The sequence below is a fragment of the Streptomyces sp. NPDC058877 genome (genome assembly GCF_042742855.1).
Taxonomy (GTDB): Bacteria; Actinomycetota; Actinomycetes; order Streptomycetales; family Streptomycetaceae; genus Streptomyces.
In genome coordinates, this window is the sequence record NZ_JBHYMF010000034.1 from 1 (window position 1) to 51,524 (window position 51,524).

Genomic DNA, 51,524 nt, shown 5'->3' on the forward strand with positions numbered 1-51,524 from the left:
CGCTCCCTCAACCCCGCAAGATCATCGCGCCCAACGGCCACGGTCCTCGTAACTCCCACTGATCGCGGGTGTTGCGAGGACCGTTAGAACCCAAGGTTCGTGCGGGGCCCCTCCGTTTCTTCCGGCGCCCCGGCCGGCAGGAGGAGACGCCCCCCTTGCGGGCGGGGCGCACCCGCCGGCACCGGCCCGTCCGTACGACGAAGGGCCCCCGCTCCGGCTCGGAGCGGGGGCCCTTCGTGCTGCTCGGTGCTGCGCGGGTCAGCGCCAGCTGTGCGGGGCGCGGAAGCCCGACTGGCGTTCCAGGCGTCGCCATCCGGCCGTGGAGCGGCCGTGGTGGGCGGCGGCCGGCTCGGGCTGTGCGGCGGCGCGGGCGAGGAGGACCGCGGTGATGGCGGCGAGCTCCTCGGGGTCGGCCTGGCCCTTCTCGACGCGGAGGAGGTTGTTGGTGGCAGTGGTCACGTGGATGACTCCTCTTACTGAGGCGGGTTGCCGTGCTTGCGGGACGGCAGGTCGGCGTGCTTGGTGCGGAGCATCGCGAGGGACCTGATGAGTACCTGGCGGGTGTCGGCGGGGTCGATGACGTCGTCGACCAGGCCGCGCTCGGCCGCGTAGTACGGGTGCATCAGCTCGGCCTTGTACTCCTTGACCATGCGGGCGCGCATGGCGTCGGGGTCCTCGGCCTCCGCGATCTGCTTGCGGAAGATCACGTTGGCGGCGCCCTCGGCGCCCATGACCGCGATTTCGTTGGTGGGCCAGGCGTACGTCAGGTCGGCGCCGATGGACTGCGAGTCCATGACGATGTAGGCGCCGCCGTAAGCCTTGCGCAGGATCAGGGAGATCCGGGGCACGGTCGCGTTGCAGTACGCGTACAGCAGCTTCGCGCCGTGCCTGATGATTCCACCGTGCTCCTGGTCGACGCCGGGAAGGAAGCCGGGGACGTCCAGAAGGGTGATGATCGGGATGTTGAAGGCGTCGCACATCTGCACGAAGCGGGCGGCCTTCTCGGAGGCCTCGATGTCGAGGACGCCGGCCAGCGACTGGGGCTGGTTGGCGACGATGCCGACGACCTGGCCGTCGAGCCGCGCCAGGGCGCAGATGATGTTGCGGGCCCAGCGCTCGTGGACCTCCAGGTAGTCGCCGTCGTCGACGAGCTCCTCGATGACCTTGTGCATGTCGTACGGACGGTTGCCGTCGGCGGGCACCAGGTCCAGCAGGACGTCGGAGCGGCGGTCGGCGGGGTCCTCGGAGGCGACGGTCGGCGGGTTCTCGCGGTTGTTCTGCGGGAGCATCGACAGGAGGTAGCGGACCTCGGCGATGCAGGTCTCCTCGTCGTCGTACGCGAAGTGCGCGACGCCCGAGGTCTCGGCGTGGACGTCGGCGCCGCCGAGGCCGTTCTGGGTGATCTCCTCGCCGGTGACGGCCTTGACGACGTCGGGGCCGGTGATGAACATCTGCGAGGTCTCGCGGACCATGAAGACGAAGTCGGTGAGGGCAGGGCTGTAGGCCGCGCCGCCGGCGCACGGGCCGAGCATCACCGAGATCTGCGGGATGACGCCGGACGCCCTGGTGTTGCGCTGGAAGATGCCGCCGTACCCGGCCAGGGCGCTGACGCCCTCCTGGATGCGGGCCCCGGCACCGTCGTTGAGGGAGACCAGCGGGGCACCGGCCGCGATGGCCATGTCCATGATCTTGTGGATCTTGGTGGCGTGCGCCTCGCCGAGGGCACCGCCGAAGATCCGGAAGTCGTGCGCGTAGACGAAGACGGTGCGGCCCTCGACGGTGCCCCAGCCGGTGATGACGCCGTCGGTGTAGGGCTTCTTCGCCTCCAGGCCGAAGCCCTGGGCGCGGTGCCGGCGTAGCTGCTCGACCTCGTTGAAGGAACCAGGGTCGAGCAGCAGCTCGATGCGCTCGCGCGCGGTCAGCTTGCCCTTCGCATGCTGGGCCTCGGTCGCGCGGTCACTCGGGCCGCGCAGCGCCTGCTCGCGCAGGACGTGCAGCTCGGCCACACGGCCACGGGCGTCAGCGGGCTCGCTCGGGATCTGGTCCACAACGGTCATGTGACGACCCTACGAAGTCAGACAAGAAAACCCCGCCGTCGACTCCGTACAGTCTCGCGTGTCGAATCCTGGTGGGGCCGGACAGAACGCGGACCCGGTCAGAGTGAGTCAACAGTCAGACACCCCCCGTGTTTATGGGGTTCCCACATAGACCTGGGGGAGACCCCTGCATCCGCGGGTCGCGCCGCGCCCTCCGGGAGGGCGATCCGCGGGCGCAGCGCGGTTCCGGCGGCGAGCACCTCCACCGGGGCCCTGGCGGAGCGCCCTCCGGGCCGGATGGCTCCCGGCCGACCCCCGCACCCCTCCCGCTCGGGAGGGCCCGGGCGGCATGCGCAACGAGGTGGCGGCGTCGCGGGGTCCCGCGCGCCCGAGAGGGGTTCGAGAGCCCTCTCGATGGATGTTGAATATTGAACGGAATAGGGCTACAGTCGTTCTCGTTGAAGGTTCAACAAACACCGACAAGGAGCATGTCATGGGTTTCTTCGGCCGCAAGAACAACGAGTCCGCCGTCGCCACCGCCACCCTTCCGGTCGACCCGGCCCTGGCCGCCCTGACCGGCGACTACACCATTGACCCCGCGCACAGCAGCATCGGCTTCACCGTCCGCCACGCCATGGTCACCAACGTCCGCGGCACCTTCGCCGAGCACGAGGGCGCGCTGAAGCTCGACGGCTCGAACCCCGGCGCCTCCACCGCCTCCATCGACGTCAAGATCGCCTCCGTCGACACGGGCATCGGCGACCGCGACGGCCACCTGCGCAGCGGCGACTTCTTCGACGCCGAGCAGTTCCCGCTGATGAGCTTCCGCTCCACGAGCGCCGAACAGCTCGGCGGCGACAAGTACCGGATCACCGGCGACCTCACCATCAAGGACGTCACCAAGCCGCTCTCCATCGACCTGGAGTTCAACGGCAGCGCCACCGACGTCTACGGCAACGAGCGCGTCGGCTTCGAGGGCTCCGCCGAGATCCTCCGCTCCGCGTGGGGACTGACCTGGAACGCAGCCCTGGAGACCGGTGGCGTGATGGTCAGCGACAAGGTGAAGTTGAACTTCGACATCTCCGCGATCAAGAACGCCGCCTGACCTCCTCCGGCCGCCTCCGGCCACCGGACACACGAGCGCGCCCGCCCTCCGCGACCACGGAAGGCGGGCGCTCGGCGTCGTGGACGCCCGGCTCCGCGGCGCCCTCGACGTCGACCGGGGCGGGCCGGTCGCCCCGGACCCGGCGGGTCCGGACATGGCGCCGAAGCGGCGGCGGGTGCGGCCGTGCGCGGGGGCGCAGGTCGACTCGGCTGTCAGTGGGGGCCACTAGCGTCGCCCCCATGGAATTGCGTATCGACAGCGCCGTGTTGGCCGATGCCGTGGCCTGGGCCGCGCGGGTCCTGCCGGCCCGTTCTCCGATGCCCGTCCTCGGCGGCCTGCTCCTGGAGGCTACGGACGGCGGGCTGCGCGTCTCGGGCCTCGACCACGAGGCCTCGGCCCGCATCGAGGTCGAGGCCGACACGGTCGTCGAGGGCCGGGCGCTGGTCCTCGGCCGGCGGCTCCTCGACATCTGCAAGGTGCTCCCCCGGGGCCGCACCGGGCTCACCGTGGAGGGCGCCCGCCTCTCGGTGGCCTCCGGTGACGCCCGCTTCGGCCTCTCCCTGCTCCCCCTCGACGACTACCCCGCCGCGCCCGAGCTGCCCGGGATCATCGGCCTGGTGGACGGGGACGCCTTCGCCACCGCGGTCGGCCAGGTCGCCGTGGCGGCGGGCCGGGACGACTCGCTGCCCGTCCTCACCGGGACGAGGCTCGCCCTGGACGGCACCACGATGACGCTGGCCGCCACCGACCGCTACCGGTACGCGGTCCGCACCCTGAGCTGGAAGCCCGAGGGCGACGGGGCCACGGGGGTCGCCGACGTGGTCGTCCCGACCCGCCGCCTCACCGAAATGGCCCGCTCCCTCGCCGGGACCGGCACGGCACGCCTCGCGCTCGGCTCGGGCTCCCTCGGCTTCGAGGGAGCCGGCACCCGCACCACGACCCGGCTGCTCGACGGGCAGCTGCCCCGCCACGACAAGCTCTTCGCCCTCGGCGCCCCCTCTCTCGCGGTCACCGAGCGGGCCCCGCTGGCGGAGGCCGTCAAGCGGGTCGCGGTCGTGGCAGAGGGCGACGGTCCGGTCCAGTTGGCCTTCTCCCCCACGAGCCTCCACCTCCGCGCGGGCTGCGAGGACGACGTGGCCTCCCAGCTCCTCCCCGCCGCCCTCACCGGTGCCGAGTCTCTGACCGTCGCCTTCAACCCGGGCTACCTCCTGGACGCGCTGGGCTCGCTGGACTCGCCCGAGGTCCACTTCCACCTCCTGGGCCCCGGTCAGCGCGCCCTGTTGACGGACGGCCCGGACGCCACCCACCGCCATCTGCTGATGTCGGTGAAGCCGTCGCCCTGATCGGGGGCGGCCCCCCGCGGTCCGGGCCCGAGGCGCTCCCCGTGCGGGGCACCGGGCCCAGCGGCCCCTCGCGTCAGAAACCCCCGCCGTCGAATCCACCGCCGCCGCCGCCGAAGTCCCCGCCGCCGAATCCACCGCCGAAGTCGTTCGACCCGAAGCCGGACGAGTCGAACTCGGCACCGGAGAAGTCGCCGCCCTGGAAGCCCTCGAAGTCGGTGCCGCCGTACTCGGAGGCGTAGGCGGGGCTGGAGAGCATGGAGCCGAGCATGGTGCCCATGAGGAGGCCGGGGAGCATCCCGCCGCCGAAATAGCCACCTGCCCAGGGGCCGTAGGCGGGGCCGGCCTCCCAGTAGGGCCGGCGCCCGGTGTCCGTGTCGACGGTGCGGGCGGCGGGGTCGAGGCCGTCGTCCAGACGGGAGGCATCGGCGGCGCAGACGGGGACCTCTCGGGGGGCGCCGCCGCTCGGGGTCCAGGTCCGGTCGTCGACGGCGGGGCCGTGACGGGGGTCGAAGAAGCACGGGGGCCGGCGCTCCGGAAGCGGTCGGGACTCCCGGCGGGCGGCGAGGACGGCGAGGGAGAAGCGCCCGTCCTCCAGGGCTCGGGTGACCTCGCGGACCTCGTGCGGGCGGGCCACCGCCCCCATGAGGGACTTGGACCGGTCGTACGAGTCGAGGGCGCGTTCGTAGTCGCCGCGCATGGCGTCGTCGGCGCCGGCCTCGGCCGGGTGGAAGTCCAGGCGCTCCAGTTCCTCGCCGAAGGCGGTGATGTCCTCGTCCACGACCACCCGGAGCCGGTCGAGGGCGGCGCGCTCCTCGGCCTCCTTGCGGAGCCGGTTGCGCCGCACCACCGCGTAGGCACCGGCGCCACTGACGGCGAGGACCGATCCGAGCGTCACGAGTGCGGCGACCGGAACCCCGGAGTCCGTACCGACGGAACCCCAGGAGGCGGGGGCGGAACCGCGGAGGGTGGGCAGGGCCTGATCGGCGAAGTCGTTCAGCTCGGTGGCGGCATCGACGCCCGGCTGGCGCACGGCGGTGACGAGGTTCTGCACGGCCTGCTCGGACATCACCGAGGGGTCGGCGCCCGCGTTGAAGCCGTCGCCGAGGCGGATCGCGTACAGGCCGGTGATCCCGGTCCGGGTCCGCAGGTCCTGCAGCAGCCCTTCTGGCGGGAACTGCTCGTTCGCCGGCAGCACCGCCATGAAGAGCGGTTTGTTCGCGTCCTTGATCTTCTGCGCGAGCGCGTCCGCATCGGCCCGGGAGAGTTGGTCGGCGGCGCCGGGGTCGACGTACACCGGGCCCTGTTTGAGGGCGGCGGCCACGTCGGGGACGCCCGTGGCCCTGGCGACCGCGAGGGGCGCCAGGGCCAGGAGCAGGAGGAGTACCAGCCCGCCGAGGGCCGACCCCGTGGACATCGCCCTGGTCCTCATGAGGTGAAGCTACCCACATCCGGGCAAAACACGCATAACCGGACGGTACGAGGTCACTCCGCGGGGTCCACACCGGCCCGCAGCAGACCGTAGGTGAAGGCGTCCTCCAGGGCCTGCCAGGACGCCGCGATGACGTTCTCGGCGACGCCGACCGTGGACCACTCGGCGTTGCCGTCGCTCGTGGTGACCAGGACGCGGGTCGTGGACTCGGTCCCGTGGCGTCCCTCCAGGATGCGGACCTTGTAGTCGACCAGCTCGAACTTGGCGAGCTGCGGGTAGATCCGCTCCAGGGCCACCCGCATCGCCCGGTCCAGGGCGTTGACCGGACCGTTGCCCTCCGCCGTGGCGACGATCCGCTCGCCCTTGGCCCACAGCTTGACGGTGGCCTCGTTGGCGTGGGTTCCGTCCGGACGGTCCTCGACGATCGCGCGCCAGGACTCCGTGCGGAAGTAACGACGGGCCCGCCCCTCGGCCTCCTCGCGGAGCAACAGCTCGAAGGAGGCGTCCGCGGCCTCATAGGTGTAGCCCTTGAGCTCGCGCTCCTTGACCCGCTCCACGACCCGGCCGATGAGTTCCCGGTCGTCGCCCAGGTCGACGCCGAGCTCCTTGCCCTTGAGCTCGATGGAGGCACGGCCGGCCATGTCGGAGACGAGCATCCGCATGGTGTTGCCGACCAGCTCGGGGTCGATGTGCTGGTAGAGGTCGGGGTCGACCTTGATCGCGGAGGCGTGCAGACCGGCCTTGTGGGCGAAGGCGGAGACGCCGACGTACGGCTGGTGGGTGGAGGGGGTCAGGTTGACGACCTCGGCGATGGCGTGGGAGATGCGGGTCATCTCCGCGAGGGCGCCCCCGGGCAGCACCCTCTTGCCGTACTTGAGCTCGAGGGCCGCGACGACGGGGAAGAGGTTGGCGTTGCCGACCCGCTCTCCGTAGCCGTTGGCGGTGCACTGGACGTGGGTGGCGCCCGCGTCGACGGCGGCGAGGGTGTTGGCGACGGCGCAGCCCGTGTCGTCCTGGGCGTGGATGCCGAGGCGGGCACCGGTGTCGGCGATGACGGTCGAGACGACCGCCTGGACCTGGGCGGGAAGCATGCCGCCGTTGGTGTCGCAGAGGATGACGACGTCGGCACCGGCCTCGTGCGCGGCGCGGACCACCGCCTTGGCGTAGTCCGGGTTCGCCTTGTAGCCGTCGAAGAAGTGCTCGCAGTCGACGAAGACCCGACGCCCCTGGGAGGTCAGGTGGGAGACGGTGTCCCGGACCATCTCCAGGTTCTCGTCGAGGGTGGTACGCAGGGCGAGTTCCACGTGCCGGTCGTGCGACTTGGCGACGAGCGTGATCACCGGGGCACCGGAGTCGAGGAGCGCCTTGACCTGCGGGTCCTCGGCGGCCTTGCCGCCCGCCCGACGGGTGGCACCGAAGGCGACGAGGCGTGCGTGCTTGAACGCGATCTCCTGCCGGGCGCGGGCGAAGAACTCCGTGTCGCGCGGGTTGGCGCCGGGCCAGCCGCCCTCGATGAAGCCCACGCCGAACTCGTCGAGGTGCCGGGCGATGGTCAGCTTGTCCGCGACGGTGAGGTTGATGCCTTCACGCTGCGCCCCGTCGCGCAGCGTCGTGTCGAAGACGTGGAAGCTGTCGTCGGGGCGGGGGCCCTCGGCGTTCTCCGTGGTCATGGCTGTGATGGCTCCTGTCGGATGTGGGTCCGGAAGGTATGGATCCACTTGCCCCCATTCTCACGCGCCGTCCGTTTCCGGCACGGGTGGGGCCGGAAAACGAAAAAACCCCTCGCGGGTGCGAGAGGTCTGCGCGCGGGTCTGGGGCACGGTGTCCACTGCCGCGGGGTTGTTCCGCGATTCAGTGGCCACTGCGGACCGGCGCGCCGCTGCCGATAATCATCGTGGTAGCGAGCACGCCGGAAGTCTGTCACAGGTCGGACGCGACCGGGACGGCGGTCTCACGATACGGGCAGACGATCTCGCCCCCGGCCGACCGGATCGCGCCCCGCGGCACCCACCCGGGACAGGTCGGCGTCCCGGGTCTCCCGCATCGTGAGGTAGACGACCAGGGACACGGCGGAACAACCCGCCACGTACCAGAAGAAACCCGACTCGACCCCGGCGTCCTTGAACCAGAGGGCCACGTACTCGGCGGTGCCGCCGAAGAGGGCGTTGGCGACCGCGTACGGGAGGGCCACGCCGAGGGCGCGGACGCCGGTCGGGAAGAGCTCGGCCTTCACACAGGCGTTGATCGAGGTGTAGCCGGTGACGACCACGAGGGCGAGGAGGGAGAGGCCGAGGGCCGGCCAGAAGGAGCCCGCGTGCCGCAGCATCGTCATGATCGGCACGGTGAGGAGGGTCGAGCCGGCCGCGAAGGCGACGAGGAGCGGACGGCGGCCGATCCGGTCGGAGAGCCGGCCGGCGAGCGGCTGGAGGCAGGCGAAGACGGCCAGGGCACAGAAGGAGACCAGGGTCGCGGTCTGTTTCGGGAGCCCGGCGGAGTTCGCGAGGTACTTGGTGAGGTAGGTGGTGTACGTGTAGTACGCCACGGTCCCGCCCATGGTGAGCGCGAGGACGAGGAAGGCCTCCCGCCGGTGCGCCCACAGCGCCCGGAGGGTGCCCTGTCGACCGGGAGCGACGCCGCGCCCGGCGGCCTCCTCGTACACCTCGGTCTCCAGCATGGTGCGGCGCAGGTAGAAGACGACGGCGGCGCCGAGGGCTCCGACCGCGAACGGGACGCGCCAGCCCCAGGAGTGCAGGGCCCCGGCGGAAAGGGTGTGTTGGAGGGCCAGCAGCAGACCGAGCCCGAAGAGCTGGCCGACGGTCATCGACACGTACTGGAAGCTGGACGCGAAGCCGCGGTGGCGCGGCGCGGACGCCTCGGTGAGGTAGGTCGCGCTGGCCGCGTACTCGCCGCCGACGGAGAGGCCCTGGAGGAGGCGGGCGACCAGGAGGACGACGGCGCCGCCGTAGCCCGCGACGGCGTAGGTCGGCGCGGCGGCGATCAGGACGGCGGAGGCCGACATCAGGGTGACGGTCAGAGTGAGCGCCGTCTTGCGCCCCTTCCGGTCGCCGACCCGGCCGAGGAGCCAACCGCCGACGGGGCGCATGAAGAAGCCGACGGCGAAGATGCCGGCGGTGTTCATCAGCTTGGCGGTTTCGTTTCCCTCGGGGAAGAAGGCGCCCGCGAAGTAGGGGGCGAAGCTGGCGTAGACGAACCAGTCGAACCACTCGACCGCATTGCCCGCGGAGCCGGCCCAGATCTTCTTCCCGTGCTCTCGTCCCATGGGCAGGACGGTGCCGGACCGCTTCCGCGGGCCACAAGGCCGTGCCGGCAACGATCGGGAGTACTTGCGTGCCTTATGGTCGCGAGAGCAGTGTTTCGGTGATGAACTCGCCCACGTGGTCGAGGACTTGGTCCCTTCCGGTGCCGGGGATGCCGACAGCGACGTGCACGCTGAAACCGTCGAGCAGGGCGCGCATCCGGGTGGCGAAGCGGTCGGGGTCGACCGCCCGGAACTCCCCGCGGGACACCCCTTCGGCGAGGATCGCCACGAGGTCCCGGTGCCAGGCGCCTTCGATGGCGGCCTGCCGGGCGCGGGCGTCGCCATCGGCGTTCTGGGACCGGTTCCAGACCTCCAACCAGAGCGTCCAGTGCGGATCGCGGGGCCCTTGGGGCACGTACACGTCGACGTAGCCGTCGAGCCGGTCCCGCGCCGTCCCGGGACGGGACAGCAGGGCACTCCGCTCGGCACCGAGTCGCCCCTCGCTCCACTCCAGGGTCTGCAGCAGCAGCTCGTCCTTGGTGCGGAAGTAGTACAGCAGGTGCCCGCTGCTCATCCCCACCTGCCGGCCCAGGCCGGCCATGGTGAGCCCGTCGAGCCCGCGCTCGGCGATGGTGTCCATGGCCGCGGCGAGCACGTCCTCCCGGGGCGGGGCTGCCTGGTGGCGACGGCGGGGGTGGGACCGCGGGCTGCTGCTCTGACTCACCCGTATGTTCTACCCCACCCCGCCGTCGCGCTCAGACCCGCGGCTGCTGCTGCGTGATGCAGTGGATGCCGCCGCCGCCCGCGAAGATCGTGCGGGCGTCGACCAGGACGACCTCGCGCTCAGGGAAGAGCCGGCGGAAGATCTCGGCGGCCAGCTCGTCGTGGGGGTCGTCGAAGGCGCACAGGACGACGCCGCCGTTGCACAGGTAGTGGTTGATGTACGAGTAGTCGACCCAGTCGCCCTCCTCGTCCTTGAGCACGGTCGGGGCCGGGACCTCGACGACCTCCAGCGGCCGGCCCTGGGCATCGGTCTGGCCGCGCAGGACGTTCACGTACATCCGGGAGCGCTCGTAGTCGGGGTGGGTCGGGTCCTGCTGGCTGTGGACCAGGACGGTGCCGGGACGGGCGAAGGCGGCGACGATGTCGACGTGGCCCTGGGTGCCGTAGAGGCCGTAGTCACCGGCGAGGCCGTGCGGGAGCCAGATCGCCTTGGTCGTGCCGAGCCGCGCGTGGACCTCCTTCTCGACCTGCTCGCGCGTCCACTCGGGGTTGCGGCCGGCACCGAGCTGGACGGTGTCGGTCAACAGCACCGTGCCCTCGCCGTCGACGTGGATCGCACCGCCCTCGTTCACCAGCGGGGAGGACAGCACGGGGACCCCCGCGACGTCCGCGACGTGCCGGGCGATCTTGGAGTCGTGTTCCCAGCGGGCCCAGTCCTGGGCGCCCCAGCCGTTGAAGACCCAGTCCACCGCAGCGAGCTCGGTGCCGTCCGTGACGAAGGTCGGCCCGATGTCCCGCATCCAGGCGTCGTCGAGCTCGCGCTCCACGAGGTCGACGTCCGCGCCGAGGAGTTCCCGGGCCGACGCGGCGTCGCCGGGGGCGACGACCATCGTCACCGGCTCGAAGCGGCGGACGGCACGGGCCACCGCCGCCCAGGCCGTACGGGCCTCGGTGAGCTCCTCCTCGTTGGTGAAGGTGGGGTTGGGGCTGGGCCAGGCCATCCAGGTGCGCTCGTGCGGCGTCCACTCGGCGGGCATGCGGAAGGTCATGGGTCACGTCCTAGAGGAAGTAGAGGCGGTTGAGGGAGATGGACTCGGCTGCCTCGGAGCGGATCGGGGAACCGTCGAGCGAGACGAGGCCCGTCCGGCCGTCGACCTGCACGTCACCGACGCGGGAGTTGAGCCGCAGGTCGGCGGGGCCGATGCCGCGCGTGCCGCGCACGGCGACCCGACGGCGGCGGGTCGGCATGGCGTCGGATCCGAGGTCGACGGCGGCCTGCGCGACGAAGGCGACGGAGATGTCGGCGGCCGTGGCCCCGTGGGCACCGAACTGCGGCCCGAGGACGAGCGGCTCGCAGGTGTCGGTGGCGGCGTTCGGATCGCCCACGACCCCGTACGCGGGGAAGCCGGACTTCAGCACCAGCTGCGGCTTGGCGCCGAAGAACTCGGGCCGCCACAGCACGACGTCGGCGAGCTTCCCGACCTCGATCGAACCGATCTCGTGGGCGAGGCCGTGGGCGATCGCCGGGTTGATGGTGAGCTTGGCCATGTAGCGCAGGACGCGCGCGTTGTCGTCGTGCGCGCCGTCGCCCTCCAGCGGGCCCAGTTCGGCCTTCATCTTCCCGGCCATGGCGAAGGTCCGGCGTACGGTCTCGCCGGCCCTTCCCATCCCCTGTGCGTCGGAGGAGGTGATCCCGATCGCACCGAGGTCGTGCAGGACGTCCTCCGCTCCCATCGTCCCGGCCCGGATCCGGTCGCGCGCCATCGCCGCGTCACCGGGCAGGTCGGTCTTCAGGTCGTGGACGGAGACGATCATCCCGTAGTGCTCGGCGACCGCGTCGCGGCCGAAGGGCAGGGTCGGGTTGGTGGAGGAGCCGATGACGTTCGGCACGCCCGCCATCTTCAGGACGTTGGGGACGTGTCCGCCGCCGCAGCCCTCGATGTGGAAGGCGTGGATCGTACGGCCCTCCAGGACGCGGAGGGTGTCCTCCACGGACAGGCACTCGTTCAGGCCGTCGCTGTGCAGCGCCACCTGGACGTCGTGCTCCTCGGCCACCCTGAGGGCCGTGTCCAGGGCACGGGTGTGGGCGCCCATGTCCTCGTGGACCTTGAAGCCGGACGCCCCGCCCTCGGCGAGCGCCTCGACGAGGGGCGCCGGGTCCGAGGACGAACCCCGGGCGAGGAAGCCGATGTTGACCGGCCATGCGTCGAAGGCGTTGAAGGCGTGCTTGAGGGCCCAGGGCGAGTTGACGCCGACGCCCCACACCGGGCCGAACTCCTGGCCGATGACCGTGGTGACGCCGCTCGCGAGCGAGGCCTCCATGATCCGGGGGGAGAGCAGGTGGACGTGGGTGTCGACGGCTCCCGCGGTGGCGATGAGGCCCTCGCCGGAGACGATGGAGGTGCCGGTGCCGACGACCACGTCGACGCCGTCGAGGGTGTCGGGGTTGCCGGCGCGCCCGATGGCGTGGATGCGGCCCTCGCGGATGCCGACGGAGACCTTGCGGATGCCCTGCACGGCGTCGATCACCAGGACGTTGCTGATGACCACGTCACAGGTCTCGCGGACGGCGGCGGCCTTGAGGTGGAGCCCGTCGCGGGCGGTCTTGCCGAAGCCGGCGAGGAACTCGTCGCCGGGCTTCTGGGAGTCCGACTCGACCCGGACGACGAGCCCTGAGTCGCCCAGGACGATGCGGTCGCCGGCGCGGGGGCCGTGCACGGATGCGTACTCGTAGGGGTCCATCAGTCGTCCTCGATTCCCAGGTAGCCGCACGCCCGCGCCCTGCGCAGGGCTTCTTCCTTGGCGCCGGGCGCGTCCAGCGGGCCGTCGACCAGGCCCGCGAAGCCGATGGCGACGCGGGCGCCGCCGATCGGCAGGAGTCCCACCTCGGCCTCGCCGCCCGGGTCGAAGCGGAAGGAGGCACCGGCCGGGATGGCCAGGCGCATGCCGTAGGCGGCGGCGCGGTCGAAGTCGAGGCGCGGGTTCGCCTCGAAGAAGTGGAAGTGCGAGGTCACGCTGACGGGCACGGTGGCGGTGTTCCGCACGCTCAGCCGGACGGCGGGTTCCGGCTCTGGGTGCTCGGGCCCGGGCAGCAGTGCGCCCGGCGCCCCGTCCCCCAGGGCGCCTCCGCCGATCGGGTCGGAGACGACGGCGAGCCGCGAGCCGTCGTCGAAGACGGCCTCGACGTGGACCTCGGTGACCACGTCGGCGACGCCGGGCAGGACGTCGTCAGGACCGAGGACGGAGCGGGCCGCTTCGATCGCCTCGGCGAGTCGCTTGCCGTCGCGGGCCGCCTCACAGACGGTGTCAGCGATGAGCGCGGTCGCCTCGGGGACGTTGAGCCGCAGGCCGCGGGCCCGTCGGGCGCGGGCGAGCTCGGCGGCACCGAAGAGGAGCAGCCGGTCGCGTTCCGTGGGGGTCAGTCTCACTCCCCAAACACCTCCTGCAATTGCGACACGTTTGAGCAACACTCTAAATGTTAAGACGTGAGCTTCCAAGCATTGACGTCACCGACTGGCTTAGGCCACATTGAGCGCCGCTCTAAAAGTTCCGCCAGCCCCCGCAGGGAGTCCTCATGCCGATAGAACAGCGCGGAGTCGACACCATCCCCGAGGCCGAACGCACCAGCGGCCCCCGTGACCTCATCTCGATCCTGCTCGGTTCCAACCTCTGCCTGGGGGTGATCGTCTTCGGCTGGCTGCCGGTCTCCTTCGGCCTCGGCTTCTGGGCCTCGGTCACCTCCGTCGTCGCCGGCACCCTCGTCGGAGTCGCCGTCACCGCCCCGCTGGCGCTCATTTCGCTCCGCACCGCGACCAACCTCTCCACCTCCTCCGGAGCCTTCTTCGGCGTCCGCGGCCGACTGGTCGGCTCGGTGGTCGGCCTGCTGCTCTCCCTGGGCTACACCGCCCTGACCCTCTGGATCGGCGGCGACGTCATGGTGGGCACCCTGGCGCGCCTGGTCGGACTGCCGACCGGCGGCGCCGTCCACACGCTCGTCTACGCGTTCCTCGCCGCCTGCACCGTGGTCGGCGCGGTGTACGGCTACCGACTGCTGCTCCGGCTCAGCAAGGCACTCGCCATCGGCATGACGGTGCTCCTCGCCATCGGCCTGGTCGCCTACGCAGGGGACTTCACCACGGCGGCGGTGCCGGAGACCCCGTACCTGCTGGACTCATTCTGGCCGACCTGGCTGCTCTCGGCGGTGGCCGCGGGCCTCAGCGGGCCGGTCGCCTTCATCACCCTGCTCGGCGACTACACCCGCTACATCTCCCCGGAACGGCACGCCCCCCGAACCGTGTGGCGGGCCACCTGTCTGGGCCTGGTCGTGGGCCTGCTCGTCCCGCAGCTCTTCGGCACCTTCACCGCCCTGGCGGCCCGCGGCGGCCTCGACTACGCGGGCCCGCTCGTGGCCGCGTCCCCGGTCTGGTACCTCGTGCCGCTGCTGATCGCAGCCACCGCCGGCTCCGTCGGCAACGCCGGCCTGATGCTGTACTCCATGGGCCTGGACCTCGACGCGATCCTGCCGAAGGCCACCCGTGCGCGGGCCACCCTGGTGGTCGCCGCCGTGGCGACGGCCTTCGTCTTCCTCGGCCACTTCGCCTCGGACGCCCAGACGGCGATGACCTCGTTCGTCCTGCTGCTCACCGCGATCGGCACCCCGTGGGCGGTGATCACCCTGATCGGACACGCACGCTGCCGGGGCGCCTACGACCCCGAGGCGCTCCAGGTCTTCAACAACCGTTCCCGCGGCGGGATCTACTGGTTCTCGGCGGGCTGGCACCCGCGCGCCACCGCCTCCTGGGCCATCGGTGCACTGGTCGGGCTGGCCGCGGTGTCGACCCCGCTCTACGAAGGGCCGCTGCTCGCCCTGACCGGCGGGATCGACTGCAGCTTCGTGCTGTCGGGCATCGTCGGCGGAGTCCTGTACGCCGTCCTGACACCGAGCGGGGCCGGCGCGACGGCGGCGACGGTCGCGGAGCCCGTGGCCACGGCGGAGGAGCAGCGGGCCCCGGCCCGGGGCTGAACGTCCCCTCCCGGGGGCGCGGCCGGCCCCCGGACACGGGCAAGGGGCCTCTCGGAAGCCCGGGTCGCGAAGCGACCGGGATCCGGGAGGCCCCTTTGCGTCCGGCCTCCGCCGCCGCCGACACCGGGCGGCGGAGGCACGCGCCCTAGCCCAGTTCGTGCATCCAGCCGTGGACGTCCTCGGCCTTGCCCGTCTGGATGGCGAGCAGCGCCTCGCGCAGCTTCATCGTGACCTCGCCGGGCTCGCCGCCCGACTGCTGCCACTCGCCGCGGGCCGACTTGACGGTGCCGACCGGGGTGATGACGGCCGCGGTGCCGCAGGCGAAGACCTCGGTGAGGGTGCCGTTCTCGGTGTCGGCCTGCCACTGGTCGATGGAGACGCGGGCCTCCTCGGACTCGTAGCCGAGGTCCGCGGCGACCTTGAGGAGGGAGTCACGGGTGATGCCCGCGAGCAGCGAACCGGTGAGGGTCGGCGTGACGATCTTGTTGCCGTAGACGAAGTACAGGTTCATGCCGCCGAGTTCCTCGACCCACTTGTGCTCGACCGCGTCGAGGTAGCAGACCTGGTCACAGCCCTTGGCCGCCGCCTCGGCCTGCGCGAGCAGGGAGGCCGCGTAGTTGCCGCCGGTCTTGGCGTCGCCCACGCCGCCGGGGACGGCGCGGACGCGGTCCTCGGAGGCCCAGATGGAGACCGGCTTGACGCCGCCGGGGAAGTACGGGCCGGCGGGCGAGGCGATGACGACGAAGAGGTACTCGTTGGCCGGGCGGACGCCGAGGCCGACCTCGGTGGCGATCATGAACGGACGCAGGTAGAGCGAGTCCTCGCCGCCGTGCGCCGGAACCCACGCCTCGTCCTGCCGGACGAGAACGTCACAGGCCTCGACGAAGGTCTCGACCGGCAGCTCGGGCATGCCGAGGCGGTGGGCCGAGGCCTGGAAGCGGCGGCCGTTGGCATCGGGGCGGAAGGTGGCGACCGATCCGTCGGGGCGGCGGTAGGCCTTCAGGCCCTCGAAGATCTCCTGCGCGTAGTGCAGGACGTTCGTCGCCGGGTCCAGGGAGAGCGGGCCGTAGGGCACGAGCTGGGCGTCGTGCCATCCCCGGCCCTCGGTCCACCGGATGGTGACCATGTGGTCGGTGAAGTGGCGGCCGAATCCCGGGTTGGCCAGGATCGCCTCGCGCTCCGCGGCGGACAGCGGGCTGGAGGAGGGCTTGAGCTCGATCGTGGGCGTCGTCATGAGTGCGTGTCCTTCACCGGTTGTGTGGAGAGGACCGCGCGCGCGTACGCCGACGTCGGAGACTTCCGTCCCCGACGAAGCGGCGTCCGGGCATGCCCGTGTACCGCGGCCCCACGTTCGATTATCGCTCGCAGGGACCGGTGCGGGAAACGGGTGAACGCGGTCCGGGGTTCTGTGGAGTGCGTCCCGGGACCGCGTGGAGGACGGCCGCCGGGCGCTGGTGCGACCCGGCGGCTGCTGTCGTGTGTCAGTCGGCGCGGGTCAGCTCGCTACTCGCGCGGCGAGCGCGTCGCCGATCTGGCCCGTCGTGCGGGCCCGGTCGCCGCGCTCGGTGAGGTCGGCCGCGACGGCCGCCTCGACCCGGGCGGCCTCGGCCTCGTAGCCGAGGTGACGGAGCAGGAGGGCGACGGAGAGGACGGTGGCCGTGGGGTCGGCCTTGCCCTGGCCCGCGATGTCCGGCGCGGAGCCGTGCACCGGCTCGAACATCGAGGGGAACTCGCCGCTCGGGTTGATGTTGCCGGAAGCGGCGACGCCGATGCCGCCGGAGACGGCCGCGGCGAGGTCGGTGATGATGTCGCCGAAAAGGTTGTCGGTGACGATCACGTCGAAGCGGGCCGGGTCGGTGACGAGGAAGATCGTCGCGGCGTCGACGTGCAGGTAGTCGGTGGTGACCTCGGGGTACTCGGCGGCCACCTTGGCGAAGGTGTTCGTCCAGAGGTGACCGGCGAAGGTCAGCACGTTGTTCTTGTGGACCAGCGTCAGCTTCTTGCGCGGGCGGGCCTGGGCCCGGGCGAAGGCGTCCCGGACCACGCGCTCGACGCCGAAGGCGGTGTTGACCGAGACCTCGGTGGCGACCTCGTGCGGGGTGCCGGTGCGGATGGTGCCGCCGTTGCCCGTGTACGGCCCCTCGGTGCCCTCGCGGACCACCACGAAGTCGATCGCGGGCTGCCCGGCGAGCGGAGTGGCGACACCGGGGAGGAGCTTCGAGGGACGCAGGTTGACGTGGTGGTCGAAGGCGAAGCGGAGCTTCAGCAGGAAGCCCCGCTCCAGGACGCCGGAGGGGACCGACGGGTCGCCGATGGCACCCAACAGGATGGCGTCGTGCTTCTTGAGGGAGTCGAGGTCGGCGTCGGTGAGGGTCTCACCGGTGGCGTGGTAGCGCTTGGCGCCGAAGTCGTACTCCTGGGTCTCCAGCTTCACGTCCTGGGGAAGGACGGCCGCGAGGACCTTGAGGCCCTCGGCCACGACCTCCTGGCCGATGCCGTCGCCGGGAATGACTGCGAGATTGATGCTGTGAGACATGTCGGCACCCTACTCTTCGTCCCATCGTCTGACACGGCTTGTCCGCCATGTGGACGAAGCGCCATGTCGGGAACGGGTCAGCGGCCGGTGGAACCGCCGTTGTCGCGGCGGTCGAGGGCGCGCTGGAGGGCGGCGGCGGCGTTCTGCCGGGCCTCGTCACTGGGACGGTGGGCGGAGTGGCGGACGCGGCGGGCGGTCTGAGAGGCCATGGGGGATCGACTCCTTGAGATCAGTGGTGATCCGGGCGTGCGGAGATCAGTGGTGATCGAAGGTGCCGGAAGGGGCGGGGAGCGCCGTCGCAGGGGTTGCCTGCACGGGACGTCGCGCTCTCGACCGCCCTTCGCTCGATGGAGCGAGACGTTCGGCTTCTACAAAGCTAGGGCAGGCACCCTCATCTGTCTCCACAATTACTCGGACTTCCTACTATCTGAGACGGCGATCAGCCCACCCGCCCCCGCAGCTCGCGGATGAGCGCCCGCACGGCAAGGGATTTCGCCAGCTCGGGAGTGGTGACGTAGCCGACGGAGCGGGTCGGCCGTGCCGCGCCGAGATCGGTGACCTCCACCGAGGACGGCGCTCCGACCAGGGACAGTTCCGGCATCACGGCCATCCCGAAACCGCTGCTCACCATCGAGAGCACCGCCCCGTCGTCCTCGGCCTCCACCGTCGCCGCCGGCAGCCACTCCTGGGCGGCCCACCACTCCCGGGTGTACGAGGTGCAGTTCTCCGCCCAGTCGACCAGCGGCAGCGAGCGCGGAGCCGGGTGTCCGGCCGGATGGACGAGTGCGTACCCCTCGTCGAGGAGGACGCCCCCGACCAGTTCGGACGGCACCGGCGCACCGGTGCCGAGGGTCGCGATGCCGATGTCCGCCCGGCCGTCCAGGACTTCGCCCGCGGCGCCCGCCCCCACCTCCCGCACGATCCGGACCTCCGGCACGAGTTCGGGATGACGGGCCGCCAGTCGCTCCAGGGCGCCCGGCAGCAGATGGAGCGCCGCACTGCGGAAGGCGACGATCCGCAGCGGACCCGCGACGGCTTCGCCCCCGGCGCTGCGCACCTCCGCCCCCATCACCTCCAGCAGGCGCAGCACCCGTCGGGCGTGGGCCAGGGCCCGCTCGCCGGCAGCGGTGGGCACGGCGCCGTTCCGCCCGCGGTCGAAGAGGACGGCCCCGAGCTTGCGCTCGCTCGTCCGCACCGAACGGGAGACGGCGGACTGGGTCATGTCGAGGGCGACGGCGGCGGCCGAGAAGCCGCCCGTGCGGCCGACGGCAACGAGGACCCGCAGTTCGCGCGGCGCGAGATCGGTCATGGAGGACTCCCCACCTGGAGGTATGAGCAACTTTCATGGAACGGTCGGTTCCATGAAAGCAAGCCCCTGCCCGACCGCCGGATTCCTCCCTACGGTCTGCGGCATGACGAACGACACCATGATCACCGTCCAGCAGACCGCCCGGCCCACCGGCTTCCCCACCCCGGCCCAGTTCGCCTTCGTCGAGTCGCCGGTGCCGTCCCCGGAACCGGGCACCGCGCTCGTCGAGAACCTGCAGTGGTCCGTGGACCCGTACCACCGCGAGGCGATGGACGGCGATGAACTGTGGACCCTGAACTCCCCCATGGAGGGCCGCACCCTGGGGCGGGTGCTGGACTCCCGCGACCCGGCGCTGCGCCCCGGGGACCTCGTGCTGCACCGCAAGGGCTGGCGCACCCACGCCCTGGTCGAACCCGGCGGGACGCGCCCGGTCCCGGACTTCGGCCCCGGGGTGCCGCTCGCCGCGCATCTGAGCCTGCTGGGCGGTACGGGCCTGTCGGCCTATGTGGGCCTGACCCGGATCGCACGGCTCCAGCCCGGCGAGGACCTCTTCGTGTCGGCGGCCGCGGGCGGGGTGGGCACGGCGGCGGGGCGGCTGGCCCGCCTGCTCGGCGCGGGCCGACTGGTCGGCAGCGCGGGCTCGGCCGACAAGGTGACGCACCTGACGGAGGAGGTGGGCTTCGACGCGGCCTTCGACTACCACGAGGGGCCGGTGACGGAGCTGCTGGCGAAGGCCGCACCGGAGGGGCTCGACGCGGCCCTCGACGGGGTGGGCGGCGGGCACCTGGAGGCCGCGATCGCCTCGCTGCGCGAGTACGGCCGGATCGCCTGGGTCGGCGCGGTGGGTCAGTACCACTCGCCATCCGCTCCCCCGCCGGCCCCGCGGAACCTCTTCGACCTGGTCGGCAAGAGCATCCGGCTCGAAGGCTTCCTGGTCCGCAATCACATGGACGCCCTGGAGGAGTTGTACGACCTCGCCGTCCCGCACCTGCGGAGCGGGGCGCTGCCGCTGGACGTGACGGTGGTGGAGGGCTTCGAGCACATCGTGGACGCCTTCCTGGGGATGCTGCGCGGGGAGAACCTCGGAAAGATGCTGGTAGCCGCCTGAGCGTCCCTTGCGGGCGATTCGCGCACCCTCACCGCTACCTAGATTGCTTTCCTATCTAGCTAGTGATGAGATGCACGCATGGCCGCAGACCGCAGACCCAGCTGGCTCAAGGGCGTCCTCGACCTGCTCGTCCTCTCCTGCCTGACCGACGGCGAGAGCTACGGGTACGAGATCGCGAAGGCGCTCGCCGGTGCGGGTCTGGGCGAGATCAAGGGCGGGACGCTGTATCCCGTACTGAACCGCCTGGAGCAGGCCGGCCTGGTGGAGGCCGAGTTCCGCGCCGCCGAGCGCGGCCCCGGACGCCGCTACTACCGGTTGACCGCGCCGGGCCGGACCCATCTGGCGGCCGAGAGCGAGGCCTGGACGGAGTTCCACCGGGCCGTACGAGCGCAACTGCACGCAGGGGGAACCGCACCATGACCACCGACGCCTACTTCTCCGAGCTGGCGGGCGCACTGCGCGCCGCCGGCGTACCGGAGGCGCAGACCTCCTCGACCGTCGAGGAACTGCGGGTACACCTCGCGGAGACCGGCACCGCCCCGGAGGAGGAGTTCGGGCCGGCCGCGTCCTTCGCGGCCCGACTCGGCGGGCTCGCGCCGGAGCCCGACGAACCGGACGACCGGGCCGAGTCCTGGACCTGGACCGCCGACCTCTTCAACGACCGCAGGATGTTGGCCGTGCACGGCGCCCAGGGCTGGGAGGTGGAGTCGCTCGACGCGCTCGGCCGCTTCGTCTGCCGCCGGGCGCCCGGCGTGGCCCTCACCTGGGAGTACCGTCGCGAGGTGCTCAAGGGCACAGGGCGCACCCGACTGTTGGGCGAACTGGAGCCGGAAGGCTGGGAGTTGTGCGGGGAGTGGCTGACGTACGGCTACTTCAAGCGCCCGCGGGCCGCGAGCGCCGGGCCGGCCGGGAACCTGGCGAGCCCACCCGCACGTCCGCACGGATGGCTGTTCCTCAGCCGGCGGGGCAAGGTCGCGCTCGCGATCTGGGCGGTGGCGGCGCTCGCACTGCTCGGAGCGTCACTGACGGGGCTCGGGCTGCCGGGGTACGCGATCGCGCTCTTCGGGGTGGGCTGGGCGGCCTCCGCCACGTACACGGCGAGACTGGAGACCGGCAAGGGGTACGCGCAACAGGGACGCCGACGCCCCTGAGGCCACGTCACATCACGTCGCCGTCCCGCCAGTCGAAGACCAGCGGGACGGCGGGGTCGGGCAGGGGCCGGCCGGCGGCCGGGCGCAGCAGCACGTACCCCTCGTCCTCGGCGAGGCGGACGATCCCGTCCGGCCCGAGGGCTTCGAGGCGCCCCTCCCAGACCTGCCAGCCGCGGGTCCGGTAGAGCGCGGCCCCGTCGTCCGAGGCGCCGAGCGCCCCGAAGGCGTAGGCCCCGTCGATCGCCCGCTCCAGCTCGGCCATCACGGCACCGCCGAGCCCCCGCCGCCTGAGGTCGCCGCGGACGGCGACCCCTTCGACGTATCCGACCCGGTGCGAGCGGCCCCGGTGGAGCGCCCGACGCTGCACCAGGGCGCCGTGGGCGGCGACGCCCCGCTCGTCCTCGACCCAGGCGTGGAGGCCGCCGAGGGTGTGGTCCCAGTCCTCGTCGGAGAAGTCGCCCTCGAAGGCGGCGTCGAGCATCCTGCGCACGGAGCGGAGCAGGGTGGCGCCGAGCTCATGGGTGGGTGCGGTCCTGACCGTCATGACACCACCCTGCCACGGACAACTAACCCCTGAAAAGCCATTGACAGGTTAAACCTCCACCCCCTTGACTCTCTCTGTAACCATTCAACGCATCTTGAGAGGTTAGAACGATGCTCGTGCTGCCGATCCACCACCGCACCGTCACCGTCCGGGGACACGAGATCGCCTACCGCGAGGCCGGCCCGGTCGACGCACCGGCCCTTCTGCTCCTGCACGGCTTCCCCACCAGCTCGCGCATGTTCCGCGACCTGATGCCGCTGCTCGCCGACCGGTACCGCCTGGTCGCCCCCGACCACCTGGGCTTCGGTCGCAGCGCAGCCCCCTCGGCCGCCGCATTCGACTACACCTTCGCCGAACTCGCCGCGATCACGGCGGAGTTCACCGAGACCGTCGGACTGGACCGGTTCGCCCTCTACATCCAGGACTACGGCGCGCCCCTCGGCCTCCGCCTCGCACTCGCCCACCCCGACCGGATCACCGCGATCGTCAGCCAGAACGGCAACGCCTACGAGGAGGGGCTCGGCGCCGAGGCCTGGGCCCCGGTCCTCGCCCTCGTCCGGGAACGCACCCCCGAGACCGAGAAGCCGGTCCGCGCCCTCCGCTCCCCCGCCGGCATCAGACGGCAGTACGAGACGGGCGTCCCCGCCGCGTACCGGGACCTGCTCGACCCGGACGCCTGGCACCACGACGCCGCCCTGATGGCCCGCGAGGGCCAGGACGCCGTCCAACTGGACCTGATCGCCGACTACGGCTCCAACCTCACGCTCTACCCCGCCTTCCAGGAGTACTTCCGCACGTCCCGGGTCCCGCTCCTCGCCGTCTGGGGAGAGGGCGACCGGGTCTTCGTGCCGGCGGGCGCCGAAGCCTTCCGCCGCGACCTCCCGGACGCCGAGGTCCACCTCCTGCCGACCGGCCACTTCGCCCTGGAGACCCATGCGCCGACGATCGCCGCGCTCATCGACGACTTCCTGGGGCGCCGTGTGGTCCGGGGGGAATGAGAACCGCCCCCGTCCTCGATTGGGGGACCGAGGAGGGGGGCGGTGATCAGGGGGAGCTACGGCATCAGCCCATGTGCGGGTAGCCGTACTCGGTCGGCGGGACCAGCGTCTCCTTGATGGCGCGGGTCAGCGTCCAGCGCATCAGGTTCTGCGGGGCGCCCGCCTTGTCGTTCGTGCCCGAGGCACGGCCGCCGCCGAAGGGCTGCTGGCCGACGACGGCGCCGGTCGACTTGTCGTTGATGTAGAAGTTGCCCGCGGCGAAGCGGAGCTTCTCCATCGTGTACGCGGCGGCGGCGCGGTCACCGGAGATGACCGAGCCGGTCAGGGCGTAGTCGGAGACCGACTCCATCTGGGTCAGCATGGCGTCGTACTGGTCGTCCTCGTAGACGTGGACCGCGAGGATCGGGCCGAAGTACTCGGCCTTGAAGACCTCGTTCTCCGGGTCGGTGCACTCGATGACGGTCGGACGGACGAAGTAGCCCACCGAGTCGTCGTAGCTGCCGCCGGCGATGATCGTGCAGCTCGGGTCGGCTGCGGCACGGTCGATCGCCGCCTTGTTCTTGGCGAACGAACGCTCGTCGATGACGGCACCGATGAAGTTCGACAGGTCGGTGACGTCACCCATGGCGATGCCGTCGACCTCGGCCGCGAACTCCTCCTTGAAACCGTCGTTCCAGAGGGAGGCGGGGATGTAGGCGCGCGAGGAAGCGGAGCACTTCTGGCCCTGGAACTCGAAGGAGCCACGGGTCAGCGCGGTCTTCAGGACGGCACGGTCGGCGCTGGGGTGGGCGACGACGAAGTCCTTGCCGCCGGTCTCGCCGACGATCCGCGGGTACGAGCGGTACTTCTCGATGTTGGTGCCGACCGTCTTCCACAGGTGCTGGAAGGTCTTGGTCGAGCCGGTGAAGTGGATGCCGGCCAGGTCGGGGTGGTTCAGGGCCACCTCGGAGACGGCGATGCCGTCGCCGGTCACCAGGTTGATGACGCCCTTCGGGAGGCCGGCCTCCTCCAGGAGCTCCATGAGGAGCACGGCGGAGTGCGTCTGCGTCGGGGACGGCTTCCACACCACGACGTTGCCCATCAGGGCGGGAGCGGTGGGCAGGTTGCCCGCGATGGCCGTGAAGTTGAACGGCGTGATCGCGTAGACGAAGCCTTCCAGCGGGCGGTGGTCCAGACGGTTCCAGACGCCCGGGGAGTTCGCCGGCGGCTGCTCCGCGAGGATCTGACGGGCGTACGCCACGTTGAAGCGCCAGAAGTCGACGAGCTCGCACGGGGTGTCGATCTCGGCCTGCTGGGCGGTCTTCGACTGGCCGAGCATGGTGGACGCGGCCAGCGTCTCGCGCCACGGACCGGCGAGCAGCTCGGCCGCGCGCAGGATGATCGCGGCACGGTCGTCGAAGGACATCGCGCGCCAGGCCGGAGCCGCGGCGAGGGCGGCGTCGATGGCGTCCTGGGCGTCCTGCTCGGTGGCGCCGCGGAAGGTGCCGATGACGGCCCGGTGGTTGTGCGGCTGGACGACCTCGAACTCCTCGCCGCCCCCGAGGCGCTTCACACCGCCGATGGTCATCGGCAGTTCGCGCGGGTTCTCGGCCAGCTCCTTGAGCTTGGTCTCGAGGCGGGCGCGCTCGGGGGAGCCGGGGGCGTAGCTGTGCACCGGCTCGTTGACCGGAGCGGGGACCTGGGTGACAGCGTCCATGAGTCGCGTAACTCCTTGTGAGAGGTGGGTTCAGCCCTTGGTGAGGACGGAGCGGACGAAGAAGAGGAGGTTGGCCGGCTTCTCCGCGAGGCGGCGCATGAAGTAGCCGTACCAGTCGGTGCCGTACGCGGTGTAGACGCGCATGCGGTGGCCCTCCGCGGCGAGGCGGTTCTGCTCCTCGCCGCGGATGCCGTACAGCATCTGGAACTCGTACTCGTCCAGCTTGCGCCCGGCGCGGCGGGCCAGCTCCTGGGCGATGGAGATCAGGCGCGGGTCATGCGACCCGATCATCGGGTAGCCCTCGCCGTCCATCAGGATCTTCATGATCCGGACGTACGCCTTGTCGATCTCGGCCTTGTCCTGGAAGGCGACGGAGGCGGGCTCCTTGTAGGCGCCCTTCACGATCCGGACCCGGGAGCCGTTCTCGGCGAGGCGGCGGGCGTCCTCCTCGGTGCGGAAGAGGTACGCCTGGATGACGCAGCCGGTCTGCGGGAAGTCCTTCCGGAGCTCCTCGTGGATGGTGAACATCGAATCGAGGGTGGTGTGGTCCTCGGCGTCCAGGGTGACGGTGGTGCCGATCTCGGCGGCAGCGGCCACGACCGGGCGCACGTTCGCGAGGGCCAGCTCGTGACCGTTCTCCAGCGACTGGCCGAACATCGACAGCTTGACGGACATCTCGGCGCGCTCGCCGAGGCCCAGCTCCTTGAGGCGGCCGATGAGCTCCAGGTAGGCGTCCCGGGCGGCGTACGACTGCTCGACGGTGGTGATGTCCTCACCGACGACGTCGAGGGTGACCTCCAGGCCCCGTCCGCTCAGCTCGGAGACGATCGGGACGACGTCGTCGACCGTCTCCCCGGCGATGAAGCGGGCGACGACCTGCTTGGTCCCGGGGGCGGCCGAAACGAGACGGCGCATCTTGTCGCTGCGCGACGCGGCGAGGATCACGGGACCCAGCACGGGGCACCTCCAAAGGGCAAAGGTAGGACGGGGCCGTACCCGGATCAAGGGAACGAAACGGGAACGGCACGGGGAACCACCGTGAAACCTATGGATCGCTCCGATCGTCCGCCATCTACAGCTGTCACGCATCCGTGGCCCACGCCTCATACAACTGTCTGAGGAACTCTCCGGCGGGTGCGAGAATGTGGCCGTGAAGGGCGATTACCAGGAGCTGGTGGACGAGATCTCAGCGCTGCTCGGCGCCCCCGCGACACTGGAGAACCGCGACTTCGGGCTGATCGCCTTCGGAGCCCACGACAGCGACGACGACAGCGCCATGGACCCGGTCAGGACCCGGTCGATCCTCACCCGCAAGTCCTCCCCCGCGGTCCGCGCCTGGTTCGAGGGCTTCGGCATCACCCGGGCCACCGGCCCGGTCCGCATCCCCGCCTCCCCGGACGCCGGCGTCTTCCGGGACCGGATCTGTCTGCCCGTACGCCATCGGGGTGTCGTCCTGGGATACGTGTGGCTGCTCGATGCCGAGCCGGGACCCTCGCACGCCCGACTCACCGCGGCGATGGAGGTCGCCACCCGCATCGGCGACCTCCTCGCCGACGAGGAGCGGGCGGGCGCTGACCTCTCCCGGGAACTGCGGGCCGCCCTGACCGCGGAGCGCGGCTGGCAGTACGACATGGCCGTCACCGCCCTGCGCACCGCGCTCGGCACGGATGCGGAGGGACTCCACGCGGTGATGTGCCGAGCCCCGTGGCCCGACGAGGACGCCCCGTCCCCGCGTGCGGTCCCCGGCGCCGCCGCCCTGTGCACCCTTCCGTGGCGCCCCCCGCCCCTCCCGCCCTCCGGCTCCCCGGGTACCGCGCCGCCGGAGGGCGGAGCGCCCCGCGCCCTCGCGGTTCTGGTGCGACTGCGATCGGCCGACAACCTGTCCCCCGTCACCACCGCGACGGCCCGGCTGGGCGACCCCACGGCCCCCGCGGCCGTCACGGGCGTGGCCACTCCCCGGCGGGGCCTGGCGGACCTGGACGCCTCTTGGCGCGAGGCCACTGCGGCGGCCCGCGCGGCAACCGCACGGCCCCTGCTCGGTCCGGTCGCGGATTGGTCGGCGATCGGCCCGTACCGGCTGCTCACCGCCCTGCCCCCGGCCGAACCGGACCCTGCGGTGCGCGCCCTGCTCGCCCCGACCCACGCCGAACTGGCCCGCACCGCCGAGGCGTTCCTCGACCACGCGGGCCAGGCGGGCCGCACCGCGGCGGCCCTGGGCATCCATCGGCAGACCCTCTACTACCGCCTCTCCCGGGTCGAGCAGCTCACCGGCCTCGACCTGGACTCGGGCGAGGACCGGCTCCTCCTCCACATGGCGCTCAAGGCGGCCCGGCTGTGAATCCGCCCGGTGCACGGTGACGACCGGGCCGCAGCAGTACGGCTGCGGCAACCCGCCCCCGCGTGCGCCCCACCGCGCACGGCCACGACTGCGGGGGCTCCACCGGCCTTTCCTACGGGCCCTCCATCAGGACCCTGAGGCCCTCGGTGAGGTCGTCCGCGCTCGGCGCGGTCTCCGGGTCCACCATCCACTGGATCATGACGCCGGTCGCCAGGGCCTGGCAGAGCAGCCCGGCCGCCCGCGCCTCCTCCGGATGCGCCTCCGGGTCGATGCCGAGGAAGCCCTCGGCCATTCCGAGCCGTCCCTCCCGCTGCGGCTCCTTGATCGCCTCCCGCAGCTTCTCGTCGTCGTCGAGCCGGGTGACGATCTCGGTCTGCAGCTTCCAGAGCGGGCGGCTCGCCCCGGCGGCAGCGATGACCTGCTCCCAGACGGCGTGGAACCGCCGGTAGGGGTCGGCCGGGAGTTCCCGCTTCTCCTCACCGGAGCCCGCCGCCCCGGCCCGGCCGCCCCACTCTTCGGTGAGGGCCAGGAAGGCCTGCTGGAGCAGGGCGTCCTTGGAGCCGTAGTGGTAACCGATGGAGGCGAGGTTGGTGCCCGAGGCGGCGACGACGTCACGCGCCGTGGTGCGCCCGTACCCCTTCTCCAGGAGGCAGCGCTTGGCGCCTTCGAGGAGGTCTTCCTTGTGTCCCATGACAGCACCGTACCCGGCCGCTAGACATTCGTGTAAGACGATCGTCTGGCAACCGGGTACGAGGGGGACGACCCCGTGTCAGATGAGGTTGACCGAGCGGGCGGAGGTGGCGCCGATCTCCGAGGCGATCTCCGCGAGCACCGGAGCCGGGAGGGCGTCGTCCACGGTGAGCACGACGAGCGCCTCACCGCCCTCCTCCACGCGGGAGACCTGCATGCCGGCGATGTTCAGGCCCGCCTCGCCGAGGATCCGACCGACGGTGCCGACGACGCCCGGGCGGTCCTCGTAGCGCAGCACGACCATGTGGTCGGCGAGCGCCAGGTCCACGTCGTAGTCGCCGACGGCAACGATCTTCTGGAGGTGCTTGGGGCCGGCGAGCGTGCCGGAGACCGCGACCTCCTCGCCGTTCGCCAAGGTGCCGCGCACGGTGACGACGTTGCGGTGGTCAGGCGACTCGGAGCTGGTCGTCAGGCGGACCTCGACACCGCGCTCCTGCGCGAACAGCGGGGCGTTGACGTACGACACGGTCTCGTCGACCACGTCCTCGAACACGCCCTTGAGCGCGGAGAGTTCGAGCACCTTCACATCGTGCTGGGTGATCTCGCCGTAGACCTCGACGTCGAGCCGGGCCGCGACCTCGCCGGCGAGCGCGGTGAAGATCCGGCCGAGCTTCTCGGCGAGCGGCAGACCGGGCTTCACGTCCTCGGCGATGACGCCGCCCTGGACGTTGACCGCGTCCGGAACCAGCTCGCCCGCGAGCGCCAGGCGCACCGACTTGGCGACCGCGATGCCGGCCTTCTCCTGGGCCTCGTCCGTGGAGGCGCCGAGGTGCGGGGTGCAGACGACCTGGTCCAGCTCGAAGAGCGGGGAGTCCGTGCAGGGTTCCTTGGCGTACACGTCGAGGCCGGCGCCGGCGACGCGGCCCTCCTTGAGCGCCGAGTACAGCGCCGCCTCGTCCACGATTCCGCCACGCGCGGCGTTGACGATGCGGACGCCCGGCTTGACCTTGTGCAGCGCCTCGTCACCGATGAGACCGATGGTCTCCGGGGTCTTCGGCAGGTGGACGGTGATGAAGTCGGCGACTTCGAGCAGCTCCTCCAGGGCCAGGAGCTTCACACCCATCTGGGCGGCGCGGGCCGGCTGGACGTAGGGGTCGTACGCGACGACCTTCATCCCGAAGGCGGACATCCGCTGGGCCACGAGAACGCCGATGCGACCGAGGCCGACCACGCCGAGGGTCTTCTCGCTGAGCTCGACGCCCGTGTACTTCGAGCGCTTCCACTCGCCGTTCTTCAGCGCGGTGTTGGCCTGGGGGATGTTGCGCGCGGTGGCGACGAGCAGACCGCACGCGAGCTCGGCCGCGGTGACGATGTTCGAGGTGGGGGCGTTGACGACCATCACGCCGGCCTTGGTGGCGGCGGAGACGTCGACGTTGTCCAGACCGACGCCGGCACGGGCGACGACCCGAAGCTTCCGGGCGGCGGCGATGGCCTCGGCGTCGACCTTGGTCGCGGAACGGACCAGGATCGCGTCCACATCGGCGATGGCGGGGATCAACTCGGCCCGATCGGCGCCGTTGCAGTGCCGGATCTCGAAGTCCGGTCCCAGGGCGTCGACGGTGGCGGGCGACAGCTCTTCAGCGATGAGTACGACGGGTTTCGAGCTCACGTGAGTCCTCACAGGTCCAGTGCGGACGGCCGTCCCGACGGCCGCAGGCGGTGGAGGGGCTTGCCGCGTGAAAGCGCACGACGCTGTGGGCCTGACGCGTATGTTGTTGAGAAGTGTAGTGGCGCATCGGCGCCGTGCATGCGCCTCGTTGGAAGGATCACCCGTCCGTGGTTGGACGGGCTGTCCAAGGATGGGGGAAGGGGCCGGACACACCGTCCGACCCCGCCCCCGAAGGCTTACGCCTCCTCGTCGTTCACCCAGCTCATGAGCTTGCGCAGCTCCTTGCCGGTGGTCTCCAGGAGGTGGTTGGAGTCCTGGGTCTTGTACTCGTTGTACTTCTTCAGACCGCCGTGGTACTCCGCCATCCACTCCTTGGCGAAGGTGCCGTCCTGGATCTCCGCCAGGACCTTCTTCATCTCGGCCTTGGTGGCGTCGGTGATGATCCGGGGGCCGGTGACGTAGTCGCCCCACTCGGCGGTCTCGGAAACCGACCAGCGCATCTTCTCCAGGCCGCCCTCGTACATGAGGTCGACGATGAGCTTCAGCTCGTGCAGGCACTCGAAGTAGGCGATCTCCGGCTGGTAGCCGGCCTCGGTCAGGGTCTCGAAGCCCGCCTTGACCAGGGCCGCGGTGCCACCGCAGAGGACGGCCTGCTCACCGAACAGGTCGGTCTCGGTCTCCTCGGTGAAGGTCGTCTTGATGACGCCGGCACGGGTGCCGCCGATGCCCTTGGCGTACGAGAGCGCCAGCGCGAAGGCGTTGCCCGTCGCGTCCTGCTCGACGGCGGCGATGCACGGAACGCCGCGGCCCTCCTCGTACTGACGGCGGACCAGGTGGCCCGGGCCCTTCGGGGCGACCAGGGCGACGTCGACGCCCTCGGGGACCTTGATGAAGCCGTAGCGGACGTTCAGGCCGTGGCCGAAGAAGAGCGCGTCGCCCTCCTTCAGGTTGTCCTTGATGGACTCCTCGTAGACCTGGGCCTGGATCGGGTCCGGGGTCAGGATCATGATGAGGTCGGCCTCGGCCGCGGCCTCGGCGACGGAGACGACGCGCAGGCCCTGCTCCTCGGCCTTGGCCTTCGACTTCGAACCCTCCTGCAGACCGACGCGGACGTCGACACCGGAGTCACGGAGCGACAGCGCGTGGGCGTGGCCCTGGCTGCCGTAACCGATCACCGCGACCTTGCGGCCCTGGATGATGGACAGGTCGGCGTCGTCGTCGTAGAACAGCTCGGCCACTGGGAATCTCCTTGAGGTGCTGGTGTTGCGTCCCACCGTACGGCGGGGAGCGGGAGGAAGGTTTTCGGGTCTCGTCAGTCGGACCGCCGGATGAACCGGCGGTTGACCTCCGAAGACTCTCAGGCGCTGCGGTCGAGGGCCCGCAGGGACCGGTCCGTGATGGACCGGGCGCCACGCCCTATGGCGATCGTGCCGGACTGCACGAGCTCCTTGATGCCGAACTGCTCCAGCATCTTGAGCATCGCGTCGAGCTTGTCACTCGAACCGGTGGCCTCGATGGTGACCGCCTCGGGCGAGACGTCCACGGTCTTGGCACGGAACAGCTGCACGATCTCGACGATCTGGGAGCGGGTCTCGTTGTCGGCGCGGACCTTCACCAGGACGAGCTCGCGCTGGATCGCAGCGCCGGGCTCGAGTTCGACGATCTTCAGGACGTTGACCAGCTTGTTGAGCTGCTTGGTGACCTGCTCCAGGGGCAGGTCCTCGACACTGACCACGATGGTGATGCGGGAGATGTCGGGGTGTTCGGTGACGCCGACGGCGAGCGAGTCGATGTTGAAGCCGCGGCGGGAGAACAGGGCGGCGATCCGGGCGAGGATGCCGGGCGTGTTCTCGACGAGAACGGAGAGCGTGTGCTTGGTGGACATGTCTGGGTCTCTTCCTCTATCGCTCTGCGCGCTCAGTCGTCTTCGCCGTCGCCGAAGTCGGGGCGGACGCCCCGCGCGGCCATGACCTCGTCGTTCGAGGTTCCGGCGGCGACCATCGGCCAGACCTGGGCGTCCTCGTGGACGATGAAGTCGATCACGACCGGGCGGTCGTTGATGGCATTGGCTTCGGCGATGACCTTGTCCAGGTCGGCCGGGTCCTCACAGCGCAGGGCGACACAGCCCATGGCCTCGGAGAGCTTGACGAAGTCGGGGACGCGGGTGCCCTTGTTCGCCTGGACGTCGTCCGGACCGGAGTGCAGGACGGTGTTGGAGTAGCGCTGGTTGTAGAAGAGGGTCTGCCACTGGCGGACCATGCCCAGGGCGCCGTTGTTGATGATGGCGACCTTGATCGGGATGTTGTTCAGGGCGCAGGTGGTGAGTTCCTGGTTGGTCATCTGGAAGCAGCCGTCACCGTCGATCGCCCAGACGGACCGGTCCGGCAGGCCGGCCTTCGCGCCCATCGCGGCGGGGACCGCGTATCCCATCGTCCCGGCACCGCCGGAGTTCAGCCAGGTCGCCGGCTGCTCGTAGTCGATGAAGTGGGCGGCCCACATCTGGTGCTGGCCGACGCCCGCCGCGAAGATCGTCCCCTCGGGGGCGAGCTGGCCGATGCGCTGGATGACCTGCTGCGGCGAGAGGCTGCCGTCCTCCGGCAGGTCGTAGCCGAGCGGGTAGGTCTCGCGCCAGCGGCTCAGGTCGCTCCACCAGGCGCTGTAGTCGCCCTTGTTGCCCTCGCTGTGCTCCGCCTGGACGGCCTGGACCAGGTCGGCGATGACCTCGCGGGCGTCACCGACGATCGGGACGTCGGCCGTGCGGTTCTTGCCGATCTCGGCCGGGTCGATGTCCGCGTGGACGACCTTGGCGTACGGGGCGAAGCTGTCGAGCTTGCCGGTGACGCGGTCGTCGAAGCGGGCGCCGAGGGCGACGATCAGGTCGGCCTTCTGCAGCGCGGTGACGGCGGTGACCGCGCCGTGCATGCCGGGCATGCCGACGTGCAGCGGGTGGCTGTCGGGGAACGCTCCGAGCGCCATCAGGGTGGTGGTGACCGGGGCGCCGGTGAGCTCGGCGAGGATCTTCAGCTCCGCGGTGGCACCGGCCTTGATGACGCCGCCGCCGACGTAGAGGACGGGCCGCTTGGCCGCGGAGATCAGCTTGGCGGCCTCACGGATCTGCTTGGCGTGCGGCTTGGTCACCGGACGGTAGCCGGGCAGCTCGGTCTGCGGCGGCCAGCTGAAGGTGGTCTTCGCCTGGAGGGCGTCCTTGGCGATGTCGACCAGGACCGGGCCCGGACGGCCGGTGGAGGCGATGTGGAAGGCCTCGGCGATCGTCCGCGGGATGTCCTCGGCCTTGGTGACGAGGAAGTTGTGCTTGGTGATCGGCATCGTGATGCCGCAGATGTCCGCCTCCTGGAAGGCGTCCGTGCCGATCGCCTTCGAGGCGACCTGTCCGGTGATCGCGACGAGCGGGACCGAGTCCATGTGGGCGTCGGCGATCGGGGTGACCAGGTTGGTGGCGCCGGGTCCCGAGGTCGCCATGCAGACCCCGACCTTGCCGGTGGCCTGGGCGTAACCGGTGGCGGCGTGCCCCGCGCCCTGCTCGTGACGGACCAGGATGTGGCGCACCCGCTGCGAGTCCATCATCGGGTCGTAGGCCGGGAGGATCGCGCCGCCGGGGATGCCGAAGACGGTGTCGGCGCCCACTTCCTCGAGAGAACGGATGAGGGACTGCGCACCCGTGACGTGCTCGACGGTGGTAGCGGACTGCGCGCCGCTACGGGGCCGCGGCTGCGGATGGTGCCCGGTGGCCTGCTCGGTCATCAGCATCTCTTCTCGAAGCAGAGGGTTTTCGCGAGGGTTTGGTACGACTCGGGGGCGAGCCGGTGCAACAAAAAACCCCTCGTGCCGTGAGGCAAGCGAGGGGAGCGCGTCGGGTGCGTTTCAGGCGGACCTTCTCTGGGGGCCTGCCTCAGCCGACGCGCTTTCCAAGTACGAGAATTCGGGTGCGCATGGCACTGACCCTCCCTCTCCGCCCTCGTCACTGTCAAGTGGGTGGGACAGGCGTCTCACTATTTGAGCGGATCGAGGGATGGTTTCCGACACGGACGGAGACCGCCCCGGGCAGCGGATAGTCGTCCCGCACGAGGGCCCTGCGCAGCCGGTACTCGTCGAGCGGCCCGGAGAAGGCCATGCCCTGGGCGTGGCTGCAACCCATCGCGCGCAGGGCGATGACCTGCTCCGGCACGTCGACGCCCTCGGCGACGGTCCGCAGGCCGAGCTCACCGGCGATGCGGAGCACCCCTCGGGTGATCTTGCGGAGACGGGCCGACTCCACGACGCCCTCGACGAGGCCCCGGTCCAGCTTCAGTATGTCGACGGGGAGCCTCCGCAGGGCGTTGATCGCCATGTGTCCGCTGCCGAATCCGTCGAGTGCGATCCGGATGCCGAGTCGACGCAGGGCGACCAGGCGTTGTTCGAGTTCGTCGAGCGAGGTCCGGGGGTCGCTGTCGGCGAGTTCGACGATCAGCGAGCCGGAGGGCAGGCCGTGCCGGGTGAGGAGCGACTCGATCGAGCCGAGCGGCAGCGAGCGGTCCAGCAGGCGGCGGGCCGAGAGGCGGACGGCGACGGGCGTGCGGTGGCCGATTCCGGCCCGCTCGGCGGCCTGCTCAATGGCTTCTTCGAGGAGCCAGCGGCCGAGCTCGGCGGTGCGCTCGCCGTCGTCGGTGACGCGGAGGTACTCGGCGGGGGTGAACAGGATGCCCTGGGTGGACCGCCAGCGGGCCTGGGCGCTGACGGCGGCGATCCGGCCGGTGGCGAGGTCGACGACCGGCTGGTGGAGCAGGGCGAACTCGCCGTCGTGGAGGGCGGTGCGCAGCCGGGTCGCCAGCTCGGTCCGACGCACCACCTCGGCCTGCATCTGCGGGGCGTAGAGCTCGACGCGGTCCTTGCCCGCGGCCTTCGCCCGGTACATGGCCAGGTCGGCGTTGCGCAGCAGGGCCCCGGCCTCGATGCCGGGCTCGGCGAAGGCGACGCCGATCGAGGCGGCGACCCGGACCTCATTGCCCCCGTCCACGCGGTAGGGCTGGGAGAGGGTGAGCCGGAGGCGGTCGGCGATCTCCTGGACCTGCGTCTCGCGGGCGGCCTGGTCGCGGCTGCCGTCACCGAGGATGAGGGCGGCGAACTCGTCGCCGCCGAGTCGGGCCGCGGTGTCCCCGGCGCGCACGGAGTCGTGGAGGCGACGGGCGGCCTGGACGAGCAGGTCGTCGCCGGCTTGGTGTCCGAGCCGGTCGTTGACCCCTTTGAAGCCGTCGAGGTCGATGAAGAGCACGGCGGTGCCGGGGTCGGAGGAGCGGCGGCCTTCGAGGGCCTGCCGGACGCGTCGGGTGAAGAGGGCCCGGTTGGGCAGGTCGGTGAGCGGGTCGTGCTCGGCGTTGTGCTGCAACTGGGCTTGGAGGCGGACGCGTTCGGTGACGTCGCGACTGTTGAAGATCAGGCCGCCCTGGTGCCGGTTGACGGTCGACTCGACGTTGAGCCAGTCGCCGCGGCCCGAACGGAAGCGGCACTCGATCCGGGTGGTGGGCTCGGTGGCGGGCGAAACGGCCAGGAAGCGGCGCACCTCGTGGATGACGGCGCCGAGGTCCTCGGGGTGGATGAGGGTGGCGAGCTCGGAGCCGATGAGTTCGTCGGCGTCCCGTCCGTACACGCCGGAAGCGGCGGGGCTGACGTAGCGGAGCGTCCCGGTGGGGGCGGCGATCATGATGACGTCGCTCGATCCCTGCACGAGGGACCTGAAGTGGTTCTCCTTCTGGGCCAGTTCGTGGGTCAGGGCGATGTTGTCGAGGAGCATGATGCCCTGTCGCACGACGAGGGCGAGCACCACGGTGCAGCCGGTGAGGACGACGACGCGGTCGACCCGACGACCCTCGACGACGTTGTACAGGATGCCGAGGGTGCAGACGGCCGCGGCGAGGTACGGGGTGAGGGCGGCGAGCGAGCCGGCGACCGGGCGGCTGTGGAGCAAGGGGCCGCGCGCCGGGGTCACGTTGTCCGGGGGGCGGCGCACTCCCCAGGGCGCGTAGGCGAGGAGCAGCGAGCCGGCGAACCAGCCGGCGTCGAGCAGTTGACCGGAGGCGTAGTTCTCGCGGAGCAGCGGCGAGGTGAACAGGGCGTCGCACAGTACGGTCAGGGCGAGGGCGGCGATCGCGGTGTTCGTCGCCGAGCGGTTCGCCTGGGAGCGCCTGAAGTGCAGGACCAGGACCATGCTGACGAGCACGATGTCGAGCAGCGGGTACGCCAGCGACAGGGCGGCTTGCGCCACGGACTCGCCCTCGAAGTCCGCGGTGCGGGCCAGGGCGAGGCTCCAGGAGAGCGTGAGCAGGGAGCCGCCGATCAGCCAGGCGTCGAGTGCGAGGCAGACCCAACCGGCCCGGGTGACCGGCTTCTTGGCGAGGACGAGGAGGCCCACGATGGCGGGCGGGGCGAAGAGCAGGAAGAAGAGGTCCGCCGTGGAGGTGTCCGGCACGTCGACGCGGAGCACGACTTCGTACCAGCCCCACACGGCGTTTCCCGCAGCCGCCATGAACGAGGAGAAGGCGAAGAGCAGCCAGGCCGGTCGGTCGCTGCCGCGGTGGGCACGGCCGTAGAGGAAGCAGGAGACCGCAGCGGTGAGCGCGGCGGCGCTGAGGCCGAAGTCGCCCATGAAGAGCGCCAGTCGGGGAGAGCCCCAGCCGAGGGAGGCGCCGGTGGTGTAGCCCGCGCAGACGATCCCGAGGGCGATCTGGGCGGCTGCACCGCCGAGGCGCGGGCGCCCGGGGTCCGGGGTGCCGGGAGTGCCGCCGCTGCCGACGGCGGGGCGGGGGAGGACCGCCCCGGGCGCGCTCACCGCCCCCTCCGGCACCGGGCCGCCACAGCCGGCCGCCTCGTGCGACCGCGCCGTCGGTTCGTCGGCGGTCCCGGTGGCGCATCCGGGGCCGTCATGGGCGTCGCGGTCCCGCCCGGTGTGGTCGTGGGTGGTGTGGTCGCGCTCGGCGCCGCCCCGCGGCTCGTGCCCGGCGTCCGGCACGGCGGCGCGTGGTCCGCGGTGCGGGGCGGCCTGGTCCGGCACCGAGCAGGCGAGGTCGGTGGCGACGCGCGGAAGGTTCGGCGACGGCGGCGGCGTGTCGGATCGTCGATCCCTCGGCCGCACTCCACCCGTCGCCCCCCTCGGAATCTGATGTCCCGTCACTTTGCTCCCCGGCGTCAGCCCGTACTCGACGCAGTCCCCCGCCATCGGACGATACACCAGGACCGTCACTCAGGGACAGGGTGACGGTACTCTCCGTGACGAGCGGGGGATTCGTGCGCGGGCAAGGAGATGCACACCACCCGATCGGGCGAACGCGGGCCTGCGGTTCAGTCGGTGGTGAGGATGACGTTGACCAGTCCCTCGCCCGCCGCGAACCTCCGCAACTGTCCGGCGATCAGCCGCTTCGCCCTCGGCATGAAGGCCGAAGTGGAACCCCCCACATGAGGGCTGATCAGAACACCCGGAGCGTGCCACAAGGGGTGCCCGGCCGGCAGCGGTTCGGGGTCGGTGACGTCCAGGGCCGCCGTGATCCGGCCGCCCTCGACCTCCTTGAGCAGTGCCGACGTGTCGACGACCGGTCCCCGGGCGACGTTCACCAGGAGCGCGCCGTCCTTCATCCTGGCGAGGAACCCGGCGTCGGCGAGGTGCGTGGTCTCGGGCGTGAGCGGCGTGGAGAGCACGACCACGTCTGCTTCCGGAAGGAGTGCGGGCAGTTCCGTCAGGGCGTGCACCGGGCCGCGCCCTGTGGTGCGGGCGGAGCGTGCGACGCGCGCCACCCGCGCGCATTCAAAGGGGGCGAGCCGGTCCTCGATGGCGGAACCGATCGAGCCGTACCCCACGATCAGGACGGACTTGTCGGCGAGGGCCGGATAGAAACCGTCCCGCCATTCCTCGACGTCCTGGCCGCGCACGAAGCCGGGGATGCCGCGCAGGGAGGCGAGGACGAGGGCGAGCGCGAGCTCCGCGGTGCTGGCCTCGTGGACGCCCTTGGCGTTGCAGAGGGAGACCCCCGGCGGCAACAGGCCGACGCCCGGCGTGACGTGGTCGATGCCGGCGGACATCGTCTGCACGACACGGACCGAGGTCATGGCGCCCAGCGGCCGTACGGCGATCTCCGAGCCCTTCATGTACGGGACGACGTAGAACGCACAGCGCGCCGGGTCGGCGGGGAACTCGGGACCGCCGTCCCAGAAGAGGTAGTTGAGGCCCGACTCCCCCGGTGCGGGGAGCCCCTCGATTTCGTCCGCCGGAACGGGAAGCCACACGTCAGCGGTCGTGTCTTCGAATCTCATGACCGGGAGGCTATGCGATGAACCCCTCGCTCCATTGGTTAGTTTGGGGGACGGCACAGGGAGGGGTACCGGCAGGTGGAGCGCAGGAGTATCGGGGCGACGGCGCTCGACGTGGGGGCGATCGGCTTGGGCTGCATGCCGATGAGTTGGGCCTACAGCCGCTCGCAGCAGCGGGGGGACCGCTCGCTGCGGACCGTGCACGCGGCGCTGGACGCCGGGGTGAACCTGCTCGACACCGCCGACATGTACGGGCCGTTCACCAATGAGCTGCTGGTGGGAAGGGCGTTGAAGGAGCGTCGGTCCGAGGCCTTCGTCTCGACGAAGTGCGGACTGCTCGTCGGCGACCAGCACGTGGTCGCCAACGGCAGGCCGGGCTATGTGCGTCGGGCCTGCGACGCCTCGCTGCGACGGCTCCAGACCGATGTGATCGACCTGTACCAGTTGCACCGGGCCGATCCCGAGGTGCCGGTCGAGGAGACCTGGGGCGCCATGGCCGAGCTGGTGTCGGCGGGCAAGGTGCGGGCCCTCGGGCTGTGCGCGGTCGGCGCCCGCTCGACCCGTCGGGGGGCGGCGGGCGGCGGCTACGAGGGAACGATCCGCCAACTGGAACGGATCCAGCAGGTCTTCCCGGTGGCGGCGGTGGAGGCGGAGCTGTCGGTGTGGTCGCAGGAGGCCCTGGTGCGCCTGCTGCCCTGGTGCACGACCCGGGGCATCGGGTTCCTGGCGGCGATGCCCCTGGGGAACGGCTTCCTGACCGGAACCCTGACCCCGGGCGGCGGCTTCGAGCCGGATGACCCGAGGGCCCGGCACCCCCGCTTCACCGCCGAGATGATGGCGGCGAACCAACCGCTGGTGGCGGGGCTGCGCCGGGTGGCCGCCCGGCACGGCGCCGGGGTCACCCCGGCGCAGGTGGCGCTCGCCTGGACGCTCGGCCTCGGACGGCACGTCGTGCCGGTGCCGGGGACGAAGCGGGAACGGTGGGCGGTGGAGAACGCCGGGGCGTCCTCGCTGCGGCTCACCGCGGAGGACCTGGCGGAGATCGCGGCGCTTCCGGCGCCCCGGAGGTCCTGGGACTGAGGCGACCCGCCGGGCGGCGGGAACCCCCGTGGGTCCCGCGGTGTTCTAGGAGGGGAAGCCGTTCGTCTCGTCGAAGGGGGAACGGGCCATGAGCCGTCCAGTCGTGGCGAGGGTCCTGTGCGGCACCGCGGTGCTCGTCCTGGTGACCGGCTGTTCCTCGGGAACCCCCGGGGAAGGGGCGACCACGGTTGCGCCGGTGTCCGCCTCCTCCGCGCCGGGCCCGTCCCCCCGGCCCCAGGACGGTCGGGTCACGGTGGCGGGCACGCTCACCGAGGGGCTGGAGTCCCCCTGGGGGCTCGCGGAGCTTCCGGGCGGCGATCTGCTCGTCTCCTCGCGGGACGAGCGGACGATCACCCGGATCGACGCCCGGACCGGCGCCCAGACGGTGCTCGGCGAAGTCCCGGGGGTCGTGCCGGGCGGCGAGGGCGGGCTGCTGGGGCTCGCGGTCCGGGACGGCCGGGTGTACGCGTACCTGACGGCCGCGTCGGACAACCGCATCGTGCGGATGCGGTACGACGGCGGGGAGGGCGACCGGCTCGGCGCGCCGGAGCCGGTGCTGACCGGCATTCCCAAGGGGCGGGTGCACAACGGCGGACGGATCGCGTTCGGCCCGGACGGGATGCTGTACGCGGGTACGGGCGAAACGGGCCGGACCGGCCTCGCCCAGGACCTGGACTCCCTGGGCGGGAAGATCCTGCGGATGACCCCGGAGGGCGAACCGGCGCCGGGCAACCCCTTCGGGGGCTCCGTGGTCTATTCGTACGGGCACCGGAACGTGCAGGGGCTCGCCTGGGACGCGGCGGGCCGGCTGTGGGCCGCCGAGTTCGGGCAGAACACCTGGGACGAGCTGAACCTGGTGCGGCCGGGGCGGAACTACGGCTGGCCGGAGGCCGAGGGGCGGAGCGGAAGGGCCGGTTTCGTGGACCCGGTCGCCCAGTGGCCGACCTCGGAGGCCTCACCGAGCGGGATCGCCTACGCACGGGGGGCGATCTGGATGGCCGGACTCAGGGGAGAACGGCTGTGGCGGATCCCGCTCTCCGGAGCGGAACGTTCCGGAGAGCCCGAGGCGTTTCTGACGGGTGAGTACGGACGCCTCCGCACGGTCCTCGCAGCGGGCGGCGACCGGCTCTGGCTGGTGACCAGCGAGACCGACACCCGGGGAACCCCGGGCCCCGGGGACGACCGGATCCTCCGGCTCGTCGCGGAGTGAGGAGGCGGTGACCGTGTTCGGTGGACTGGAGGAGTTCTTCGCGCCGGGGCGTCGGCACACCGAGGAGGAGCGGCGCCGACAGGCCCTGACCCGGGAGGATCCCGGGGACGCCGACCCGGCACGCGGCCCGGTGGACCTGAGCTCGGGCCGGGTCACCATACGGCTCCCCCGCGGCTCAGGGGGGTGCGTCCAGGAGGCGGAGGCGGTGGGCCAGGGCGGCGGCCTCGCCCCGGCCGGCGACGCCGAGCTTGGCGAGGATGTGGGAGACGTGGACGCTGGCGGTCTTGGGTGAGATGAACAGCTCCTCGGCGATCCGACGGTTGCTGCGCCCGGCCGCGACCAGGCTCAGCACCTCCTGCTCCCGGGGGGTCAGGTCGAAGCCGTGGCCACCGGGCTCCGCCGGTGTCCGGGGCTCCTCGGGAACGAGCGGGAGACGGGCGCGGGTGGCCAGCAGCTCCACCTCCTCGCGGAGCGGGCGGGCACCGAGCCGGACGGCTGCGGCATGGGCCTCGCGGAGCAGCGCCGCGGCCTCCTCCCTGCGGCCTCCCCCGGCGAGCAGGACGTCGGCGAGGCGATGGTGGGCGCCGGCCAGCTGGGCGGGGCGGGCCAGCGGCTCGTAGGCCTCGACTACCTCGGCCCAGCGGACTGCGGACTCCCGGGCTTCGGCGGCGGTCGGCAGTCCCCGGTTGTCGGCTTCGGCGGTGACGGCGGTCAGGAGGAGCGGCCAGCCGTAGCGGTGGGGTGCCGGGCGGGAAGCCGGCCTCCACGACGGCGGCGGCCCCGGCCCGCACGTCCGCGAGGCGCCCCCGCCCCCGGGCGCCGGGCGCCACGGTGGCCTGCTCGACGCCGTGGGGTCGGCACACGCCGAACGGCAGGTGCGTCCGGCCGTCCGGGGCGACCGTCCCGACGGTGGGCGGGTGGGGGCTCAGGAGCGGTGCAGGGCCCTCGCCGCCCGCCACTCGGGGGCGAGGACCGCCCAGACCTCGGTGTCCGTGCGGGTCCCGCGGTGCAGGTAGTTCTCGCGCAGGACGCCCTCCCGCGTCATCCCGAGGCGCCGGGCGACGGCGATGCTCGGCGCGTTCTGCGCGGAGACCAGCCATTCGACGCGGTGGATGCCGCGCTCCTCGACCGCCCAGTCGACGATGACCCGGCAGGCCCGGGTGACCAGGCCCCGGCCTGCTGCGGAGGGCTCCAACCAGCAGCCCGCCTCGGCGGTGCCGTGCGTGGTGTCCATGGTCCGGAAGAGGACGCCGCCGACCAGGGTGCCGCCGGTCCGGATGCCGTAGAGGCGCCCGGTGTCGTTCGCTGCCTTCTCCGCGTACGAGCGGAGGAAGGAGCGGGCGGAGTCCAGGTCCGTGACGAAGTCGGGCAGGGCGATGTGTTCGCCGATGAAGTCCCGCCCCCGGTCCATGTGGGCGAGGAACTCCTCGGCCTGCCAGGGTTCGAGCGGCTGGAGCTCGGCGCCGTCGTCACCCAGCGATGTTGCGAACATCGTCGTTCTCCTCTGCTGCCGAAGCCGTCACGCGCTGTGCGGGGATCTTCGCACGGGCGTCGGCGGCCTCCCGGCACTCGGGGGGTTCGATGCTGATCCGGGGCAGCAGGCGGTCGAGCCACTTCGGCAGCCACCAGTTCGCACCGCCGAGCATGTGCATGAGCGCGGGGACCAGGAGGGTCCGCAGCACGAAGGCGTCGAGGGCGACGGCGGCGGCCAGCGCGATGCCGAACATCGCGATGACCCGGTCGCCGCTGAGGACGAAGGCCAGGAAGACGGAGATCATGATGACGGCGGCGGAGTTGATCACGCGGCTGGTCTCGGCCAGGCCGATCCGGACGGCCCGCCGGTTGTCGCCGGTCTCCAGCCACTCCTCGTACATCCGGCTGACCAGGAAGACCTGGTAGTCCATGGAGAGGCCGAAGAGGACGGAGACCATGATCACGGGGAGGAAGGGTTCGATCGGTCCGGCACTGCCGAGACCGAGGAGTTCGCTCCCCCAGCCCCACTGGAAGATCGCGACGACGATGCCGAAGGCGCTGGCGACGGCGGCGACGTTCATCGCGGCGGCCTTGAGCGGAATGCCGATCGAGCGGAAGGCGAGCAGGAGCAGCAGGCAGCCGAGCGCGATGACCGCGCCGACGAAGAGCGGCAGCTTGCCGACGATGATCTCGGCGAAGTCGTCGTACGAGGCGGTGACGCCGCCCACGTGCACCTCCAGGGAGGTGCCCGCCCCGGTCTTCGGCAGCACGTCCTCGCGGAGCCGGTCGACGAGCTCGCTGGTCGCCTTCGACTGCGGCGCGGAATCGGGGACGACGGTGAGGACGGCGGTGTCGCCGGCGCCGTTGTACGTGATCGGGGAGACGGAGGCGACGCCCTTGGTGGCGGTGAGGGCGGCCGGCAGCTGGTCGAAGGCGACCCGGTCGTCGGCGCCGTCGAGGCCGGCGACGAGGGTGAGGGGGCCGTTGACGCCCGGGCCGAAGTCCTCGGCGAGCAGGTCGTAGGCCTTGCGGGTGGTCGCGGTGGCCGGATTGTTGCCCTGGTCGGAGGTGCCGAGGTGGAGCGAGAGGGTCGGCAGCGCCAGGACGCCCATGACGAGGACGGCGATGCCGCCGAGGAGCTTGGGGTGCCGCTCGACGAAGGCGGACCAGCGGGCGGCGAAGCCGGTGGGCAGCTCGGGCTGCGGGCCGCGCTCGGCGAGGGCCCGGCGTTCGCGTCGGGACAGCGCCCGCATGCCGATGAACGAGAGCAGCGAGGGCAGCAGGGTGACGGAGGCGGCGACGGTGAGGACGACGGTGAGCGAGGCCGCGATGGCGACGCCGTTGAGGAAGGAGAGCCGCAGGATCAGCATGCCGAGGAGGGCGATGCAGACGGTGGCGCCGGCGAAGACGACGGCACGGCCGGTGGTGGCGACGGCGGTCTCGGCGGCCTCCGCCACGGAGAGGCCACGTTTGAGGCCCCTGCGGTGCCGGGTGACGATGAACAGGGCGTAGTCGATGCCGACGCCGAGGCCGACGAGCATGCCGAGCATGGGGGCGAAGTCAGCGACGGTCATCAGGTGGCCGAGGAGCGCGATCCCGGAGTACGCGGTGCCGACGCTGACGAGCGCGGTCGCGATCGGGAGCACCGAGGCGGCGAGGGAGCCGAAGGCGAGGAAGAGCACGACGGCCGCGACGGCGACGCCCACGGCTTCGGCGATGTGCCCGCCCTGGGCCTCGGTGAGGGCGACGGCGCTGCCGCCGAGCTCGACCTGGAGGCCCGCGTCCTCGTCGGCGGCGCTCTTCGCCGTGTCGACGAGGGCCTTCGCCTGCGCCTCGGGGATGTCGTCGGCCTGCGCCGCGAAGGCGACGGTGGCGTAGGCGGTGTGACCGTCTTCGCTGATCCGGCCGTCGACGTCGCCGTAGGGGGAGGTCACTGCGGCGACGCCGGGGAGCGCCGCGACCTCGTCGAGCATCGCGGTCATCCGCTGCTCGACGGCATCGGCGCGGACGCTGCCGCGGTCGCTGTGCCAGACGATGGTGTCGCTGTCGCCGCCGAGGCCGTGGAAGCCGCGTTCGAGGAGCGCGGTGGCCCGACCGGACTCGGTTCCGGGGACCTCGTAGTCGTTGGAGTACGCGTTGCCTGCGAGGGCCGCTCCGGCGGTGGTGCCGCCGAGGGCGAGCAACCAGAGGAGAACGACGACGAGGCGGTGCCGGATGCACCAGCGTGCGATTGCGGCCAAGGAGGTACTCCTGACTGGATCTGTACTCGCGCTCCACTCTTACAGCCAAACGTGATCGTTTGCCCGTTTCGTGTCGATCCTCACAGGAGGCACGGCGGGCCCTGGACCGAGGTCGCGGGCCCGCCGGGGTGGGTTTTCCGGATCGCGGGTTCCGGAGGCCTCAGCCCGAGACGCTCGGGCGGCCGTTCTCGATGTGGCCCATCAGACGGCGTCGGAATCCTCCGGGAGCGGTGACCTCGACGTCGTACCAGCCGTGCGCGTCGGCGGCCGAGTGCACGACCGTGCGGGTCCGCCCGGGCTTCACGGTGACGGTGCGGGCCGCGCGGGAGTGCTCCCCCAGGTCCTCGCGGTCCATGTAGCCGAGCGGTCGGACCGTGAAGGCGAGCGGGGCACCGGAGTCGTTCCGCACCGTGAGGTGCAGGTCGCGGTCGTGGTGGTCGATGCGCGTGACGAGTCCGGCACCGACCCCGGCCGCCCCCTCGAACTCGCGCCGGAAGCCGTTCGGGCCGGTGATCGTGAAGCGGTAGTGGTCACCCGGCACGCGGACCGTCCACTCCCCCGTCCCCCGGACGTCCTGGTGCTGCGGCACGTCGAACTCGCCGGCGTACGGATAGAGGGCGAAGTGCGCGCTCGACCTGCCGGTGTTCTTCAGGGCCACGGTGACGACCCCGTCGCCCACCGTGGCCGAGGCGTCCGGCTGATAGGGCAGCGGGCGCGCCGGACGGGTGCCGGGTTCCTGGACGGGCATCGCCTGTACGGCCGGCGGCTGGGGCCGCCAGCGGCCGGTGAAGGGCGGGACCGGGCCGGGCTGCTCGACCGGCGGCTGCCGGCGGGTGCGGTGGAAGTCGAAGGCCGAGGTCAGGTCGCCGGTGACGGTGCGGCGCCAGGGGGTGATGTGGGGTTCCTCGACGCCGGTCAACCGCTCCAGGAAGCGGATCACGGAGGTGTGGTCGAAGGTCTCGGAGCAGACGTAGCCGCCGACCGACCAGGGGGAGACGACGAGCATCGGGACGCGGATGCCGAGGCCGGTGGGCTGGCCGTTCCACCGCTCGTCCGTGTTGTCGGCGGGCGGGACGGGCGGCGGCACGTGGTCGAAGAAGCCGTCGTTCTCGTCGTAGTTGATCAGGACGACGGTGTGCCGCCAGACCTCGGGGTGCGCGCCGAGGGCGTCGAGCACCTGGTAGACGAGGCTCGCGGAGGCGACCGGGGAGGAAGCTCCGGGGTGCTCGGAGTCGACCGCCGAGGGGACGAGGTAGGACACCTCGGGAAGGGTTCCGGCAGCGACGTCGGCACGGAAGGCCGCGGCGAGGGTGCCGGACTCCACACGGCGCAGGCCCCGCTCGAAGAGGGAGCGCTCGGCGTCGGTGAGCTCGGCGACGCCCTCCTCCAGCAACCCGAGGAGGCGGGTGCGCCCGGCGGCGTCGGCGGTGTTGCGGACGGCGGCGTAGAAGGACTCCATGAAGGTGTGTCCGCCGGTCTTCGCGAGCGCCTTGCGGGCGATCTGCTTGAAGGAGGTGAAGAACTCGATGTTGTTGTCGGTGAAGTTCTCCCACTCGGTGTACGTCTTCCAGCTGCGCCCGGCGGCTTCGAGGCGCTCGGCATAGGTGGACCAGCCGTAGCCGGGGTGCGTGCCCTCGGCGTAGGCGGCGTTGGTGACGGCCCGCTTGCCGTCGGCCTCGTAGCCGGTCCACCCCGACCAGAGGTGGTTGCGGTTGGGGCTCGTCGAGGTGTGGATCGACGAGTGGTAGGCGTCGCAGATGGTGAAGGCGTCGGCCAGTTCGTAGTGGAGCGGGATGTCACGGCGGTCGTAGTACGCCATGGTGGCGGCGGTCTTGGCCGAGACCCAGCCGTCCATCCAGCCGCCGTGCCAGGCCTTGGCCCCGCCGCCCCAGGAGTGGTCGAGGTCTCCGATGTACTGCAGGTCCTTCGCCTGCGTCTCGGCCGCGCCGCGGACCGGGAAGGGCAGCACGGTCCGGCCGAGGGCGGCGGGCTGTTCGAAGACCGGCTTGCCGGAAGGGAGTTCGATGGCGTTCCGGTCGCCGAATCCGCGGACGCCGCGCAGGGTGCCGAAGTAGTGGTCGAAGGACCGGTTCTCCTGCATCAGGATCACCACGTGCCGGACCGCGGCCATCCCGCCGGCCGGCGGCTCGGCCGCCATCGCCGCCTGGAGGGACGGCGGCAGCAGGGACCCTCCGATGGAGGCGCCGAGCGCGCCTCCGCCGAACGCGAGCAGCCTTCTGCGCGAAAACTCCGATGCCACGCCCCGACCTCCTCATCGACGACCCACGGCTCGCCTTCGAGCCGTGGGGGCGGTACGGCGGGGACGCTAGGGGGACGGGGTGACCGGGAGAGGGCCTGGTGGGGGCCGGTTGGTGAACGTCCCGAAGGAGCGCCGACGGGACGCCGAGGGGATGCCGAAGGGCTGCGGCCGGGGCCCGACGAGCCGGGCCGGCGCGCTGGCTCCTACAGGAAGTGGATCTCCCTCAGTGCCCGCTCGGTGTCCGTGCACCACGTGCGGTACGAGGGGAGCTGCGCGAGCACCGCGAGGTCCGTGCGCCGTACGAGCAGGTCGGCGGAGTCGCGCAGCACGTCCGCTCCCCCGGGTCCGGTCAACTTCTTCCAGACCTGCTTGGGATCGAGCTTCTGCTTCCCGCCCTTGAACGGCACCCGGCCCTCCACCGCGGACGGCTTCCCGTAGGGGTAGTCGACGAGCGGTCCGACCACGGATTCGAGCGCGGCGCGGTCGGCCAGCATCCACGACTCGGTCTCCAACACCGGGACGAGGGGAACGGAGACCCCCGCGCGCGGGGCGAGCTCGCGGCGCACGCCCAGCTCGGCGATCAGCTTGAGCCGGGCGTCGAGCGCGTCGTGGTCGCCGTGGACGAAGACGACGTCGCAGTCACGGGCCAGCTCGGCGGCCGCGTCGAGCACCCGCTCGGGCTTGTCGTTGGACCGCACGTCCGAGACCTCGCAGCGGAGCACGTCGATGGGCCGGGAACCGTGCTCCAGGACCGTCGCGTCGAGCTGCCGCTTGACCAGACTCCGCAGATACGGACCGTCGCTGCCCTCGACCAGCAGACCCGGCAGCAGCGTCCTCATTCCCCACCCCTGTTCAGCTTGCGCAGCAGCCGCTCCACCTGCTCCGGCGAGACGGTCTCGCCGGGTTCCCGGTCCGGGTCGAAGGCCCGCAGCGGCCGGGCGACCGTCGTGCGGGAGATCGTGCCGTCCTCGGGATCGACGCGGTCCGCCTGCTCCAGGAAGACCAGGCTGCCGGAGAGGTCGTCGCGCAGGGCCGCCAGGAGAGCCGGGGAGTGGGTGGTGGCGACGAGCTGCCGGTACACGGACGCTCCCGGGACCACCCCGGTCCCCCGTCGCAGTCTCCGCACCAAGTCGGCGACGTGGTCCGGGTTCATCCCGTTCTCGATCTCCTCGACGCACAGGGTTCCGGCCCACAGCGAGTCCTGTGCGGCGGCGAGGAGACCGATCATGCGCAGGGTGCCGTCCGACAGCGCGGGCGCCGAGAGCCACCCCGTGTGGGCGAAGGCGACCTCGAAGTCGATCTCCTCCCGGCGCTCGTCGAAGACCGTGCGCACGTCCTCGACCCCGTCGACGAGCGCGGCGAGATCGGCGATGAACCGCCGCCACGCAGCGGGGCGGCCCTCGATGCGCTGGAGGACCTCGGCGAGGTTTCGGCCGTCCGGGGTGAGGCGTCCGCCGACGAAGGCGGGGGTGGGCTGCCGCAGGGCGGCCGGCTCCAGGACGAGAGGGGGCCAGGACGCGCACTCCCGGGCCGCCAGCGCGCGGAGTTCCCCGCCGGGCACGGCGAAGAGCGCCTCCGCCCCCTCCTCCCGGGCCGCTTGCTCCTCGTCGGTGGTGAGCGGCGCTCCCAGGGGCCCGTGAAAGGGGACGTACTCCTCGTGGTTCGCCGTGAAGTCCGCCTGCGCCTGCCGGACGGCCTTCCGGTCCTCGTCCGTGAGGCCGACGCGGTCCAGCCAGCTTTCGTCCGTCAGGCTGCTGACCCACACCCCGCTCCCGCGCACCGCGGAGATTCGCTGCGAGGAGGCGGAGGCGCGGGCCGCCCGCAAACGGATGCGGAGCGGCAGCGGACCGAACCGCGAGGCCGCCAGGACCCCCACCGTGATCGTCAACTCCCGGACGGGCTCCCCCGCCCCCTTGTGGAAGAACCGGGCCGGGGTCAGCCGAGGGTCCGAGCGGACCGTCTCCTCGAAGCCGCGGTCCGCGGTCCCGGCGACGAGCCGGAGTGCGTCGAACAGGTTCGACTTCCCTGCCCCGTTCGCACCCAGCATGATCAGCGTCGGAGGGACATCGAGGCTGAAGTGGCGGAACGACTTGAAGCCGTCGATCCGGATCTGGGTGATCATCCTGGGCCCTGCTCCTCGGCTCTCCGCATGCTGGTTCGCACCTCACCCTAGCTCCGGGGCCGGGTCTGCCGGGGTCCGCCGCATCGTCGAACTCGCACCAGACGGTCTTGCCCGGGCTGCGCTCGCCGACGCCCCAGCGGTCGGCCAGGGCCGCGACCAGGAACAGGCCACGGCCGGACTCCGCGTCGGGGGCGGCGGGCGGGCGCGGGGCGGGGGTGCCGCCGCCGCTGTCGTGGACCTCGATCCGCAGCGGGCCGGGGCGTTCCAGGAAGAGGTGCAACCGGTAGCCCCGGCCGGGTGGGACGCCGTGCCGGAGCGCGTTGGTGGCGAGCTCGCTCACGCACAGCAGTACGTCATCCGTGCGGGCGTCCAGACCCCAGTCGGCCAGCGCGGCGCGGGCGAAGGCACGGGCGAGCGGGACGGAGCGGCGTTCCCTGCGGTAGAACGCCTCCCGGAACAGGGGAAGTCGGTTGTCCATGCCGGACACGCTGACGCCCTGCGCCACTTCCGCCCCAGGGGCCGGACCCGTACAGATTCTTTGTACGGGTCCGGAAGGCGTCGGGTACGCGCGGCGCGGGGAAGGCACCGCTCATGCAACGCGGTGCGAACCCCCGGAAGAAGGTCCCGTCGTGGGAAGTGGTCGGCGCCCTGGTGGCGCTCTACCGGAAGCAGGCGGGCCTGACCCAGCCGCAGTTGGCCGCGCGGGTGTGCGTGGGCCTGGAGACGCTGGGCTCGATCGAGCAGGGGCGGCGGGCGCTGCGGCTGCGCCTGGCGGCCGAGCTGGACGAGCTGCTGGAGACCGGCGGGGCGCTGGCCGTGGCGGTCGGGAAGGCGCCGAAGAAGGAGCGCTATCCGGCCTTCGCCCAGGAGTTCATCGAGCTGGAGGCGCAGGCCCTCGCGCTGTCCTCCTACGAGAACGCGGTGGTGCCGGGGCTGCTCCAGACGCCGGACTACGCCCGCGCGGTCTTCGACTGCCTGTATCCGCCGCTCACCGCGCAGGAGGCGGAGGACCGGATGCTGGACCGGATCGACCGGCAGCGGGTCTTCGAGCAGCAGCCCTGGCCGCCGATGATGTCCTTCGTACTGAACGAGGCCGTGCTTGAGCAGCCGATCGGCGGCCGGGAGGTGCTGCGCGAGCAGCTGCGGCACCTGCGGCTGATGGCCGAGCGCCCCTTCCTCTCGCTCCAGGTCGTCCCCAAAGCACGCACCCGGCACGCGGGGCTCGCGGGGCCGATGGTACTCCTGGAGACGCCCGACCACGAGCACGTCGCCTACATCGAGGGGCAGCGGGTCAGCTTCCTCATCGACGACCCCGACGAGGTCGGTCTCCTGCAGGCCAAGTATGGAATGCTGCGGTCACAGGCCCTGACGCCCGAGGACACCATGGGCCTGCTGGAGCGTCTGGCAGGAGTGACATGAGCGCAGCAGCAGCACTTTCGTGGTTCAAGTCCAGCTACAGCAGCGACGAGGGCGGCAACTGCCTCGAAGTCGCCTACGACTGGCGGAAGTCCAGCCACAGCGGCAGCGAGGGCGGCAACTGCGTCGAGGTGGCCGCCCATCCCGCCGCCGTGCACGTCCGGGACTCCAAGCTCGGCGGCAGCGGCCCGGTCTTCACCGTCTCCCCCACCGCCTGGCGCGCCTTCGTCGGGACCGCCGGTCACTGACCCGCCGCACCGACGGGAGACCGCCCGCGCCCTCCGGGACCTCCGGTCCCCGGAGCGGTGCGGACGGACTCCCGGGCTTCCCCTGTTCGATTGACCGCCCCGAGCCGCGAGCGGCAGGCTGATTGCCTGTCAATTCGCGTGATCTGGGGGAAGTTTGAGCGGCACCGCACATCACATCGGGCCGGACTCGACACCCGACCGGTACCGCCTGCTGCGGTCCATCGGTCGGGGCGGCGAGGCCGTGCTCTACCTGGCGGAGATCGAGCTGGCCGGCGGGACGGAACCCGTCGTCGTCAAGGTGCTGGACTCCAAGACGACGATCACGCCCGAGCTGTTCGAACGGATCAGCCGGAAGTGGAACGAGCAGGCCGAACTGCTGCGCTTCGTCCACCGCCCCGGCGTGGTCGGCGTCCGGGAGCACTTCCAGGGCCCGCCGATCCACCGCCCGGGCGAGTCCGGCGCACTCAGCGGGCGCGCCCTGGTGCTCGTCATGAACCACGTCGACGGGCTCGACCTGCGCGACTGGCGGGCCGAGCGCACCCTGGCCACGCCCGCCGAACGGCGCGAGGTGATGCGGACCCTGGAGCAGCTCGCCGACGTCCTCGACTGGCTGCACTCGGGCAGGGCCACGCCCTCCGGCCGGGTGGTGGTGCACGGCGACCTCTCCCCCGGCAACGTCATGGTCGACCAGCACGGCCAGGCCACCCTGGTGGACTTCGGGCTGAGCAAGCTGACCGCCGACCACCAGACGGCCGAGGTGTGGTTCACCCCCGGATACGCGGCGCCCGAGGTCTTCGAGGGCAAGCGCACCCCCGGGTCCGACCGCTACGCCTTCGGGGCCATCGCCCACTTCCTGCTGAGCGGCGAGTCCCCGCCGCCGGTGCCGGAGCAGCTGAGCGCCGCGCTCGCCGCGCTGCCGCCCGTCGCGGCGCTGCCGCCGGAGCAGCGGGCCCGGGTGCTGAGCATCGCCGCGGCCGATCCGGACGAGCGGCCGGTGAGCCTGTCCGGCTGGGTGAAGGACGTGCGGCACGGCGTCGTGTCCACCACCACGACGAACCGGCCGGCCACCCTCCAGGACGCCGTACGACCCCCCGTTCCGCCGCTCGCCGCCCCGGCCCCGCCGGCCGCGCCACCGGTCCGGGACGCCGTCCCGGCGGTCCCTCCGCCGCCGGGCACCCCGCCCCTCGCGCCCCCGGCCGCCACGCCGGGCGACACGGGCGCGCCGGGCTCTGCCGGGGCTCCGGGTGCTCCGGGTGCTCCGCAGGGCTTCGGCCCGCCGACGTACCCGGTCACCACCGGGCCGGCGGCGGCCCCGGTTCCGATGGCCGCCCCGGGACCGGGGGCAGCCCCTCCGGAGCGGCCCGAGCAGCCGGCCGAGGCCACGCACGCCGCTCACCAGGAGATCTCCGGTCCCGGCGGTCCGTCGTCCGGCGGCCCGGTCACGGCCCCGCCCCCCGCTCCGCGCCGCAAGCGCCGCACCGGCCCCGTCCTGGGCGCCGTCGCCGCGGTCGCGGTCATCGCGCTGGCCGCCGCGGTCGGGGTGAAGCTGCTCGGCGACCGGGCCGGGCAGGACGCCGACTCCGCGAAGGGCGGCGGCGCGACCGCCTCCGCACCGGCCGCCACCGCACCGGCCGCCACCGGACCCACGGTGGACACGGAGCCGACCGCCGAGTCGCCCTCGCCCGACCCCACCGCCCTGGAGCCGGAGCCGGTCGACGCGGACCCCACGGACGCCGATCCGACGGGGACGGAGTCCGCCGACCCGAGCGGTTCCGTCGGTCCCTCCTACGCCTCCGACGCCCGCGTGGCCGATCTGACGGCGCTGACCCCGATCTCCGAGCACAATTTCAAGATCACCTCAACCAAGATCAACACCAAGGAGTACGGCGCCGCCCTGCACGGGAGCTGCTACTACGGCGCCTACGTCGAGTACGACCTCAACCGCGCCTGGGAGACCTTCGAGTTCACCGCCGGCGTCGACGACGGTTCGAAGGTCGAGGCGGCCCGGGTCGTGATCTCCGTGGACGACCAGCCGGCCCTGTTCAACGAGAACGTGCATCTGGGCAAGCCGGTCTCGCGCACCCTGAACGTCGCCGGTGCGCTGCGGCTGCGCCTGAAGGTCGAGTCCTCCTCCTGCTCCCAGCACGGCAACGGCGTGATCGCCGCACCCACCCTGCGCCGCTGACCGGGCACGCGAAGGGCGGCCCCGCACCGGAAGTCCGG

The 51,524-nt window shown here is 71.8% G+C and carries 42 protein-coding genes and 2 pseudogenes; 14 read left to right on the top strand and 30 right to left on the bottom strand.

Annotation, left to right across the window (positions count from 1 at the left end):
* Positions 1 to 258: 258 nt before the first annotated feature.
* Entirely contained in the window at positions 259 to 459 is a 201-nt protein-coding gene (locus ACFW2Y_RS11045; RefSeq protein WP_384876465.1) for an acyl-CoA carboxylase subunit epsilon, read from the bottom strand.
* 14 nt (positions 460 to 473) lie between these two features.
* Positions 474 to 2,057 carry an acyl-CoA carboxylase subunit beta gene (locus tag ACFW2Y_RS11050; protein ID WP_384876467.1) on the bottom strand — a complete coding sequence of 528 codons (1,584 nt, stop codon included), beginning with the start codon at positions 2,055 to 2,057 and terminating at the stop codon, positions 474 to 476.
* Between the two features lie 472 nt (positions 2,058 to 2,529).
* Between ACFW2Y_RS11050 and ACFW2Y_RS11055 the strand changes: the two genes are divergently transcribed.
* Positions 2,530 to 3,141, top strand: coding sequence for a YceI family protein (locus ACFW2Y_RS11055; RefSeq protein WP_384876469.1), 612 nt, complete (start codon positions 2,530 to 2,532; stop codon positions 3,139 to 3,141).
* Positions 3,142 to 3,380: 239 nt separating this feature from the next.
* Positions 3,381 to 4,484, top strand: a complete 1,104-nt coding sequence (gene dnaN / locus ACFW2Y_RS11060) for a DNA polymerase III subunit beta (protein ID WP_384876471.1) — start codon at positions 3,381 to 3,383, stop codon at positions 4,482 to 4,484.
* Between the two features lie 73 nt (positions 4,485 to 4,557).
* Here the strand turns inward: dnaN and ACFW2Y_RS11065 are convergent, their stop codons facing one another.
* The 7 genes from ACFW2Y_RS11065 to ureA form a co-directional block, all read right to left on the bottom strand.
* A complete protein-coding gene (locus tag ACFW2Y_RS11065) occupies positions 4,558 to 5,913 on the bottom strand; it encodes a hypothetical protein (RefSeq protein ID WP_384876474.1) in 1,356 nt (451 codons plus the stop codon).
* Between the two features lie 53 nt (positions 5,914 to 5,966).
* On the bottom strand, positions 5,967 to 7,583 hold the full coding sequence (cimA, locus tag ACFW2Y_RS11070; RefSeq protein WP_384876476.1) for a citramalate synthase: 1,617 nt from the start codon (positions 7,581 to 7,583) through the stop codon (positions 5,967 to 5,969).
* A 281-nt stretch (positions 7,584 to 7,864) separates the two neighbouring features.
* The gene (locus ACFW2Y_RS11075) at positions 7,865 to 9,193 is read right to left on the bottom strand and encodes an MFS transporter (protein ID WP_384876478.1); all 1,329 of its coding nucleotides are present in this window, start codon (positions 9,191 to 9,193) and stop codon (positions 7,865 to 7,867) included.
* 73 nt (positions 9,194 to 9,266) lie between these two features.
* Positions 9,267 to 9,812 (bottom strand): TetR/AcrR family transcriptional regulator, encoded by a 546-nt coding sequence (locus ACFW2Y_RS11080; RefSeq protein ID WP_384876543.1) that lies wholly within the window; start codon positions 9,810 to 9,812, stop codon positions 9,267 to 9,269.
* Positions 9,813 to 9,927: 115 nt separating this feature from the next.
* Positions 9,928 to 10,944, bottom strand: a complete 1,017-nt coding sequence (locus ACFW2Y_RS11085; RefSeq protein ID WP_384876480.1) for an agmatine/peptidylarginine deiminase — start codon at positions 10,942 to 10,944, stop codon at positions 9,928 to 9,930.
* Positions 10,945 to 10,954: 10 nt separating this feature from the next.
* Positions 10,955 to 12,637 (bottom strand): urease subunit alpha, encoded by a 1,683-nt coding sequence (locus ACFW2Y_RS11090; RefSeq protein WP_384876482.1) that lies wholly within the window; start codon positions 12,635 to 12,637, stop codon positions 10,955 to 10,957.
* A complete protein-coding gene (ureA, locus tag ACFW2Y_RS11095) occupies positions 12,637 to 13,323 on the bottom strand; it encodes an urease subunit gamma (protein WP_384876484.1) in 687 nt (228 codons plus the stop codon). Before ureA ends, ACFW2Y_RS11090 begins: the two co-directional genes overlap by 1 nt.
* A 146-nt stretch (positions 13,324 to 13,469) precedes the next feature.
* On the opposite strand from ureA, the gene ACFW2Y_RS11100 reads away from it, so the two are divergent.
* Positions 13,470 to 14,918, top strand: coding sequence for a cytosine permease (locus tag ACFW2Y_RS11100; RefSeq protein ID WP_384876485.1), 1,449 nt, complete (start codon positions 13,470 to 13,472; stop codon positions 14,916 to 14,918).
* Positions 14,919 to 15,063: 145 nt separating this feature from the next.
* Here ACFW2Y_RS11100 and ACFW2Y_RS11105 read toward each other — a convergent pair whose 3' ends face one another.
* The 4 genes from ACFW2Y_RS11105 to ACFW2Y_RS11120 all read right to left on the bottom strand — a co-directional run bounded on the left by ACFW2Y_RS11105 (position 15,064) and on the right by ACFW2Y_RS11120 (position 18,763).
* A complete protein-coding gene (locus ACFW2Y_RS11105) occupies positions 15,064 to 16,152 on the bottom strand; it encodes a branched-chain amino acid aminotransferase (protein WP_384876487.1) in 1,089 nt (362 codons plus the stop codon).
* Positions 16,153 to 16,413: 261 nt separating this feature from the next.
* Complete coding sequence (locus ACFW2Y_RS11110) at positions 16,414 to 17,454, bottom strand: 3-isopropylmalate dehydrogenase (protein WP_384876489.1); 1,041 nt, start codon at positions 17,452 to 17,454, stop codon at positions 16,414 to 16,416.
* 77 nt (positions 17,455 to 17,531) lie between these two features.
* On the bottom strand, positions 17,532 to 17,663 hold the full coding sequence (locus ACFW2Y_RS11115; protein ID WP_384876491.1) for a hypothetical protein: 132 nt from the start codon (positions 17,661 to 17,663) through the stop codon (positions 17,532 to 17,534).
* Between the two features lie 230 nt (positions 17,664 to 17,893).
* Positions 17,894 to 18,763 (bottom strand): LysR family transcriptional regulator, encoded by an 870-nt coding sequence (locus tag ACFW2Y_RS11120; protein WP_384876493.1) that lies wholly within the window; start codon positions 18,761 to 18,763, stop codon positions 17,894 to 17,896.
* A 103-nt stretch (positions 18,764 to 18,866) separates the two neighbouring features.
* Here ACFW2Y_RS11120 and ACFW2Y_RS11125 point away from each other — a divergent pair, with 103 nt between their 5' ends.
* The 3 genes from ACFW2Y_RS11125 to ACFW2Y_RS11135 all read left to right on the top strand — a co-directional run bounded on the left by ACFW2Y_RS11125 (position 18,867) and on the right by ACFW2Y_RS11135 (position 21,022).
* Positions 18,867 to 19,871 carry a zinc-binding dehydrogenase gene (locus ACFW2Y_RS11125; RefSeq protein WP_384876495.1) on the top strand — a complete coding sequence of 335 codons (1,005 nt, stop codon included), beginning with the start codon at positions 18,867 to 18,869 and terminating at the stop codon, positions 19,869 to 19,871.
* Between the two features lie 78 nt (positions 19,872 to 19,949).
* Positions 19,950 to 20,291 (top strand): PadR family transcriptional regulator, encoded by a 342-nt coding sequence (locus ACFW2Y_RS11130; protein ID WP_384876497.1) that lies wholly within the window; start codon positions 19,950 to 19,952, stop codon positions 20,289 to 20,291.
* Positions 20,288 to 21,022: a hypothetical protein gene (locus ACFW2Y_RS11135; protein ID WP_384876499.1), complete on the top strand. Its 735-nt coding sequence runs from the start codon at positions 20,288 to 20,290 to the stop codon at positions 21,020 to 21,022. The genes ACFW2Y_RS11130 and ACFW2Y_RS11135 overlap by 4 nt, the downstream gene beginning before the upstream one ends.
* A 7-nt stretch (positions 21,023 to 21,029) precedes the next feature.
* On the opposite strand, the gene ACFW2Y_RS11140 is transcribed toward ACFW2Y_RS11135, so the two are convergent.
* Positions 21,030 to 21,566 (bottom strand): GNAT family N-acetyltransferase, encoded by a 537-nt coding sequence (locus ACFW2Y_RS11140; RefSeq protein WP_384876501.1) that lies wholly within the window; start codon positions 21,564 to 21,566, stop codon positions 21,030 to 21,032.
* A gap of 110 nt (positions 21,567 to 21,676) precedes the next feature.
* Between ACFW2Y_RS11140 and ACFW2Y_RS11145 the strand changes: the two genes are divergently transcribed.
* Entirely contained in the window at positions 21,677 to 22,564 is an 888-nt protein-coding gene (locus ACFW2Y_RS11145) for an alpha/beta fold hydrolase (RefSeq protein WP_384876503.1), read from the top strand.
* A gap of 64 nt (positions 22,565 to 22,628) precedes the next feature.
* Here ACFW2Y_RS11145 and pruA read toward each other — a convergent pair whose 3' ends face one another.
* Both pruA and ACFW2Y_RS11155 read right to left on the bottom strand, forming a co-directional pair.
* Complete coding sequence (gene pruA / locus ACFW2Y_RS11150) at positions 22,629 to 24,260, bottom strand: L-glutamate gamma-semialdehyde dehydrogenase (RefSeq protein ID WP_384876505.1); 1,632 nt, start codon at positions 24,258 to 24,260, stop codon at positions 22,629 to 22,631.
* 30 nt (positions 24,261 to 24,290) lie between these two features.
* Positions 24,291 to 25,217: a proline dehydrogenase family protein gene (locus tag ACFW2Y_RS11155; protein ID WP_384876507.1), complete on the bottom strand. Its 927-nt coding sequence runs from the start codon at positions 25,215 to 25,217 to the stop codon at positions 24,291 to 24,293.
* A gap of 193 nt (positions 25,218 to 25,410) precedes the next feature.
* On the opposite strand from ACFW2Y_RS11155, the gene ACFW2Y_RS11160 reads away from it, so the two are divergent.
* Complete coding sequence (locus ACFW2Y_RS11160) at positions 25,411 to 26,598, top strand: PucR family transcriptional regulator (RefSeq protein ID WP_384876509.1); 1,188 nt, start codon at positions 25,411 to 25,413, stop codon at positions 26,596 to 26,598.
* 112 nt (positions 26,599 to 26,710) lie between these two features.
* Here the strand turns inward: ACFW2Y_RS11160 and ACFW2Y_RS11165 are convergent, their stop codons facing one another.
* From ACFW2Y_RS11165 to ACFW2Y_RS11195, 7 genes are all read right to left on the bottom strand, one after another.
* Complete coding sequence (locus tag ACFW2Y_RS11165; RefSeq protein WP_384876511.1) at positions 26,711 to 27,289, bottom strand: TetR/AcrR family transcriptional regulator; 579 nt, start codon at positions 27,287 to 27,289, stop codon at positions 26,711 to 26,713.
* A 78-nt stretch (positions 27,290 to 27,367) separates the two neighbouring features.
* Entirely contained in the window at positions 27,368 to 28,957 is a 1,590-nt protein-coding gene (gene serA / locus ACFW2Y_RS11170) for a phosphoglycerate dehydrogenase (RefSeq protein WP_384876513.1), read from the bottom strand.
* A gap of 236 nt (positions 28,958 to 29,193) precedes the next feature.
* Positions 29,194 to 30,195, bottom strand: coding sequence for a ketol-acid reductoisomerase (gene ilvC / locus ACFW2Y_RS11175; protein WP_384876514.1), 1,002 nt, complete (start codon positions 30,193 to 30,195; stop codon positions 29,194 to 29,196).
* Positions 30,196 to 30,314: 119 nt separating this feature from the next.
* Positions 30,315 to 30,842: an acetolactate synthase small subunit gene (ilvN, locus tag ACFW2Y_RS11180; protein WP_384876516.1), complete on the bottom strand. Its 528-nt coding sequence runs from the start codon at positions 30,840 to 30,842 to the stop codon at positions 30,315 to 30,317.
* 32 nt (positions 30,843 to 30,874) lie between these two features.
* Positions 30,875 to 32,725: an acetolactate synthase large subunit gene (locus ACFW2Y_RS11185; protein WP_384876518.1), complete on the bottom strand. Its 1,851-nt coding sequence runs from the start codon at positions 32,723 to 32,725 to the stop codon at positions 30,875 to 30,877.
* 217 nt (positions 32,726 to 32,942) lie between these two features.
* The gene (locus ACFW2Y_RS11190) at positions 32,943 to 35,780 is read right to left on the bottom strand and encodes a putative bifunctional diguanylate cyclase/phosphodiesterase (protein WP_384876545.1); all 2,838 of its coding nucleotides are present in this window, start codon (positions 35,778 to 35,780) and stop codon (positions 32,943 to 32,945) included.
* 509 nt (positions 35,781 to 36,289) lie between these two features.
* Complete coding sequence (locus ACFW2Y_RS11195) at positions 36,290 to 37,255, bottom strand: 2-hydroxyacid dehydrogenase (RefSeq protein WP_384876520.1); 966 nt, start codon at positions 37,253 to 37,255, stop codon at positions 36,290 to 36,292.
* Between the two features lie 75 nt (positions 37,256 to 37,330).
* Between ACFW2Y_RS11195 and ACFW2Y_RS11200 the strand changes: the two genes are divergently transcribed.
* The 3 genes from ACFW2Y_RS11200 to ACFW2Y_RS11210 all read left to right on the top strand — a co-directional run bounded on the left by ACFW2Y_RS11200 (position 37,331) and on the right by ACFW2Y_RS11210 (position 39,834).
* Complete coding sequence (locus tag ACFW2Y_RS11200; RefSeq protein WP_384876522.1) at positions 37,331 to 38,332, top strand: aldo/keto reductase; 1,002 nt, start codon at positions 37,331 to 37,333, stop codon at positions 38,330 to 38,332.
* Between the two features lie 88 nt (positions 38,333 to 38,420).
* A complete protein-coding gene (locus ACFW2Y_RS11205) occupies positions 38,421 to 39,542 on the top strand; it encodes a PQQ-dependent sugar dehydrogenase (protein ID WP_384876524.1) in 1,122 nt (373 codons plus the stop codon).
* Positions 39,543 to 39,555: 13 nt separating this feature from the next.
* A complete protein-coding gene (locus ACFW2Y_RS11210; RefSeq protein WP_384876526.1) occupies positions 39,556 to 39,834 on the top strand; it encodes a DUF6191 domain-containing protein in 279 nt (92 codons plus the stop codon).
* On the opposite strand, the pseudogene ACFW2Y_RS11215 reads toward ACFW2Y_RS11210, so the two are convergent.
* From ACFW2Y_RS11215 to ACFW2Y_RS11245, 7 genes and pseudogenes are all read right to left on the bottom strand, one after another.
* A pseudogene (locus ACFW2Y_RS11215) lies at positions 39,718 to 40,360 on the bottom strand (LuxR C-terminal-related transcriptional regulator); the annotation flags it as partial. The gene ACFW2Y_RS11210 and the pseudogene ACFW2Y_RS11215 overlap by 117 nt on opposite strands.
* Positions 40,361 to 40,467: 107 nt before the next feature.
* On the bottom strand, positions 40,468 to 41,034 hold the full coding sequence (locus ACFW2Y_RS11220; protein WP_384876528.1) for a GNAT family N-acetyltransferase: 567 nt from the start codon (positions 41,032 to 41,034) through the stop codon (positions 40,468 to 40,470).
* Positions 41,012 to 43,255: an MMPL family transporter gene (locus tag ACFW2Y_RS11225; RefSeq protein ID WP_384876530.1), complete on the bottom strand. Its 2,244-nt coding sequence runs from the start codon at positions 43,253 to 43,255 to the stop codon at positions 41,012 to 41,014. Before ACFW2Y_RS11225 ends, ACFW2Y_RS11220 begins: the two co-directional genes overlap by 23 nt.
* A gap of 160 nt (positions 43,256 to 43,415) precedes the next feature.
* Positions 43,416 to 45,515: a phosphocholine-specific phospholipase C gene (locus ACFW2Y_RS11230; RefSeq protein ID WP_384876532.1), complete on the bottom strand. Its 2,100-nt coding sequence runs from the start codon at positions 45,513 to 45,515 to the stop codon at positions 43,416 to 43,418.
* A gap of 203 nt (positions 45,516 to 45,718) precedes the next feature.
* Positions 45,719 to 46,354, bottom strand: coding sequence for a hypothetical protein (locus ACFW2Y_RS11235; RefSeq protein ID WP_384876547.1), 636 nt, complete (start codon positions 46,352 to 46,354; stop codon positions 45,719 to 45,721).
* A complete protein-coding gene (locus ACFW2Y_RS11240) occupies positions 46,351 to 47,637 on the bottom strand; it encodes an AAA family ATPase (protein WP_384876535.1) in 1,287 nt (428 codons plus the stop codon). The genes ACFW2Y_RS11235 and ACFW2Y_RS11240 overlap by 4 nt, the downstream gene beginning before the upstream one ends.
* An 88-nt stretch (positions 47,638 to 47,725) precedes the next feature.
* Positions 47,726 to 48,115, bottom strand: a pseudogene (locus tag ACFW2Y_RS11245) (ATP-binding protein); the annotation flags it as partial.
* 113 nt (positions 48,116 to 48,228) lie between these two features.
* Between ACFW2Y_RS11245 and ACFW2Y_RS11250 the strand changes: the two are divergent.
* The 3 genes from ACFW2Y_RS11250 (at position 48,229) to ACFW2Y_RS11260 (ending at position 51,486) form a co-directional block, all read left to right on the top strand.
* Complete coding sequence (locus ACFW2Y_RS11250; protein ID WP_384876537.1) at positions 48,229 to 49,056, top strand: Scr1 family TA system antitoxin-like transcriptional regulator; 828 nt, start codon at positions 48,229 to 48,231, stop codon at positions 49,054 to 49,056.
* Positions 49,053 to 49,301, top strand: a complete 249-nt coding sequence (locus ACFW2Y_RS11255) for a DUF397 domain-containing protein (protein WP_384876539.1) — start codon at positions 49,053 to 49,055, stop codon at positions 49,299 to 49,301. Before ACFW2Y_RS11250 ends, ACFW2Y_RS11255 begins: the two co-directional genes overlap by 4 nt.
* A gap of 154 nt (positions 49,302 to 49,455) precedes the next feature.
* The gene (locus tag ACFW2Y_RS11260) at positions 49,456 to 51,486 is read left to right on the top strand and encodes a protein kinase (RefSeq protein WP_384876541.1); all 2,031 of its coding nucleotides are present in this window, start codon (positions 49,456 to 49,458) and stop codon (positions 51,484 to 51,486) included.
* The last annotated feature ends 38 nt before the right edge of the window (positions 51,487 to 51,524 follow it).

Coding starts and splice junctions, on each gene's coding strand:
- ACFW2Y_RS11050 (WP_384876467.1), bottom strand. CDS start 2,057: ATGACCGTTGTGGACCAGATCCCGAGCGAGCCCGCTGACGCCCGTGGC.
- ACFW2Y_RS11055 (WP_384876469.1), top strand. CDS start 2,530: ATGGGTTTCTTCGGCCGCAAGAACAACGAGTCCGCCGTCGCCACCGCC.
- dnaN (WP_384876471.1), top strand. CDS start 3,381: ATGGAATTGCGTATCGACAGCGCCGTGTTGGCCGATGCCGTGGCCTGG.
- ACFW2Y_RS11065 (WP_384876474.1), bottom strand. CDS start 5,913: ATGAGGACCAGGGCGATGTCCACGGGGTCGGCCCTCGGCGGGCTGGTA.
- cimA (WP_384876476.1), bottom strand. CDS start 7,583: ATGACCACGGAGAACGCCGAGGGCCCCCGCCCCGACGACAGCTTCCAC.
- ACFW2Y_RS11075 (WP_384876478.1), bottom strand. CDS start 9,193: ATGGGACGAGAGCACGGGAAGAAGATCTGGGCCGGCTCCGCGGGCAAT.
- ACFW2Y_RS11080 (WP_384876543.1), bottom strand. CDS start 9,812: ATGGACACCATCGCCGAGCGCGGGCTCGACGGGCTCACCATGGCCGGC.
- ACFW2Y_RS11085 (WP_384876480.1), bottom strand. CDS start 10,944: ATGACCTTCCGCATGCCCGCCGAGTGGACGCCGCACGAGCGCACCTGG.
- ACFW2Y_RS11090 (WP_384876482.1), bottom strand. CDS start 12,637: ATGGACCCCTACGAGTACGCATCCGTGCACGGCCCCCGCGCCGGCGAC.
- ACFW2Y_RS11100 (WP_384876485.1), top strand. CDS start 13,470: ATGCCGATAGAACAGCGCGGAGTCGACACCATCCCCGAGGCCGAACGC.
- ACFW2Y_RS11105 (WP_384876487.1), bottom strand. CDS start 16,152: ATGACGACGCCCACGATCGAGCTCAAGCCCTCCTCCAGCCCGCTGTCC.
- ACFW2Y_RS11110 (WP_384876489.1), bottom strand. CDS start 17,454: ATGTCTCACAGCATCAATCTCGCAGTCATTCCCGGCGACGGCATCGGC.
- ACFW2Y_RS11115 (WP_384876491.1), bottom strand. CDS start 17,663: ATGGCCTCTCAGACCGCCCGCCGCGTCCGCCACTCCGCCCACCGTCCC.
- ACFW2Y_RS11120 (WP_384876493.1), bottom strand. CDS start 18,763: ATGACCGATCTCGCGCCGCGCGAACTGCGGGTCCTCGTTGCCGTCGGC.
- ACFW2Y_RS11125 (WP_384876495.1), top strand. CDS start 18,867: ATGACGAACGACACCATGATCACCGTCCAGCAGACCGCCCGGCCCACC.
- ACFW2Y_RS11130 (WP_384876497.1), top strand. CDS start 19,950: ATGGCCGCAGACCGCAGACCCAGCTGGCTCAAGGGCGTCCTCGACCTG.
- ACFW2Y_RS11135 (WP_384876499.1), top strand. CDS start 20,288: ATGACCACCGACGCCTACTTCTCCGAGCTGGCGGGCGCACTGCGCGCC.
- ACFW2Y_RS11140 (WP_384876501.1), bottom strand. CDS start 21,566: ATGACGGTCAGGACCGCACCCACCCATGAGCTCGGCGCCACCCTGCTC.
- ACFW2Y_RS11145 (WP_384876503.1), top strand. CDS start 21,677: ATGCTCGTGCTGCCGATCCACCACCGCACCGTCACCGTCCGGGGACAC.
- pruA (WP_384876505.1), bottom strand. CDS start 24,260: ATGGACGCTGTCACCCAGGTCCCCGCTCCGGTCAACGAGCCGGTGCAC.
- ACFW2Y_RS11165 (WP_384876511.1), bottom strand. CDS start 27,289: ATGGGACACAAGGAAGACCTCCTCGAAGGCGCCAAGCGCTGCCTCCTG.
- ilvN (WP_384876516.1), bottom strand. CDS start 30,842: ATGTCCACCAAGCACACGCTCTCCGTTCTCGTCGAGAACACGCCCGGC.
- ACFW2Y_RS11185 (WP_384876518.1), bottom strand. CDS start 32,725: ATGCTGATGACCGAGCAGGCCACCGGGCACCATCCGCAGCCGCGGCCC.
- ACFW2Y_RS11195 (WP_384876520.1), bottom strand. CDS start 37,255: ATGAGATTCGAAGACACGACCGCTGACGTGTGGCTTCCCGTTCCGGCG.
- ACFW2Y_RS11205 (WP_384876524.1), top strand. CDS start 38,421: ATGAGCCGTCCAGTCGTGGCGAGGGTCCTGTGCGGCACCGCGGTGCTC.
- ACFW2Y_RS11220 (WP_384876528.1), bottom strand. CDS start 41,034: ATGTTCGCAACATCGCTGGGTGACGACGGCGCCGAGCTCCAGCCGCTC.
- ACFW2Y_RS11235 (WP_384876547.1), bottom strand. CDS start 46,354: ATGAGGACGCTGCTGCCGGGTCTGCTGGTCGAGGGCAGCGACGGTCCG.
- ACFW2Y_RS11240 (WP_384876535.1), bottom strand. CDS start 47,637: ATGATCACCCAGATCCGGATCGACGGCTTCAAGTCGTTCCGCCACTTC.
- ACFW2Y_RS11250 (WP_384876537.1), top strand. CDS start 48,229: ATGCAACGCGGTGCGAACCCCCGGAAGAAGGTCCCGTCGTGGGAAGTG.
- ACFW2Y_RS11255 (WP_384876539.1), top strand. CDS start 49,053: ATGAGCGCAGCAGCAGCACTTTCGTGGTTCAAGTCCAGCTACAGCAGC.